The sequence below is a fragment of the Bordetella ansorpii genome, from assembly GCF_900078315.1.
Lineage (GTDB): Bacteria > Pseudomonadota > Gammaproteobacteria > Burkholderiales > Burkholderiaceae_B > Bordetella > Bordetella ansorpii.
The window spans coordinates 1-55007 of the sequence record NZ_FKBS01000025.1 but is presented as its reverse complement, the minus strand read 5'-3'; the positions used below and the strand labels follow the sequence as shown (position 1 = coordinate 55007).

55 protein-coding genes, 1 tRNA gene, 1 other RNA gene and 1 pseudogene (1 of these 58 running past the window's edge) are annotated in these 55007 nt (G+C 66.6%); 35 read left to right on the top strand and 23 right to left on the bottom strand.

Annotation, left to right across the window (positions count from 1 at the left end):
- From rnhA to A7W11_RS17930, 7 genes and pseudogenes are all read left to right on the top strand, one after another.
- Positions 1-104: the final stretch of a ribonuclease HI gene (gene rnhA, locus A7W11_RS17960; RefSeq protein ID WP_066416463.1), read on the top strand. 358 nt of this gene lie to the left of the window's left edge; the window shows 104 of its 462 coding nt (coding positions 359-462); its start codon lies beyond the left edge, outside the window; its stop codon occupies positions 102-104.
- A 170-nt stretch (positions 105-274) separates the two neighbouring features.
- Positions 275-1363 (top strand): efflux RND transporter periplasmic adaptor subunit, encoded by a 1089-nt coding sequence (locus A7W11_RS17955; RefSeq protein ID WP_066416460.1) that lies wholly within the window; start codon positions 275-277, stop codon positions 1361-1363.
- A gap of 15 nt (positions 1364-1378) precedes the next feature.
- Complete coding sequence (locus tag A7W11_RS17950) at positions 1379-4465, top strand: efflux RND transporter permease subunit (protein ID WP_066416455.1); 3087 nt, start codon at positions 1379-1381, stop codon at positions 4463-4465.
- A gap of 18 nt (positions 4466-4483) precedes the next feature.
- On the top strand, positions 4484-5221 hold the full coding sequence (gene dnaQ, locus A7W11_RS17945; RefSeq protein ID WP_066416453.1) for a DNA polymerase III subunit epsilon: 738 nt from the start codon (positions 4484-4486) through the stop codon (positions 5219-5221).
- Between the two features lie 89 nt (positions 5222-5310).
- Positions 5311-5385: transfer RNA gene (locus A7W11_RS17940), tRNA-Val, on the top strand.
- 289 nt (positions 5386-5674) lie between these two features.
- Positions 5675-5942 (top strand): annotated as a pseudogene (locus A7W11_RS17935) (BrnT family toxin).
- On the top strand, positions 5929-6207 hold the full coding sequence (locus A7W11_RS17930; protein ID WP_066416449.1) for a BrnA antitoxin family protein: 279 nt from the start codon (positions 5929-5931) through the stop codon (positions 6205-6207). The pseudogene A7W11_RS17935 and the gene A7W11_RS17930 overlap by 14 nt, the downstream one beginning before the upstream one ends.
- Positions 6208-6231: 24 nt before the next feature.
- On the opposite strand, the gene A7W11_RS17925 is transcribed toward A7W11_RS17930, so the two are convergent.
- Complete coding sequence (locus A7W11_RS17925) at positions 6232-7095, bottom strand: LysR family transcriptional regulator (protein ID WP_066416442.1); 864 nt, start codon at positions 7093-7095, stop codon at positions 6232-6234.
- Positions 7096-7262: 167 nt separating this feature from the next.
- On the opposite strand from A7W11_RS17925, the gene A7W11_RS17920 reads away from it, so the two are divergent.
- From A7W11_RS17920 to A7W11_RS17905, 4 genes are all read left to right on the top strand, one after another.
- A complete protein-coding gene (locus A7W11_RS17920; RefSeq protein ID WP_066416434.1) occupies positions 7263-8387 on the top strand; it encodes a mandelate racemase/muconate lactonizing enzyme family protein in 1125 nt (374 codons plus the stop codon).
- A gap of 152 nt (positions 8388-8539) precedes the next feature.
- Positions 8540-9529 (top strand): Bug family tripartite tricarboxylate transporter substrate binding protein, encoded by a 990-nt coding sequence (locus A7W11_RS17915; RefSeq protein WP_066416432.1) that lies wholly within the window; start codon positions 8540-8542, stop codon positions 9527-9529.
- 260 nt (positions 9530-9789) lie between these two features.
- Complete coding sequence (locus tag A7W11_RS17910) at positions 9790-10848, top strand: glycosyltransferase family 2 protein (RefSeq protein WP_066416429.1); 1059 nt, start codon at positions 9790-9792, stop codon at positions 10846-10848.
- Complete coding sequence (locus tag A7W11_RS17905; protein ID WP_082887328.1) at positions 10845-12476, top strand: ArnT family glycosyltransferase; 1632 nt, start codon at positions 10845-10847, stop codon at positions 12474-12476. Before A7W11_RS17910 ends, A7W11_RS17905 begins: the two co-directional genes overlap by 4 nt.
- On the opposite strand, the gene A7W11_RS17900 is transcribed toward A7W11_RS17905, so the two are convergent.
- Positions 12400-12795: a GtrA family protein gene (locus A7W11_RS17900; protein ID WP_173678829.1), complete on the bottom strand. Its 396-nt coding sequence runs from the start codon at positions 12793-12795 to the stop codon at positions 12400-12402. The genes A7W11_RS17905 and A7W11_RS17900 overlap by 77 nt on opposite strands.
- Before the next feature lie 57 nt (positions 12796-12852).
- On the opposite strand from A7W11_RS17900, the gene A7W11_RS17895 reads away from it, so the two are divergent.
- Together A7W11_RS17895 and A7W11_RS17890 are read left to right on the top strand one after the other, a co-directional pair.
- The gene (locus A7W11_RS17895) at positions 12853-13686 is read left to right on the top strand and encodes a ChbG/HpnK family deacetylase (RefSeq protein WP_412778743.1); all 834 of its coding nucleotides are present in this window, start codon (positions 12853-12855) and stop codon (positions 13684-13686) included.
- A gap of 44 nt (positions 13687-13730) precedes the next feature.
- Positions 13731-14174 (top strand): multidrug/biocide efflux PACE transporter, encoded by a 444-nt coding sequence (locus A7W11_RS17890; RefSeq protein ID WP_066416426.1) that lies wholly within the window; start codon positions 13731-13733, stop codon positions 14172-14174.
- Between the two features lie 63 nt (positions 14175-14237).
- Here A7W11_RS17890 and A7W11_RS17885 read toward each other — a convergent pair whose 3' ends face one another.
- Entirely contained in the window at positions 14238-15152 is a 915-nt protein-coding gene (locus A7W11_RS17885; RefSeq protein ID WP_066416424.1) for an alpha/beta hydrolase, read from the bottom strand.
- 129 nt (positions 15153-15281) lie between these two features.
- The gene (locus A7W11_RS17880) at positions 15282-16169 is read right to left on the bottom strand and encodes a LysR family transcriptional regulator (RefSeq protein ID WP_066416422.1); all 888 of its coding nucleotides are present in this window, start codon (positions 16167-16169) and stop codon (positions 15282-15284) included.
- Between the two features lie 115 nt (positions 16170-16284).
- On the opposite strand from A7W11_RS17880, the gene A7W11_RS17875 reads away from it, so the two are divergent.
- Both A7W11_RS17875 and A7W11_RS17870 read left to right on the top strand, forming a co-directional pair.
- On the top strand, positions 16285-16692 hold the full coding sequence (locus tag A7W11_RS17875) for a CidA/LrgA family protein (RefSeq protein WP_066416420.1): 408 nt from the start codon (positions 16285-16287) through the stop codon (positions 16690-16692).
- Positions 16682-17374, top strand: coding sequence for an LrgB family protein (locus A7W11_RS17870; protein ID WP_066416416.1), 693 nt, complete (start codon positions 16682-16684; stop codon positions 17372-17374). The genes A7W11_RS17875 and A7W11_RS17870 overlap by 11 nt, the downstream gene beginning before the upstream one ends.
- Positions 17375-17678: 304 nt before the next feature.
- Here A7W11_RS17870 and A7W11_RS17865 read toward each other — a convergent pair whose 3' ends face one another.
- Entirely contained in the window at positions 17679-18338 is a 660-nt protein-coding gene (locus A7W11_RS17865; protein WP_066416415.1) for a LysE family translocator, read from the bottom strand.
- Positions 18335-19246 (bottom strand): DMT family transporter, encoded by a 912-nt coding sequence (locus tag A7W11_RS17860; RefSeq protein WP_066416413.1) that lies wholly within the window; start codon positions 19244-19246, stop codon positions 18335-18337. Before A7W11_RS17860 ends, A7W11_RS17865 begins: the two co-directional genes overlap by 4 nt.
- Before the next feature lie 168 nt (positions 19247-19414).
- On the opposite strand from A7W11_RS17860, the gene A7W11_RS17855 reads away from it, so the two are divergent.
- The 4 genes from A7W11_RS17855 to fusA all read left to right on the top strand — a co-directional run bounded on the left by A7W11_RS17855 (position 19415) and on the right by fusA (position 24046).
- A complete protein-coding gene (locus A7W11_RS17855) occupies positions 19415-20818 on the top strand; it encodes an aminotransferase-like domain-containing protein (protein WP_156523185.1) in 1404 nt (467 codons plus the stop codon).
- A gap of 48 nt (positions 20819-20866) precedes the next feature.
- Entirely contained in the window at positions 20867-21214 is a 348-nt protein-coding gene (locus A7W11_RS17850; protein WP_066416408.1) for a protein tyrosine phosphatase family protein, read from the top strand.
- 88 nt (positions 21215-21302) lie between these two features.
- Positions 21303-21764 carry a universal stress protein gene (locus tag A7W11_RS17845; RefSeq protein WP_066416405.1) on the top strand — a complete coding sequence of 154 codons (462 nt, stop codon included), beginning with the start codon at positions 21303-21305 and terminating at the stop codon, positions 21762-21764.
- Positions 21765-21937: 173 nt separating this feature from the next.
- Positions 21938-24046 carry an elongation factor G gene (fusA, locus tag A7W11_RS17840; RefSeq protein ID WP_066416402.1) on the top strand — a complete coding sequence of 703 codons (2109 nt, stop codon included), beginning with the start codon at positions 21938-21940 and terminating at the stop codon, positions 24044-24046.
- 217 nt (positions 24047-24263) lie between these two features.
- Here the strand turns inward: fusA and A7W11_RS17835 are convergent, their stop codons facing one another.
- Both A7W11_RS17835 and A7W11_RS17830 read right to left on the bottom strand, forming a co-directional pair.
- The gene (locus A7W11_RS17835; RefSeq protein WP_066416401.1) at positions 24264-24830 is read right to left on the bottom strand and encodes an MgtC/SapB family protein; all 567 of its coding nucleotides are present in this window, start codon (positions 24828-24830) and stop codon (positions 24264-24266) included.
- Between the two features lie 113 nt (positions 24831-24943).
- On the bottom strand, positions 24944-25750 hold the full coding sequence (locus A7W11_RS17830; RefSeq protein ID WP_066416392.1) for an alpha/beta fold hydrolase: 807 nt from the start codon (positions 25748-25750) through the stop codon (positions 24944-24946).
- A 140-nt stretch (positions 25751-25890) separates the two neighbouring features.
- Here A7W11_RS17830 and A7W11_RS17825 point away from each other — a divergent pair, with 140 nt between their 5' ends.
- Both A7W11_RS17825 and A7W11_RS17820 read left to right on the top strand, forming a co-directional pair.
- A complete protein-coding gene (locus tag A7W11_RS17825; protein ID WP_066416389.1) occupies positions 25891-26388 on the top strand; it encodes a YbaK/EbsC family protein in 498 nt (165 codons plus the stop codon).
- A 28-nt stretch (positions 26389-26416) separates the two neighbouring features.
- A complete protein-coding gene (locus tag A7W11_RS17820; protein ID WP_218188613.1) occupies positions 26417-27307 on the top strand; it encodes an EamA family transporter in 891 nt (296 codons plus the stop codon).
- A gap of 117 nt (positions 27308-27424) precedes the next feature.
- Here the strand turns inward: A7W11_RS17820 and ybgF are convergent, their stop codons facing one another.
- The 8 genes from ybgF to A7W11_RS17780 form a co-directional block, all read right to left on the bottom strand.
- Positions 27425-28123: a tol-pal system protein YbgF gene (ybgF, locus tag A7W11_RS17815; protein WP_066416384.1), complete on the bottom strand. Its 699-nt coding sequence runs from the start codon at positions 28121-28123 to the stop codon at positions 27425-27427.
- Between the two features lie 92 nt (positions 28124-28215).
- Positions 28216-28728: a peptidoglycan-associated lipoprotein Pal gene (gene pal, locus A7W11_RS17810; RefSeq protein ID WP_066416381.1), complete on the bottom strand. Its 513-nt coding sequence runs from the start codon at positions 28726-28728 to the stop codon at positions 28216-28218.
- Positions 28729-28760: 32 nt separating this feature from the next.
- Positions 28761-30074 carry a Tol-Pal system beta propeller repeat protein TolB gene (gene tolB, locus A7W11_RS17805; protein ID WP_066416371.1) on the bottom strand — a complete coding sequence of 438 codons (1314 nt, stop codon included), beginning with the start codon at positions 30072-30074 and terminating at the stop codon, positions 28761-28763.
- 16 nt (positions 30075-30090) lie between these two features.
- Positions 30091-31275 (bottom strand): cell envelope integrity protein TolA, encoded by a 1185-nt coding sequence (gene tolA, locus A7W11_RS17800; RefSeq protein ID WP_066416368.1) that lies wholly within the window; start codon positions 31273-31275, stop codon positions 30091-30093.
- A 45-nt stretch (positions 31276-31320) separates the two neighbouring features.
- Positions 31321-31776, bottom strand: a complete 456-nt coding sequence (gene tolR / locus A7W11_RS17795; RefSeq protein WP_066132210.1) for a protein TolR — start codon at positions 31774-31776, stop codon at positions 31321-31323.
- Positions 31776-32456, bottom strand: coding sequence for a protein TolQ (gene tolQ / locus A7W11_RS17790; RefSeq protein WP_066416365.1), 681 nt, complete (start codon positions 32454-32456; stop codon positions 31776-31778). Before tolQ ends, tolR begins: the two co-directional genes overlap by 1 nt.
- 6 nt (positions 32457-32462) lie before the next feature.
- Complete coding sequence (ybgC, locus tag A7W11_RS17785; protein ID WP_066416359.1) at positions 32463-32885, bottom strand: tol-pal system-associated acyl-CoA thioesterase; 423 nt, start codon at positions 32883-32885, stop codon at positions 32463-32465.
- A gap of 58 nt (positions 32886-32943) precedes the next feature.
- On the bottom strand, positions 32944-34680 hold the full coding sequence (locus A7W11_RS17780; protein ID WP_066416355.1) for a proline--tRNA ligase: 1737 nt from the start codon (positions 34678-34680) through the stop codon (positions 32944-32946).
- Between the two features lie 64 nt (positions 34681-34744).
- Here A7W11_RS17780 and A7W11_RS17775 point away from each other — a divergent pair, with 64 nt between their 5' ends.
- The 5 genes from A7W11_RS17775 to A7W11_RS17755 all read left to right on the top strand — a co-directional run bounded on the left by A7W11_RS17775 (position 34745) and on the right by A7W11_RS17755 (position 39689).
- Positions 34745-35317, top strand: a complete 573-nt coding sequence (locus A7W11_RS17775; protein ID WP_066132219.1) for an RNA pyrophosphohydrolase — start codon at positions 34745-34747, stop codon at positions 35315-35317.
- Positions 35298-35984, top strand: coding sequence for a response regulator (locus A7W11_RS17770; RefSeq protein WP_066416350.1), 687 nt, complete (start codon positions 35298-35300; stop codon positions 35982-35984). Before A7W11_RS17775 ends, A7W11_RS17770 begins: the two co-directional genes overlap by 20 nt.
- Before the next feature lie 41 nt (positions 35985-36025).
- A complete protein-coding gene (locus tag A7W11_RS17765) occupies positions 36026-37543 on the top strand; it encodes a sensor histidine kinase (RefSeq protein ID WP_156523138.1) in 1518 nt (505 codons plus the stop codon).
- A gap of 123 nt (positions 37544-37666) precedes the next feature.
- Positions 37667-38158, top strand: coding sequence for a tripartite tricarboxylate transporter TctB family protein (locus A7W11_RS17760; RefSeq protein ID WP_173678828.1), 492 nt, complete (start codon positions 37667-37669; stop codon positions 38156-38158).
- Positions 38159-38162: 4 nt separating this feature from the next.
- Positions 38163-39689, top strand: a complete 1527-nt coding sequence (locus A7W11_RS17755) for a tripartite tricarboxylate transporter permease (protein ID WP_066416347.1) — start codon at positions 38163-38165, stop codon at positions 39687-39689.
- Between the two features lie 60 nt (positions 39690-39749).
- Here A7W11_RS17755 and A7W11_RS17750 read toward each other — a convergent pair whose 3' ends face one another.
- Entirely contained in the window at positions 39750-40679 is a 930-nt protein-coding gene (locus A7W11_RS17750; protein ID WP_066416344.1) for a LysR family transcriptional regulator, read from the bottom strand.
- 129 nt (positions 40680-40808) lie between these two features.
- Here A7W11_RS17750 and A7W11_RS17745 point away from each other — a divergent pair, with 129 nt between their 5' ends.
- The gene (locus tag A7W11_RS17745) at positions 40809-41435 is read left to right on the top strand and encodes an FMN-dependent NADH-azoreductase (RefSeq protein ID WP_066416341.1); all 627 of its coding nucleotides are present in this window, start codon (positions 40809-40811) and stop codon (positions 41433-41435) included.
- 46 nt (positions 41436-41481) lie between these two features.
- Here the strand turns inward: A7W11_RS17745 and A7W11_RS17740 are convergent, their stop codons facing one another.
- From A7W11_RS17740 to A7W11_RS17725, 4 genes are all read right to left on the bottom strand, one after another.
- Positions 41482-42384 (bottom strand): NAD(P)-dependent oxidoreductase, encoded by a 903-nt coding sequence (locus tag A7W11_RS17740; RefSeq protein WP_066416339.1) that lies wholly within the window; start codon positions 42382-42384, stop codon positions 41482-41484.
- A 307-nt stretch (positions 42385-42691) separates the two neighbouring features.
- Positions 42692-44272 carry a gamma-glutamyltransferase family protein gene (locus A7W11_RS17735; RefSeq protein ID WP_066416337.1) on the bottom strand — a complete coding sequence of 527 codons (1581 nt, stop codon included), beginning with the start codon at positions 44270-44272 and terminating at the stop codon, positions 42692-42694.
- 183 nt (positions 44273-44455) lie between these two features.
- Positions 44456-45961: a tripartite tricarboxylate transporter permease gene (locus A7W11_RS17730; RefSeq protein WP_066416332.1), complete on the bottom strand. Its 1506-nt coding sequence runs from the start codon at positions 45959-45961 to the stop codon at positions 44456-44458.
- Positions 45962-45974: 13 nt separating this feature from the next.
- Positions 45975-46439 (bottom strand): tripartite tricarboxylate transporter TctB family protein, encoded by a 465-nt coding sequence (locus tag A7W11_RS17725; protein WP_066416331.1) that lies wholly within the window; start codon positions 46437-46439, stop codon positions 45975-45977.
- A 406-nt stretch (positions 46440-46845) separates the two neighbouring features.
- Between A7W11_RS17725 and A7W11_RS17720 the strand changes: the two genes are divergently transcribed.
- From A7W11_RS17720 to A7W11_RS17705, 4 genes are all read left to right on the top strand, one after another.
- Entirely contained in the window at positions 46846-47265 is a 420-nt protein-coding gene (locus A7W11_RS17720; RefSeq protein ID WP_066416322.1) for a hypothetical protein, read from the top strand.
- Entirely contained in the window at positions 47265-47576 is a 312-nt protein-coding gene (locus A7W11_RS17715) for a cell division protein ZapA (protein ID WP_066416313.1), read from the top strand. Before A7W11_RS17720 ends, A7W11_RS17715 begins: the two co-directional genes overlap by 1 nt.
- 47 nt (positions 47577-47623) lie before the next feature.
- A non-coding RNA gene (gene ssrS, locus A7W11_RS17710) (6S RNA) lies at positions 47624-47810 on the top strand.
- A gap of 104 nt (positions 47811-47914) precedes the next feature.
- Positions 47915-48718, top strand: coding sequence for an SIMPL domain-containing protein (locus A7W11_RS17705; RefSeq protein ID WP_082887326.1), 804 nt, complete (start codon positions 47915-47917; stop codon positions 48716-48718).
- Here A7W11_RS17705 and lgt read toward each other — a convergent pair.
- Positions 48693-49484 (bottom strand): prolipoprotein diacylglyceryl transferase, encoded by a 792-nt coding sequence (gene lgt, locus A7W11_RS17700; RefSeq protein ID WP_066416306.1) that lies wholly within the window; start codon positions 49482-49484, stop codon positions 48693-48695. The genes A7W11_RS17705 and lgt overlap by 26 nt on opposite strands.
- Positions 49485-49582: 98 nt before the next feature.
- Between lgt and ilvD the strand changes: the two genes are divergently transcribed.
- From ilvD to msrA, 3 genes are all read left to right on the top strand, one after another.
- Positions 49583-51271 (top strand): dihydroxy-acid dehydratase, encoded by a 1689-nt coding sequence (gene ilvD, locus A7W11_RS17695; protein WP_066416295.1) that lies wholly within the window; start codon positions 49583-49585, stop codon positions 51269-51271.
- A complete protein-coding gene (locus tag A7W11_RS17690; protein ID WP_066416287.1) occupies positions 51252-51596 on the top strand; it encodes a c-type cytochrome in 345 nt (114 codons plus the stop codon). The genes ilvD and A7W11_RS17690 overlap by 20 nt, the downstream gene beginning before the upstream one ends.
- Before the next feature lie 158 nt (positions 51597-51754).
- A complete protein-coding gene (gene msrA, locus A7W11_RS17685; RefSeq protein WP_066416286.1) occupies positions 51755-52312 on the top strand; it encodes a peptide-methionine (S)-S-oxide reductase MsrA in 558 nt (185 codons plus the stop codon).
- Positions 52313-52392: 80 nt separating this feature from the next.
- Here the strand turns inward: msrA and hppD are convergent, their stop codons facing one another.
- Positions 52393-53505, bottom strand: coding sequence for a 4-hydroxyphenylpyruvate dioxygenase (gene hppD / locus A7W11_RS17680; RefSeq protein ID WP_066416282.1), 1113 nt, complete (start codon positions 53503-53505; stop codon positions 52393-52395).
- Positions 53506-53660: 155 nt separating this feature from the next.
- On the opposite strand from hppD, the gene A7W11_RS17675 reads away from it, so the two are divergent.
- Entirely contained in the window at positions 53661-54137 is a 477-nt protein-coding gene (locus A7W11_RS17675; RefSeq protein WP_066416279.1) for an Lrp/AsnC family transcriptional regulator, read from the top strand.
- Positions 54138-55007 lie beyond the last annotated feature (870 nt).

Here is a 55007-nt window from a genome sequence, read left to right as displayed (position 1 = left end):
ACACGGTGTCGTGGCGCTGGGTGCGCGGCCATGCGGGCGATCCGGGCAACGAACGCGCCGATGCCCTGGCCAACCAGGGCGTGGAAAGCCTGCGCAAGCGCTGAGGTATCCGTGCCGGTGGCTTCGGGAATACCCTAGCCGTCGTTCGGGCGGATCGCGCCGCGCGACGGTTCCAGCGCGCAGGGCCCGGTGCTAAAGTGCGTGGCCGGCGCGGTGTATCCATCGCGCATCACGCCGCCGTCCCTGTCCACGCCGTCGCGCCGCGACCTTGCTTATGAACAAAGTCTTCTTGGCCGCCACGCTGGCGGTCGGGCTGGCCGCGGGAGCGGCCTTGGGCCTGTACGTTCCCCGCCTGATGCCGGCACGGGAAGCGGCGCCCTCTGCCACGAACGCCGCGCCTGCCGCGCAGTCCAAGCCGCAAGCCCCCGTGCGCGTCGAGGTCGTCGTCGTCGACAGGGTGCCGTTCACGCGCGGTATCGCCGCCGTCGGCAGCCTGCGTTCCGACGAGTCCGTCGTACTGCGTCCCGAAGTGGCGGGACGCGTCCAGCACATCGAATTCCGTGAAGGCCAGGCCGTCGAGCGCGGGCAGGTGCTGGTGCGCCTGGACGATTCGGTGCCGCGCGCCGAGCTGGCCCAGGCCCGCGCCAGCCTGTCGCTGGCGGAAAGCCGCCATCGCCGCGCCGTGGATCTGCATGGCCGGGGCTTCGTCAGCCTGCAGGCGCGCGACGACGCCGTCAGCGAACTGAAGGTGCAGCAGGCCGCCGCCCAGTTGGCGCAGGCGCGCCTGGACAAGATGACCATCCGTGCGCCGTTCTCCGGCATCGTGGGCCTGCGCGACGTGTCGGTGGGCGACTACGTGAACCAGGGGCAGGACCTGGCGCCGCTGGAATCCATCGATCCGCTGAAGGTCGATTTCCGCGTGCCCGAGATGTATCTCAGCAAGGTCAGCGTGGGCCAGCGCCTGACCATGCGGCTGGACGCCCTGCCGGGGAAGGATCGGCCGGGCGAGGTCTACGCCGTCAGTCCGCTGGTCGATGCGGGGGGACGGTCCATCCTGCTGCGCGCCACCGTGCCCAATGCCGACGCCAGCCTGCGCCCCGGCATGTTCGCGCGCGTGCAGCTGACGTTCGCCGAGGACCGCGCGCTGGTCGTGCCCGAGGCGGCGCTGTCGCCGTCGGGCCAGAGCCAGTACGTCTATCGCGTGCACGACGGCCGCGCCCGGCGCGTCGAGGTCACCATCGGCGAACGCCGCGAGGGCCGTGTCGAGATCCTGGCCGGCGTCACGGCGGGCGACCAACTGGTGGTGGCCGGGCTGCAGCGGCTGACCGACGGATCGCCGGTGTCCGTCGCCGGCAAGACCTGAAAAAAGGAGCGGCGCATGGTCATTTCCGAGATCTGCATCAAGCGCCCGGTATTCGCCTCGGTGCTGTCCCTGATCGTGGTGCTGGTCGGCCTGATCTCGTATTCGCGCCTGACGGTGCGCGAGTATCCCCGCATCGACGAACCCATCGTCTCGGTGGACACCACCTACAAGGGCGCCTCGCCCGAGGTGATCGAGTCGCAGGTCACCAAGCCGCTGGAAGACCAGTTGGCCGGCATCGAGGGCGTGGACGTGATGACCTCGCGCAGCCGCTCCGAGCGCAGCCTGATCAACATCAAGTTCCACCTGTCGCGCGATCCCGACTCGGCGGCCGCCGACGTGCGCGACAAGGTCTCGCGCGCGCGGCGCTTCCTGCCCGACGAGATCGACGAACCCATCATCGGCAAGGTCGAGGCCGACTCGCAGCCCATCATCTACATCGCGGTCGAGGCGGGCACGTACTCCAACGTACAGGCCTCCGACTACATCAACCGCTACGTGAAGACGCGGCTGTCGGTGCTGCCGGGCGCGGCCGAGGTGCGCGTGTTCGGCGAGCGCCTGCCGTCCATGCGCATCTACGTCGACCGCGACAAGCTGGCGGCCTACGGCCTGACGGTGCAGGACGTCGAGTCGTCGTTGCAGTCGCAGAACGTGGAGATTCCGGCGGGGCGCATCGAGTCGCGCACCCGGGAGTTCACCGTCGTGTCGTCCACCGATCTGCAGACGCCGGCGCAGTTCGAGAACGTCATCGTGGCCAACGTGAAGGGCTATCCGGTGCGGCTGCGCGACGTGTCCAAGGTCGAGATCGGGGCGGCCGACGACCGCGTCATCTCGCGCTACAACGGCAAGTCGGCGCTGAACATCGGCATCACGCGCCAGTCCACCGCCAACCCGCTGGAGCTGTCGCAGGCGGCGCGCGCCGAGGTCGAACGGTTGAATGAAAGCCTGCCCGCGGGCATGAAGCTGAACATCGCCTACGACACCTCGGTGTTCATCGAGGAGTCCATCGATTCGGTTTTCCACACCATCATGGAAGCCGTCGTGCTGGTGGTACTGGTCATCTTCTTCTTCCTGCGCAACCTGCGCGCCAGCATCATTCCCATCGTCACCATTCCGGTGTCGCTGGTGGGGGCGTGCGCGCTGATGTTCCTGTTCGGCTTCTCCGTCAACACGCTGACGCTGCTGGCGATGGTGCTGGCCATCGGCCTGGTGGTGGACGACGCCATCGTGGTGCTGGAGAACATCTACCGCCACATCGAAGAGGGCATGCCGCGCCGCCAGGCCGCCATCCGGGGCGCGCGCGAAATCGGCTTCGCCGTGGTGGCGATGACGCTGACGCTGGTCACCGTGTACGCGCCGCTGGCCTTCGCCACGGGCCGCACCGGCAAGCTGTTCATCGAGTTCGCGCTGACGCTGGCGGGCTCGGTGTTGGTGTCCGGCTTCGTGGCGCTGACGCTGACGCCCATGATGTGCTCGCAGTTGCTGCGCCACCAGCCCAGCCACGGACGCCTGTACAACCTGATCGAAGGCTGGCTCGACGGGTTGGGGCGCGGCTACCGTCGCGCCTTGCGGGGGGCGTTGCGCTGGCGCTGGGGCGTGATCGGCATCGGCCTTTTGGTGGCGTTGACCAGCGCCGTGCTGTTCAAGGTGGTCAAGAGCGAGCTGGCCCCGGTGGAAGACCGCGGCGTGATACAGGGCGTGGTCACCGCGCCGGACGGCGCCACCGTGGGCTATACGCTGGCCAACATGCAGGACATCGAGACCTTCTACGCCGCCGTGCCCGAGGGCGCGGCCAGCCAGACCACGGTGGGTTTTCCCACGGTGATCGACGGCACGGCCATCCTGCGCCTGAAGCCCTGGAGCGAGCGCGAGCGCACCCAGCAGGAGATCGCGCGCGAGCTGCAGCCCAGGTTCGCCTCGCTGCCGGGCGTGCGCGCCTTTCCGAACAATCCGCCGTCGCTGGGGCAATCGTCGCGCTCCAAGCCGGTGGAATTCATCATCATGAGCCAGGCGCCGTATCCCGAGCTGGCCAAGCTGGCGGGTGCCATGCAGGAAGCCCTGCGCGGCTATCCCGGCCTGCTCAACCTGGACACCGACCTGCGCCTGAACACGCCGGAGTTGCGCGTGCAGGTCGACCGCGACAAGATGGCCGACGTCGGCGCCGGCGTGGACGTGGTGGGCCGCACGCTCGAATCCATGCTGGGCGGCCGGCAGGTCACGCGCTACAAGGACGAGGGCGAGCAGTACGACGTGATCGTGCAGGTCACGCCGCGCGACCGCGCCAACCCGGCCGACATCTCCGACATCTACGTGCGCGCCCGCGACGGCAGCATGGTGCGGCTGGACAACCTGCTGTCGGTGCGCGAGGGCGTGTCGCCGCAGTCGCTGAACCACTTCAACCGCATGCGCGCGGTCAAGCTGGATGCCGCCGTGGCGCCCGGCTACGCGCTGGGCGAGGTGCTGGACCACATGAACGCCGTGGCGCGCCAGGTGCTGCCGAATACGGTGGTCACCGATCTGGACGGCCAGTCGCGCGAGTACCGCGATTCGTCGGGCAGCATCTACCTGGTGTTCGTGATGGCGCTGGCCTTCATCTACTTGGTGCTGGCCGCGCAGTTCGAAAGCTGGCGCAATCCGTTCGTGATCATGCTGTCGGTGCCGCTGTCGATGACGGGGGCGCTGGCGGCGCTCTATCTGACGGGCGGCACGCTGTCCATCTACAGCCAGATCGGCCTGATCACATTGGTGGGTCTCATCACCAAGCACGGCATCCTGATCGTCGAATTCGCCAACCAGCTTCGCGACCAGGGCATGGAACTGGCCGAGGCGGTGGTCGAGGCCAGCGTGCTGCGCCTGCGGCCCATTCTGATGACCACGGGCGCCATGGTGCTGGGCACCGTGCCGCTGGCGCTGGCCACCGGCGCGGGGGCCGAATCGCGGCAGCAGATCGGCTGGGTGCTGGTGGGGGGCCTGTCCCTGGGTACACTACTGACTTTGTTCGTCGTGCCGGTGGCCTATTCGCTGATCGCGTCGTCGCGCCCGCAGGCGCACGCCGCCACCGCCGCCCCGCGCGAACCCGGCCACGCGCCGGCCGCTTCCGACTGAGATATTCAAGATTCGCCCATGCGCCAGATCGTCTTCGATACCGAAACCACGGGGCTGGACCCCAACCAGGGCCACCGCATCATCGAAATCGGCTGTGTCGAGGTCATCAACCGTACCGTCACCGGCCGCAACCTGCACATCTACCTGAACCCGGACCGCGACAGCGATCCCGAGGCGCTGGCGGTGCACGGCCTGACCACCGAGTTCCTGGCCGACAAGCCGCGCTTTCCCGAAGTGGCCGAGCAGTTCATCGAGTTCATCCAGGGCGCCGAACTGATCGCGCACAACGCCTCGTTCGACGTGAAGTTCTTCAACGCCGAGCTGGCCAAGGTGGGCCGCGGCCCGATCGCCGAGCACTGCGAGGTCATCACCGACTCGCTGCAGCAGGCGCGCCTGCTGTTCCCGGGCAAGCGCAACTCGCTGGACGCGCTGTGCGACCGCTTCGGCATCTCGAACGCGCACCGTACGCTGCACGGGGCATTGCTCGACTCGCAGTTGCTGGCCGAGGTGTGGCTGGCCATGACGCGCGGCCAGGACGCGCTGCTGATCGACGCCGACGACGGCCAGCAGGGTAGTGGCAGCGGCCTGGTGCTGGGCAAGTTCGATGCGTCGGTGCTGCAGGTGGTCACCGTCAGCGCCGAGGAACTGGCCGAGCACGAGGCCTACCTGCAGGACCTGGACAAGGCGGTGAAGGGGGCGTGCGTCTGGCGCCGGCTGGAGCAGCCGCCCGAGCCGGCGCCGGAAGCGGTGGCCTGACCGGGATCGTCATTGGTACGAAGATGGCGGTATGACGGCATCGCAGCTTGCATGCTGAAAAAACCCATGTTAGAATCTTTTTCTTCTTTGGGCGGTTAGCTCAGTGGTAGAGCACTGCCTTCACACGGCAGGGGTCACAAGTTCGAAACTTGTACCGCCCACCAAGGAATTCTCGAAGACAAAGGCCCGGACACCAGTCCGGGCCTTTGTTTTTTCTGCTCGAAACGGCGCACATGGGTGCCGTATTCATCCCTGTCGGGTCGACCTGCCGGGCGGTTTGGCGATAGCCTGCCGCACGTGGCATGAGTGGCCGACTTCCAATCGTCTCCACGCGCGGCGGCCCTTTCTTCCAGGCCACTTTGGGTCCAGTGGGTCACAGTTGCCCGATGCCCTGGCACCGCATGGCGGTAATCGCTATGCTTTTCTAATTTATGTAGCTACAATAATTCCAGAGTGCAGATTACTTTCGATCCCGGTAAAGAACAGAGCAACCATGCACAAGCATGGTCTGTCGCTGCAACTGGCGTGCCAGATCGATTGGCCGGAAGTCATGGCCAGGCCCGATACCCGCCGTGATTACGGAGAGGTGCGAGAGGTCGGATTCGCCATCATCGGCCGGCGGCTTTATTGCGTGGTCTTCACGCAGCGAGGCGGCGCCATGCACATCATCAGCTTGCGCAAGGCAAACTCCAGGGAGGTGAAGGCGTATGTCGAATCGTAGAAAAGATCTGATCATCCCGTCCGCGGAAGAGGACGAAGCGATCAATCGCGGCATCGCCGCCGACCCGGACACCTATGAACAGAGCGCGTCCGACATCCGGCAGATGCGCCGTGTGGGACGCCCGCGTTCGGCACAGCCCAAGGTGTTGTTGTCCGTGCGGTATGACCGCGATGTCGTCGACGCATTCAAGGCGGGTGGACCCGGGTGGCAGAGAAGAATGAACGACGCGCTGCGCGCCTGGTTGAAAGTGCATCAGCACGCGTAGAGCGCTCAGCCGTTCAAGGGTGCTTCAGGCCTGGGCCATCTTCAAGAACGCCTGCACCAGCGGGGTACGCACGCTGGATCGCAGCCATAGCGCGCCCACCGTTCTCGACGGGCAGGGCGTGGGCAACGCCCACTTCTTCAGGTTGGCGGGAAAAGCCCCCACCACCGGCCAGTCCGGCAGCACCGATACCCCCAGCCCTTCGGACACCAGCTTGGCGATCGACTCGATCCCGTCCAGCTCGAACCTGACCTTCGGGCGTATGCCTTGCGCCGCCAGGTATTCGTCCGCCAGTTTGCCCGCCACCACATTCCGGTCGTAGCGGATGAAAGGCTCGTCGGCGGCGGTCCGCAGCGCATCGTGCATCGCCATGCTCGCTGGTGTCAGCAGGACCAGCTTTTCCTCGCGCAGGCTGTGCCAGCCGCAGGTCTTGGGCAGGTCGAACAGGGGGTGCACCAGCACGGCGGCATCCAGATGGCCACTCAGCACCCGTTCATACAAGAGACTGGTCGACGCGGGCTCGATGTAGATTTCGATCTGCGGATGGCGGGCCACCCAGCGCTTGAGCATGGGCGGGAAGATGCCGGTCAGCGCGGTGGGCGTGGCGCCCATGCGCAACGGGCCGGCGGGCAGGTCGGTGTCGGACGCTGCCGATTTCAGATCCCGCACCTCGCGCAGCACCGCCTGGGCGTGATCCAGCACCCGCAGCCCGGCCACGGTGGGCTTGACGGTGCGGCCTGCCCGCACGATCAGGCGGCTGCCCAGTTCGTCCTCCAGCGCGCGCAGGCGCTGCGCCACCGAGGTGGGCGTCAGGCCCAGGTGGCGGGCCGCCTCGGCGATGGAGCCGCGTTCGGCCACGATGGTGAAGGTGTGCAGGAAGCGGGAGTCCATGATCGCCAATCGGCCCGGCGAGCGGCTGTGGCCGAAAACATAAAAATCACTTTTAACTTTTTCTGAAGTCATTGAAAAGAGGTTGGAGCGTTGTTCCATCGCCGCAAGAATGGCGGGCATCGGTGCCGGTCCGGGTCGTCCGGCGGCACGTTTCAACAGGAGCCTCCATGTCCAAGATCGTTTCCATCGACGTCTGCGCCGCCGCCGTTCCGCTCGACAAAGTCACCTCGTTCTCCAACCGCACCGTCAGCACGCGCCACTACGGCCTGGTGAAGGTGCGCACCGACCAGGGCATCGAAGGCATCGGCTTCTGCTACGTGGGCAGCACCGGCGGCAGCCTCTTCGAGGCCGCGGTGAAGGATTTGCTGGCCCCCGTGCTGCTGGGCCGCGATCCGCACGGCGTCGAAGGCCTGTGGCGCGACATGTACCAGGAGTCCCTGCTGCAAGGCCGGCAGGGCACGGTGATGCGCGCCATCAGCGCGCTGGATACGGCGCTGTGGGACCTGAACGCCAAGGCGGTCGGCCTGCCGCTGCACCGCTACCTGGGCGCGGTCGAACTGGACAGCGTGCCCGCTTATGCCAGCGGCGGCTATTACCTGGAAGGCAAGACGCCCGCCATGCTGGGCGACGAAATGGCCAGCTACGCGGCCAAGGGCTTCAAGGCCGTGAAGATGAAGACGGGCCGCCTGTCGCCGCGCGAGGAAGAGGCGCGCCTGAAAGCCGCGCGCGACGCCGTGGGGCCGGACGTCGAGGTGATGATGGATTGCAACAATGCCTGGGCCGACGTCACGCAGGCCATGCAGTACGTCAGCCGCTTCGAGCAGTACGACCCGTACTTCATCGAGGAACCCTTCGGGCCGGACGACATCGACAGCCACGCCAAGCTGGCCAGGCTGACCCGCGTGCCGATCGCCACCGCCGAGATCGGCTATGGCCGCTGGTATCACAAGGAGCTGCTGGACAAGGGCGCGGCCGGCATCCTGCAGACGGATGCGGCCGTATGCGGCGGCATCACCGAATGGAAGCGCATCGCGGCCACCGCCGCCAGCTACGGCGTGGTGGTGTGCCCGCACTGGTTCCACGATCTGCACGCGCCGCTGGTGGCCGCCACGCCCAACGCGCGCTACGTCGAGTTCTTCTGGGACGACCAGGTGCTGAACTTCCGCCGTCTGGTCGACCGCCAACTGGATCACAAGAATGGCCGCGTCATCCTGCACCAGACGCCGGGCCTGGGATTCTCGTTCGACGAGCAGCAGGTGACCCGCTACGGCAAGTGGGTTTCCGTGCGCTGAGATGACGCTTGCGGCGGCCTGCCTCCGGGGCCATCCCGTTACGGGTGGCCCGCATGCAGGTGAGCCGCATGCGGGCGGTCCGGCATAACGGCCACCCAGGCCAACACGCATAACGACAACGCGCCCGGCATAGGGCGCACAGGAGACAACACATGCAACGCAGACAGTTCCTCGCCACGGCCGCGAGCACGGCGGCCCTGGCCGCCTTCGGCGCGCCCGCCGCGCGCGCACAGCAGGGCACGCTGCCCGCCGGGCCGGTCCGTATCGTGGTGGGCTTTCCCGCGGGCGGCGGCACCGACGTGCTGGCCCGCCTGCTGGCGCAGAAGCTGGGCGCCGAATGGGGCATTCCCGTGATCGTCGAGAACCGCGCGGGGGCGGCAGGCGTGATCGGCGCCGATCACGTCGCCAAGCAGACGGGCGATGGCAACACGCTGCTGCTGACGCACATCAACAGCCACGGCATTGCGCCGGGCCTGCAGCCCAAGCTGGGCTATTCGGTGGAGAAGGACTTCACGCCCATTGCGCTGATCGGCAAGACGCCCACCATCCTGGTCGGCAACGTCGACCAGCCGGCCAAGACGCTGCCCGAGCTGGTGGCGCTGTGCAAGCGCCAGCCCGGCAAGATCATCTTCGGGTCGGCGGGCACGGGATCCGCGCAGCATCTGGCGCTGGAGGTCTTCAAGGCGCGCGCGGGCATCGACGTGCTGCATGTGCCGTACAAGGGCTCGGCGCCGTTGATGACGGACCTGATGGGCGGCCACGTGCACTACGCTTTCGAGGGCATGACCACGGCCACGCCGCTGATAAAGTCCGGCAAGGTGCTGGCGCTGGCGCAGACGTTGGCCAGGCGTTCGCCGTCGCATCTCGGCGTGCCGACCGTGGCCGAGCAGGGCTACGAAGGCTTCGAGGCCAGCATCTGGTTCGCCGTGGACGGGCCGGCCGGCGTGCCGGCGCCGATGGCCGACCGCATGAATGCCGACATCGTGAAGATCCTGGCCATGCCCGACGTGATCGAACGCCTGGCGCAGGTCGGCGCGGAGGATGGCGGCGGCAGCCGGCAACGCTATGCCGATTTCGGGCGCGCCGAACGGCAGAAGTATGCCGACGTCATTCGCCAGGCGAAGATCCAGCCCGAAGGCTGAGCGTACCGGCAGCGGGCGTCGGCGCAGGACCCGTGCCGCGTTTGGTTCCGCCGATGCCTTGCTGCCGGGCGGCGCCGTCACCGCCTGCGCGAAGCAGGCGCTGAGCGCTCAAGAACCCGCCACGCGGGTCGGATGGCGGCGAGGACATGCGGATTCGGGGGCGATGCGGCAGATAAAAATCGTTGATAACGATTCAACGAAAATTCGACGAATCGCTCCGCATACTGCGCCACTCCTGATCGACGGATGTGGTGCATGCGATGAACTCGCTCGAAAGAAACCTGCCGGCCTGGCCGGCAGCCGGGCCGGCCGGCGACTCGGCCCTTCTGGCCAGCCCCTCGGCGGCCGAGCCCGGTTTTCTCGCCAGCGGAACCGTCAGCTGCATCATCCCCTGCCTGAACGAGTACGAGAACCTGACCATCATCCTGCCCACGCTGCGCGCGTTGCTGGAGCGTCATTGCGCCGGCTGGGAGATCATCGTGGTCGACGATGGCAGCACCGACGCCACCCCGGGCCTGATGGCGCACTGGAGCGCCGTGGACGGCATGCGCTACGTGCAGCTGTCGCGCAACTTCGGCAAGGAAGCCGCGCTGGCCGCGGGCCTGGAAGCCGCCGATGGCGACGCCGTGATCTGCCTGGACGCGGACATGCAGCATCCGCCCGAACTGATTCCCCAGATGCTCGAGCGCTGGCGCGATGGCGCCGACATGGTCTATGCCGTGCGCCGCGACCGCGTCGACGAGGGCTGGATCAAGCGCACGGGCGCGAAGATGTTCTACCGCATGCTCAACGGCACGCGCGGCGTGAAGGTGCCCGCGCACGCCGGCGACTTCCGCCTGATGGACCGCAAGGTCGTCGAGGCGCTGATCGCCTTGCCCGAGCGCACCCGCTTCATGAAGGGGCTGTACGCCTGGGTCGGTTTTCGAGCCGAGCCGCTGCCGTACATGCCGATGGAGCGCCACCACGGCAAGAGCCGCTTCAACCTGTGGAAGCTGATCGCGTTGGCCGCCGACGGCCTGACGGCTTTCACCACCTGGCCGCTGCGCGTGGCCAGCCTGGTCGGCGCGATCTTCGCATTCTTCTCGTTCTGCTATGGCTGCTTCCTGGTCGGCAGCTTCCTGCTGGAAGGCAACCCGGTATCCGGCTGGACCACGATCGTGACGGCGCTGCTGTTCTTCGCCGGCATCAACCTGCTCTCGCTGGGGGTGATGGGCGAGTACGTGGCCCGCATCTTCGACGAAGTGAAGGAACGTCCCCTCTTCATCGCCAGGCAGCGGCGTGGCCGCGCCCGCCAGGCCCGGGCGGCGCAGACGCAATGAACTCGACGTCGGATTTCACCGCGCGCCTGCGCGGTTATTGGCGCGGCTCGCCTGTGCCCGTTCTGCTGGCCGCCGCGGTGTGGCTGGTGCTCCTGGCCTGGGTGCGTCCGCTGACGCTGCCTGATGAAGGCCGCTATGCCGGTGTGGCGTGGGAGATGCTGCGCAGCGGCGACCTGAGCGTGCCGCTGCTGGACGGCATGCCGTACTTCCACAAGCCGCCGCTGTTCTACTGGCTGGCCGCTTTGTCGATGCGCGTGTTCGGCCTGAGCGAGATCGCCGCGCGCCTGCCCTCGCTGCTGATCGCCTGGGCCGCCCTCGCCGCCATGTACGCTTTCGTGCGCCGCTATCGCGATGCGACCGCCGCGCGCATGGCCGTGCTGGTGCTGGCGACGACGCCGCTGTTCTACGGCGGCGCGCAGTTCGCCAACCTGGACATGTCCGTGGCCGGCATGATCAGCCTGTGCGTGCTGGCGGGCGCCGATACGGTGCTGCGGCGTGCCCGTGGGCGCGCCTGGCGCAGCATGGCCGTGGCGACCGCGGTGCTCGCGGCCCTGGCCGTGCTGGCCAAGGGGCTGATCGGCATCGTGCTGCCGGGCGGCGCCTTGGCCCTGTGGCTGCTGTGGCGGCGGGACGGCCGAGGTTTCCTGGCGCTGCTCTGGCCGCCCGCCATCGTGGCGTTCGCCGTGGTGGGCGTGCCGTGGTTCTGGATGATGCAGGAGCGCTTTCCCGGCTTCTTCCATTACTTCTTCGTCTACCAGCACTTCCAGCGCTTCGCCGAGACGGGCTTCAACAATGCCCAGCCGTTCTGGTTCTATCTGCCCGTGCTGGCCGGCCTGGCGCTGCCGTGGTCGCTGTGGTCGGGCGGCATGTTCCGCAAGCGCTTCTGGTGCGCGGACGATGCGGATGGCCTGCGCCCCCTGATGGCCATCTGGCTCGGCGTGGTACTGGTGTTCTTTTCGTTGCCGGCCTCCAAGCTGGTGGGCTACATCCTGCCGGCGCTGCCGCCGCTGGCCTTCCTGGTGGGCGAGGTCTTGCGGGACGCCCGCCAGCGCGCCACCTCCGAACTGCCGCCTGGCCGCCTGGTGGCGGCAAGCCTGACCGTGGCCGCAGTGGTCTGCGTGCTGGCCGTGAGCATCGCCGCCGGCCGGCCGCGCGGCGGCGCCGCGGCCATTGCGCCGCAGGTGGCGGCCCGCATGCAGCCTGGCGACACCACCGTATCGCTGCACGCCTATCCGTTCGACCTGGGGTTCTATACCAAGTCCAGGACGCCGTTCTGGGTCGTCGACCATTGGGACAGCCCCAACATCGCCAGGCGCGACAACTGGCGCAAGGAACTGTACGACGCGGGCGGGTTCGATCCCAAGGTGGCGCAGGAGGTCCTGGTGACCACGCCGGTGTTGCGCAAGCGCCTGTGCAGCGCCCAGCCCGGCGCCCGGTTCTGGGTATGGGGCGAACCGGGCGACGAGGACACGTATCCGGGCCTGTCCGGTACGCATCCCCAGTTCGCCGAGGGCAAGCGCCGGGTGTGGTTGCTGGAAAGCGGCCCCGATCTCAGGCAGTCGGTCTGCGACGGAACGCCCACAGCCGGCTCGCCAGGAACGTCAGCCCGGCCAGGCCCAGCAGGATGAGGGCCAGCAGCACGTCGTACGGCAACGGCGTGGCGTGCAGCAGCCAGGCGTACGCGGCTTCGTTCACGGCGAAACCGCAGGCCGAAATGAGAAAGAAACGCCGCGCGGCCACAATCCAGGGCGTTGCGGCATGGCGGAACGTGAGGCGGTAATGACCGTAGAAAGACACCAGGAAGGCAACCAGCCATCCCAGGGCGTTGGCGCCAAGGGGAGGCAGGTCCAGTCCTTCGACGCCGGCGATGGCCACGCTCCAGTGGGTGGCCGCGGCGGCGCAACCCACCGCGATGAACCAGGCGATCTGTTTGGCAAGCGCGGACATGAGAATGGGTTGAGGGATGATCTCTGGGCCGAGACGGGAGACAGGCGCCGCATCATCGTGTGCGCCGACGATTTTGGCATGAATTCCGCGGTTGATGAGGGCATCCTGGGCCTGGTGGACATGGGCCGGGTCAGCGCGGTCAGCTGCCTGTCCACGGGGCCCGCGTTTGCCGCGCATGCCACGGCGGCGCGCGATGCCGGCGTCGATCTGGGCCTGCACCTGAACCTGACCGAGCCGATGGAAGGCAGCCCGGGGCTGAGCCTGCCCGGCCTGATCGCCAGCGCCTACGCCGGCCTGCTGGATGCGTCGTGGATCGACGCCGCCATCCGTTGCCAACTGGATGCGTTCGAACTGGCCGTGCGCCGCGCGCCCGATTACGTCGATGGCCACCAGCACGTGCATCAATTGCCCGTGGTGCGCCGGCGCCTGCTGGCCGCGCTGCGCGAGCGCTATGGGCATGGCCAGCCCTGGCTGCGCTGCACCGTGCCCGGCGCGCAGCAGGGCCAGCGCCCGGCGGACGTATTCAAGGCGCGCGTCATCGGCGCGCTGGGCGCACGCGCCTTGCGGCGCCAGGCCCGGGAAGGCGGCTGGGGCCAGAACAATGGCCTGTTGGGCGTCTATGGATTGAGCGGCGGCGCCGCCGCCTATTCGCAGCGCCTGTACGCCTGGCTGCGTGCTGCCCGTGATGGCGACCTGCTGATGTGCCATCCCGCGGCGCCCTCGGCGAGCTATCCGGATGGGCTGTCAGCGCAACGCGCCGCCGAATACGAGGTGCTGTCGCGGCCGGCGTTGTCCACGTGGCTGGAGGTCAATAGGGTTTACGTTTCGCGTTTCGGCGCGCTGCGCAGGCACGGTGCGCGCGAATCGGGTATGGTCCACGCTGCGTCCTGACATCCCAACGCGCAGCCGCCGGCCCCGACAGGTCGGAAACCTCCATGAAGTCACCCGCCAAGTCCCTGAAAGAGCGTTTCCTGCACGCCTTTTTCTTCGAAATCATCGCCATTGTCCTGAGCGCGCCCGCGGCGGCCTGGGCCATGCACGAGTCCGTGCTGGACATGGGCCTGCTGACCGCCGCCATCGCCCTGGTGGCGCTGTTCTGGAACATGGCCTACAACGCCGGCTTCGAGCGGATGGAGCGCCGCTGGGGCCTGCGCCGCAGCGTGCCGGTGCGCGTGCTGCACGCTATCGGTTTCGAGGGTGGGCTGGTGCTGATCGTCGTGCCGCTGGCGGCGCTGTGGCTGGGCATCGGACTGTGGCAGGCGCTACTGCTGGATATCGGCCTGCTGGCGTTCTACCTGCCGTATGCGTTTTTCTACAACCTGGCCTACGATAAATTGCGGGCCCGCTGGTGGGGGCGCCCCGCGCCGGGCGAGGCCTGAGTCTGCCGGGCCGTCAGGCCAGGGCCGCGGCGCGCAACGGAAACCGCGTTCAGCCAGCCCGGATCAGGAGTCCGTTGCGCCCGAGCCCGCTCGCAACGCGGCCGGGCGATAGGCCCGGCCCGCATCGCGGATGAAGCCGTGCACGGCGTCGTCGTAGATGCTTCCGCTGCGTATCGCATTGGAATGCGCGGCGCCTTCTATCTTCACCAGGCGTTTCAGGCCGGGCGGCACGCTGCGCGCGGCGACATACAGTTCGTCGCTCATGGTGTGCGGCACGATGGCGTCCGCGGTGCCGTGCAGGAACAGCACCGGCAGCGTCAGTTCGCCCAGCTTGTCGACCGACGCGAAAGGCTGTGTTACCAGCAGGCTGGCGCCCGGCAGCCAGCCCCAGCGCATCGTGCCCAGCATGGCCGCCACGCTGGTGAAACTGGATTCGACCACCAGGCCGGCGAAGGCGGGACGGCCGCGCCGCGTGGCCAGGTCGATGGCGATGGCGCCGCCCAGGCTGTGGCCGTACACGATGCGGCGGGACGGATCGGGCTGGCGACGCGCCAGTTCCACCAGAGCAGCCGCGGCGTCCTCGCCGGCCGTGGCCTCCGATGGCAGCAGGGCCGTGGAGGCGCCGAACCCCCGATAGTCGATGGCCAGCACGGAATAGCCCAGGCGCGTCCAGGCGTCGATGCGGAACGCGCCGCCATTCAGGTTCCAGCGCGCGCCGTGCAGGTACAGCACCGTGGGCGCGTCGGCCCGCTCGGCCTGCCAGTACCAGGTGTGTACCTTGTCGCCGTTGGGCAGCGTCAGGTCGTAGACCTCGGTGCCGGCCTGTGGTTCGCGCCACCAGGGGCGTTGTTCGGTTTGCGGGGAGAAGATCGCTGAGCGCTGCCAGGCGTCCAGCTGCGTACAGCCGATGGCGCCCGCCGCGGCCAGGACGGCGGCGGCAACGAGACGGCGCGGAGGCGGGCGAAGCAGGGTGGGCATGGGAATGTCGGACTGTCCCGCCCGGCCAGGGTTCCCTGTAACAGGGTCAGGACAATCCCGGGGCAGGCGCCGAGATGCCCATTGCCGAAGGCAGAGGCTCTCGGGCCAGACTGTCCGCGTGACCCGGCGTCAACCCGCCTGCGGCCGGGCCTGCCGTGTCAGTTGCAGCCAGGCCTGCGCGGCGGGGGACAGGTGGCTGCCGCGCCGCCAGATCAGGCCGATCTCCCAGTCGGTGCCTGCGTCCTCCAGGGGCACGCACCGCACGCCGGCCCTGCGCCGCGCGGAGATCTCCATGCGTGGCAGGAACGCCACGCCCAGGCCCGCGGCCACCAGCGCGATGATGAAGTCGATCTGTCCGCTGCGCGCCACGGTCGATGGCGTAAAACCCGCGCGCAGGCAGGCCTGGTCCAGGATCTGGTTCAGCGCGAATCCGCTCTCGAACAGGATGAACGGCGAGTCTCGCAAGTCGCGAAGGCTGACGCGCTTGGCGCGTGCGTGTTCGTGATCGGGCGAAAGCAGCGCCAGCAACGGCTCGCGCGCCACCGGCTGCCATTCGCAATCGGCGGGCACGGGTGTCAGCGAGGCGGCCAGCTCCAGTTCGCCGGCCATCACCATTTCTTCCAGCCGCCGGCTGCCGCGTTCTACCAGGCTGATCTCGATGGCCGGATAGCGGCTGCGAAACCGCGCGAACATCGGTGCGAACAGGGAGGCGCTGCCCAGGGGCGGCAGGCCCAGGCGCAGCGTGCCGCGCTTCAGGCCGCGCAGATCGTCCAGTTCGGCCCGCAGGTCGTCGCGCTCGGCCAGCATGGACACCGCCCGGCGGTAGACGATTTCGCCGGCCTGCGTCAGCTTGGGCGGCTGCGCCTGGCGGTCCAGCAGCACCATGCCCAATTCGTCCTCCAGCTGGCGGATGGCCTTGCTGACGGTGGGTTGGGTGGCGTAGACGGCGCGCGCGGCCTGCGAGAAGCCGCCCTGCCGTACGACTTCGACCAGGGCGCGCAGTGGGCGTAGCTCCATCGGGGCGGGTCTCCTTTTCCTGGTTATTCGAAAATAGAATTGCCGGGATTCATAGAATTCATTTTATCTATGGCTTCCCCAGGCGTACAAAGGATACCTGCTTCCTGGTGTCATCATGGCTTCCCGTCGTTCGTTTCTCCTGTCGTTCCGTCTCGCCCTGCGCCGCAGCCGCCTGCTGCAGATCGCGCTCATCGTGTTGTTCGCCCTGGCCGGGCAGGCACTGGCAGGTTGGTCCGGCCTGCCGATACCCGGCGGCGTGCTGGGCCTGCTGATGGTGCTGGCGCTGCTGGCCAGCGGCCGGCTGCCGATCCGCGCGGTGCGCCTGGGCGCCAGCTGGCTGCTGGCCGAGATGCTGCTGTTCTTCGTGCCCGCGGTGATGTCGGTGCTGGACCACCGCGAGTTCCTCGGCGTGCTGGGCCTGAAGCTGCTGGCGGTCATCGCGCTGGGCACGCTGCTGGTGATGGCGGGCACGGCCCTCACGATCGACCTCTGCTATCGCTGGATGCATCGCCGTGCGGCCTGAATTCGACCTGGTCTTCTGGCCGCTGGCCACGGTGGCGGCCTATCTGGCGGCGCGCTGGTCGTACCGCCGCATGCCGGCATGGTGGACGTCCACCCTGGTGATGGCTCCCGCGATCCTGCTGGCGCTGGCCATTCTGTTGCAGGCGGGCTACACGGGATACATGTCGGGCTCGCACTGGCTGATGTCGATGCTGGGACCGGTGCTGGTGGCCTTCGCGCTGCCGCTGTACGAGCAGCGGGCGCTGATCCGCCGCTATTGGCCGCTGCTGGTGGCGGGGGTGATGGTGGGCAGCCTGATCGCGGGCGTCAGCGCCTGGCTGCTGGGCACCTTGCTCGATCTGCCCGCCGACATGCGGTTGAGCCTGCTGCCGCGTTCGATCGCCACGCCGTTCGCGATGTCGGTGTCTTCCCATGTGGGCGGCAAGCCCGACCTGACGGCGGTGTTCGTGATCGTCACGGGCGTGCTGGGCACGGTGATGGGAGGATGGTTGCGGACGTGGCTGCCGTTGCGGTCGCCGCTGGCGCGCGGCGCGCTGTTCGGGATGGGGGCGCATGGCGCCGGCACGGCGAAGGCGCGGGAATTCGCGGCGGAAGAGGGCGCGGTGGCCGGGTTGGTGATGGTGCTGGCCGGGTTGTTCAATGTCTTCGTGACGCCGGCGGTGGTCTATTGGCTGATGGCTTAGGTGGTCAGCGTCTGCGCTGTCTTGCTGATGCCGGTAGGTATGGTTCGTGGCCGGGGTTCGTTGCGAGCCGCGGTCTCTGTTTTGAGTTCTTGAGGCCGCCTGCGCGCGGGGTGCCCGGTCGCGCCGGCCAAGTCGTCGGGCTCGGGCGCGCCATCAGGCGCCCTCGGTCCCGCTGCGCGGGACTGCCCCTCCTCCAATTGGCCGGCGCGACCGGGCACCCCGCGCACAGGCTGATTCAGCGTAAAGCAGAGATCGGCGGGGACGCGTCGAGTGGTGCGAGCGCTTGGCATGCCGCGTATGCGACTTACTGTTTTCCCACCGCCATCTGCGCCAGCTCCAATGCCACCGGATACAGCGAGGCCACCAGCAGCACCGCCATTCCCACGTTGAACGCCTTGATCGCGTTGGGCCGGTGCAGCCAGCGGCGCAGGCCGCTGCCGAACAGCACCCAGACGCTGATGGCGGGCAGGTTGACGGCGCAGCAGACGAGCGAGGCGATGATCAGGTTGCCGAAGAAGCCGACCTGTGGGGTGTAGGTGGCGATGATGCCCACGGACATCACCCAGGCCTTGGGATTGACCCACTGGAACAGGGCCGCCTGCATGAAGGTGAAGGGTTTGCCGCGCGTCTCGCCGGTTTCCAGCGGGCCGGAGTTGGCGATCTTCCAGGCCAGGTACAGCAGGTAGGCGGTGCCGGCGTATTTCAGGATGTCGTACAGCACCGGCGCCTGCTGGAAGACGGCGCCCAGGCCCAGGCCCACCAGCAGCACCATCAGCGAGAAGCCGATGTTCACGCCCATCATGTGCGGCACGCTGCGGCGAAAGCCGAAGGTCAGGCCGGACGAGGCCAGCATCACGTTATTGGGGCCCGGCGTGATGGACGAGACCAGCGCGAACAGGGCCAGGGGGCCCAGCAGGGACAGCGAGGCCAGGGGCAATTGGCTCAGGGTATCGACGCCGTTCATCGCGAACCTCCCACCAGGGCGCGGCGGCCGCCCGCGATGATCGCGATCACGGCCACTGCAAAGACGAATGTACCGGGTTCCACGCTTTCGCCAAACACCATGGCCGCCGCCAGTACGGTCAGGAAGGGCTGCAGCAGCTGGATCTGTCCCACGCGGGCGATGCCGCCCACCGCCAGGCCGCGATACCAGGCGAAGAAACCCAGGAACATCGAGCCGAACGCCAGGTAGGCGCAGGCGAACAGGGCTTCCTGCGAGGGCATGGCGGCGTCCAGGGCCATCCAGCCCACGGGCAGCGCCAGCACCGGCGCGCTGATCGCCAGGGCCCAGCAGATGGTGCGCCAGCCGCCCAGCGTGCGCGAGGCCCGTGCGCCTTCGGCATAGCCCATGCCGCCCAGCAGCACGGCCAGCAGCAGCCACAGGTCCCCCGCCTGCAGTTCGCCGTGGCCCTGGCGCAGCGCGTAGGCCGTCACCAGGGCGGCGCCGGCCAGCGCCCACAGCCAGAAGCGCGGCGAGGGCCGTTCGCCGCTGCGCCACACCGCGAAGGCCGCCGTCGACAGTGGCAGCAGGCCATTGACCACCGCGCCATGCGACGAGGGCACGGTCTGCATGGCCAGCGTCGACGCCATGGGCCAGCCCGCCACGATGCCGATGGCGGCCAGGATCACGCCGGACCATTCGCGCCGGTCGGGCACACGGCTGCGCGTCAGGATCAGCAGCGCAATGGCGGGAATCGCAGCCACCAGTGCGCGGCCCAGGCCGATCAGCAGCGGGGACAGTTCGGCCACGGCCACGCGCGTCATGGGCAGCGTCAGGCTGAAGACGACCACGCCCAGCAGGCCGTAGCCATAGCCTTCCCAGACGGGCGGCGCGGAGGGAGGTGAAAGGGGGACAGCGGAAGAGCGTGCCATGCGGGGTTCCAGAAAAGCCACACTTGCCCCAAGGGGCGATTGCTGTCACTCTACGCACAGTTAACGGTACAGTACCGGTACACTTTTCCAGTTCATTTTGCGGACTGGCCCGGTGGAACTTCCATGACAGTTACAAGTTCACTGCCCGCCCAGGCGGGTTGGCATCCCGTGCGCGAGGCCGATGCCACGCTGGTGGCCCAATTGGCGGACGATCTGGCCCGCCGCATCGACGACCAGGGCCTGCGGCCCGGCACCCGCCTGCCGTCCATCCGCAAGATGGCCGAGCAGTCCGGCGTCAGCCGCTTCACGGTGGTCGAGGCCTATGACCGGCTGGTGGCGCGCGGGCTGGTGCAGTCGCGGCGCGGCGCGGGCTTCTTCGTGCGCGCGCGCAGCGCGCCGCTGGCGCCGACCGCCAAGCCGCCGGGCGCCCTCGAGACGCCCACGCGCATCGACATCGCCTGGCTGCTGCGCAGCATGTTCCGCGACAGCGCCACCTCCGGCATGCCGGGCGGAGCGGGGTTGCTGCCCCCCGACTGGCTCGATCCCGAGATGGTGGCCGGCGCGGTGCGCGCCGTGGGCCGTTCCGTACGCAGCCACCTGGTGTCCTACGGGCATCCCCAGGGCTACGGGCAGTTGCGCCAGCAGATCGCGTTCATGCTGCAGGAGCAGGGCCTGCCGGCCCATCCCGACCGCAACCTGCTGACCACCAACGGCGTCACGCACGGCCTGGACCTGGTGGCGCGCCATCTGGTGCAGCCCGGCGACACCGTGCTGGTCGAGGATCCCGCCTGGTTCGTGATCTTCGGCCGGCTGGCCGCTTTCGGCGCGCGCGTGATCGGCGTGCCGCGCGGTCCCGGCGGTCCCGACATTGCGTTGCTCGAACAGTATGCGGCCGAGCACAAGCCCAAGCTCTTCATCGTCAACAGTTCGGTGCACAACCCCACGGGGCACACGATGCCGGCAGGCGCGGCCTACGACATCCTGCGCGTGGCCGAACGCCACGATTTCATGGTGGTCGAGGACGATACCTACGGCGAGCTGCACCCCGGCGGCGCCACCCGGCTGGCCGAACTCGACCGTTTCCGGCGCGTCATCCTGGTGGGGGGCTTTTCGAAGATGCTGGCCGCCAGCCTGCGCGTGGGCTACGTGGCGGCCAACGAGCAACTGGTGCAGAAGCTGGCCGACCTGAAGATGCTCGCCGGCCTGACGTCCTGCGAACTGGGCGAACGCGTGGTGCACCGCGTGCTGGCCGATGGCCAGTACCGGCGCCACATCGAACGCGTGCGCGCCCGCGTCGACGACGCCCGCGCGCGCTGCATGAAGGGCCTGCTGAAGCTGGGCCTGACGGTGCCGCACGAGCCGCCGTCCGGCATGTTCCTGTGGGCCGACTGCGGCCGTGACTCCGAGGCCGTGGCGCGCGAAGCCGCCGACCGCGGCATGCTGCTGGCGCCGGGCTCGCTGTTCTCGCCCGCCCAGGCGCCTTCCACCATGCTGCGCTTCTCCGTCACCATGGTGGACAGCGCGCCGATGTGGCGCGAACTGGCCGCGCTGCTGCCGCCGCGCGCCGCCTGACGCCTATACTGCAAGCATCTTTTCGAACCCGTCATTTCAGGAACTCTCATGGCCGCTCCGATCCGCCCTCTCAGCCCCGATTTCGCCGTGGCCCCGCAGCTCACGCCCGAGGACATGGCCGACGTGGCCGCCGCCGGCTACAAGAGCGTCATCATCAACCGCCCCGATTACGAGGGCGGCGCCGACCAGCCGACCGCCGCCGAGGTCTCCAAGGCCGCCCAGGCGCTGGGCCTGCGCATCGAATATCAGCCGGTCGTCAGCGGCGCCATGACCATGGACGACGTCGTGCGTTTCGCCGAGCTGCTGCGCGAACTGCCCGGCCCCGTGCTGGCCTATTGCCGCAGCGGCACGCGTTGCACCAACCTGTACGCCAACGCCCAGCAGATCAAGGGTTGATCCCGATCAAGCTTTGTCACAGCTGTGATGTCCGGGAAAAGGCTTTTCCGGTAGCATGGGTCTGCCTCTACCCAGACAGGAGCGAAACATGTTCAAGAAAATCCTGATCCCCACCGACGGCTCCGCGCTGTCGTCGCAGGCGGCCAATGCCGGTGTTCATTTCGCGCGTTCCATCGGGGCCGAAATCGTGGCGCTGCACGTCAGCCAGCCTTTTGCGGCCACCATCGGCTTCGACGGCATGGCGGCCGCATATGCCATCACCGACGAAGACTACGAGAAGGCGGCCGCCGAGCAGTCCGACAAGTTCCTGAAGCAGGTGTTGGACCGCGCCCACACGGCCGGCATCACGGCCACCAAGTGCGCCGTGTCCAACTTCAACGTGGCCGACGGCATCGTGCAGGCGGCCGCCGACAACGGCTGCGACCTGATCTTCATCGGCAGCCACGGCCGTAGCGGCCTGTCGCGGCTGCTGCTGGGCAGCGTCACCGCCAAGGTGCTGTCGCTGGCCACCACCGGTGTGCTGGTGTACCGCGTCAAGGAAGAGAAGTAATTCTCCCGCCGGGCCGCGTTGCGCGGCCCGCATCCGGCTTCGCGCCGGTGTGGCGCGAAGCCGGATGCGGGCGCGCCGTCAATCCCCCTATCGTGCTATCTGCATCTGGTCCCAAGGCGCGCGCGCAGGCGTAATATCGATGAGTCAATCATCGTAGCCAAAGAGGCCGCACCATGACTCGCAGAACGCGTATCGACCAATACCGGAACATCGGAATCAGCGCCCACATCGACGCGGGCAAGACCACCACGACCGAGCGCATTCTTTTCTACACCGGCATCACGCACAAGATTGGCGAGGTGCACAACGGCGCGGCGGTCATGGACTGGATGGAGCAGGAGCAAGAGCGCGGCATCACCATCACGTCGGCCGCCACCACGGCGTTCTGGCGCGGCATGGCGGGCGACTATCCCGAACATCGCATCAACATCATCGATACGCCGGGGCACGTCGACTTCACCATCGAAGTCGAACGTTCCATGCGCGTGCTCGACGGCGCCGTCATGGTCTATGACGCAGTGGGAGGTGTGCAGCCGCAATCCGAAACCGTCTGGCGCCAGGCCAACAAGTACCGCGTGCCGCGCCTGGCCTTCGTCAACAAGATGGACCGCGTCGGCGCCGATTTCTTCCGCGTGCAGCGCCAGATCGCCGAACGCCTGCGCGGCGATGCCGTGCCGGTGCAGATTCCCGTGGGGGCCGAAGACGGCTTCGAGGGCGTCATCGACCTGGTCAAGATGAAGGCCATCATCTGGGACGAAGCCAGCCAGGGCGTGCGCTTCGAATACCAGGACGTGCCCGCGCACCTGCAGGAGACCGCGCGGCAGTGGCGCGAGCACCTGGTCGAGAAGGCGGCCGAAGCCGACGAGGTGCTGCTGGACAAGTACCTGTCGGGCCAGGAACTGACCGAGGCCGAGATCAAGGCCGCGCTGCGCAAGCGCACCATCGCCAACGAGGTCGTGCCCATGCTCTGTGGCAGCGCGTTCAAGAACAAGGGCGTGCAGGCCATGCTGGATGCGGTCATCGACTACCTGCCTTCGCCGCTGGACATCCCCGCCATCAAGGGCCATGACGAGAAAGACGGCGAGATCGAACGCCACCCAGGCGACGACGAGCCGTTCTCGGCGCTCGCCTTCAAGATCATGACCGACCCCTTCGTGGGCCAACTGGTGTTCTTCCGCGTCTATTCGGGCGTGGTGAAGTCGGGCGACTCCGTCTACAACCCCATCAAGGGCAAGAAGGAACGCATCGGCCGCATCCTGCAGATGCATGCGAACGAGCGCCGCGAGATCGAAGAGGTCTACGCCGGCGACATCGCCGCGGCGGTAGGCCTGAAGGACGTCACCACGGGCGATACGCTGAGCGACCCGTCGAAAGTCATCATTCTCGAACGCATGGTGTTCCCCGAACCCGTGATTTCACAGGCCGTCGAACCCAAGACCAAGGCCGACCAGGAAAAGATGGGCCTGGCGCTGAACCGCCTTGCGCAGGAGGATCCATCGTTCCGCGTGCGCACCGACGAAGAGTCGGGCCAGACCATCATCTCGGGCATGGGCGAGCTGCACCTGGAGATCCTGGTCGACCGCATGAAGCGCGAGTTCGGCGTCGAGGCCACGGTGGGCAAGCCGCAGGTGGCGTACCGCGAAACCATCCGCGCGGTGGCGGACGACGTCGAAGGCAAGTTCGTCAAGCAGTCGGGCGGCCGCGGCCAGTACGGCCACGCGGTGCTCAAGCTCGAGCCGCAGGAGCCGGGCACGGGCTTCGAGTTCGTCGACGCGATCAAGGGCGGTGTGGTACCGCGCGAGTTCATTCCCGCGGTCGAGCGCGGGGTGCGCGAGAGCCTGAATGCCGGCGTGCTGGCGGGCTATCCCGTGGTGGACGTGAAGGTCACGCTGGTGTTCGGTTCGTACCACGACGTGGACTCGAACGAGAACGCGTTCCGCATGGCGGGCTCTATGGCGTTCAAGGAAGGCATGCGGCGCGCCAAGCCGGTGCTGCTCGAGCCCATGATGAAGGTCGAGGTGGAAACGCCCGAGGACTACACGGGGCACGTCATGGGCGATCTGTCTTCGCGGCGCGGCATGGTGCAGGGCATGGACGACATCGCGGGCGGCGGCGGCAAGGTGGTGCGGGCCGAAGTGCCGTTGGCGGAGATGTTCGGGTATTCGACGTCGTTGCGGTCGTTGACGCAGGGGCGGGCGACTTACACGATGGAGTTCAAGCATTATGCCGAGGCGCCGCGGCAGGTGGCCGAGCAGGTGATGGCGGCTCAGGCTGCTCGCTGATTTGTTTGCTGGCTCGATGTGTGAGGGTGTCGCTTCGTAGGCGTCCTCGCACCGGGTGGCGAGTGCCCGCGCCGGCCAAGTCGGTCGGCTCGGGCGCGCCATCAGGCGCCCTCGGCCCCGCTACGCGGGGCTTCCCTCCCTCCAATTGGCCGTCACGGGCACTCGCCACCCGGCGCGAGGACTCATGCAATGCCGGCGTGGCGCGCCACGGCCATGCTTATACGTCGTCGTCCGCCGTGCTGCGCCGCATCGGCAGGTCGGTGCGGTTGCTGTCGGTCTGGATCAAGGCGTGTTGATGAAGGCGCTGGTCCATGCGCTTTTCCACACGGTGCAGCACGTGCAGCACGAACAATGCCAGCAAGGTTGCGAACACCGCGGTGGTTTCGCGGCCCATGCCGGCGGTGATGCCAATGGCCGCGGTCAGCCAGATGCCGGCCGAGGTGGTCAGGCCACGGATGCGGCGCTCGTCGCTGAATTTGATGATGGCGCCCGCGCCCAGGAAGCCGATGCCGGCGATCACGCCCTGCATGACACGGCTCAGGTCGTTGATTTTCATGCCGGCCTGCAAGGGGGCCAGCACGAACAGGCAGGCGCCCAGGGCCACCAGGATGTGGGTACGTAGTCCGGCGGACTTGCCGCTGCGTTCGCGTTCATAGCCCAACAGGCCGCCCAGCAGCGCGGCCATCAGCAGGCGCAAGACCATGCGGGTCGCTTCACTGGCATCGGGCACGTCCGAGAATTCGGTGCGCAGCGTCGTCCAGATTTCCGGCCAGATACCTTGCATGTCCATCTCCTGTGGCTAGTGTCGGCTTAGGATAGCAGCGTCGGGCCAGGTCCGGACTGCCGGCAAGGTGTGGTCCGTGTTGCGTGCCTGCGTGTCGCTTCGCGACGCGGCATTCAACCCAGGAAGTCGGCCACCGCCTGATTGAAGGCGCGGGGATTGCCCAGATTCATGCCGTGGGAAGACCCGGCGATCATCTCGCTGCTGGCATACGGCAGCACGCTTTCCAGCCACGCGATGACGGCGGGATAGGGCTGCGGACTGAGCGCGCCGCCGATCAGCAGCACGGGCATGCCCAGGGCGCGCAACGCGGCCTCGTCGACGGGGCGGGGCGTTTCACGCGATTGGCCCAGCAGGGTGGTGGCATTGTCGCGCACCATGTCCTTGAACCACGGCACCATGCGGCGCCAGGTGTCGGGGCCGGTGACGGCGTCGATGAACAGGGCCAGGCCCTCGTCGGCCTCGCCGGCCTGGATGCGCTGCAGGGCCTGCTGGCGGAAGTCGCCGCGTTGGTCCGGATGGCCGGGCACGGGCACGCCGGGGTCGGCCAGCGTCAGGGTGCGCACCAGGTCGGGCCGGCGCAGCGCGGCTTCCAATGCCACGCGGCCGCCGCGCGAATGGCCCACCAGATGTGCGGGCTCGCCCGCCACGGTCTCGATGAACGCCAGCACCTGCTCGGTGTGCGCGTCAAGAGAGAAGCCGTCGCCTGCGCCGTCCCATTGTTCGGGCCAATAGCGCTTGAGCGACGGGGCCAGCACGCGGTGATTGCGTCCCAGCGTCGCCATCTGCGGCGTCCAATAGCGGCAGTCGCACAGCGACCCGTGGACCAGGATCAGCGCAGTGCCGGCGCCGTGTTCGAGATAGGCGGTTTCGCCGTCGCCGATGGCGGCATGGCGCAGGGGCAGGTTGGGTGGGGTACGCATGCGGGCAGGAAGTCAGGCCAAGCCCGGGATTCTACCGCCAAGGGGTGCATGCGCCGGATCGGGGCGGTGTGGGGGTACACTCGACATCCGTTGCCGCCGGCGCGCCTGCCGGCCCTTCCAACGTCTGCCTCCCGTTTCCCATGTCGACTGAATCCGCTGTTTCCCTGCCCGAGTCCGCGCAGCGCGTCGCGTTGCTGCTGCGGCAGATGGGCCATGATAAACCTGTCGTGATGCTGCCCCAGACCGGCAAGACCTCCGCCGAGGCCGCCGCCGGCCTGGGTTGCCAGGTGGCGCAGATCGCCAAGTCCATCATCTTCCGCCGCGCCACCGACGATGCGCCGGTGCTGGTCGTGGCCAGCGGCATCAACCGCGTCGACGAGGCCAAAGTGGCCGAGCGCGTCGGCCCGCTGGCCCGCGCCGACGCGCGCTTCGTGCGCGAGGCCACCGGCTACGCCATCGGTGGCGTCAGCCCCATCGGACACGTGGTCAAGCCGGTGATGCTGCTGGACGAGGACCTGTTCCAGTACGACAGCATCTGGGCCGCCGCCGGGCATCCGAACGCCGTTTTCTGCATGACCCCCGCGCAACTGGCCGCCATGACGGGCGCGCCCGTGGCCGACGTCGCGCAACGCGCCTGAGCCCGCCCTGCATGGATCTCGTCTGGCTGTGGATTCCCGCCACGCTGGTGGCCGCGCCGCGCAGGCGGGCCGCAACGCGGTGCAGCGCGGCCTGACCGCCTCCCTGGGCACGCTGGGCGCCACGCAGGTGCGCTTTCTGTTCGGTTTCCCGTTCGCGCTGCTGTATCTGCTGATCGTCTGCTTGCTGGCCGGTGAGACGCCGCCCGGCGTGAACACGCCCTTCCTGCTGTTCGTGCTGGGGGGCGCGGTGGCGCAGATCGCCGCCACGGCGCTGATGTTGGCGGCCATGCGGGATCGCTCGTTCGTGGTGGTGACGGCCTGGACCAAGACCGAGCCGATACAGGTCGCGCTGTTCGGCTTCGCGGTGCTGGGCGATCCGTTGTCGCCCGTGGGCATGTTGGCCGTGGTGCTGGCGACGCTGGGCGTGGTGCTGATGTCGGCCAGGCCCGCGGGCGACGTCCAGGCCGCCGGTTTGCGTCCGGCATGGCTGGGGCTGCTGTCCGGCGCGGGTTTCGCGCTGTCGGCGGTGTGCTTTCGCGGCGCGATCCTGAAGCTGGACGGCGGCATGTTCGCCGTCCAGGCCACCTGGACGCTCTGCTGGTCGCTGGGCGTGCAGGTGCTGATCCTGATGACCTGGATGCTGTTGTGCAATCGTCCGCTGCTGCGCGCGTGCGCCGCGGCCTGGCGCGCCTCGATCTGGGGCGGATTCCTGGGCGCCACGGCGTCGCAGGCCTGGTTCATCGGCTTCGCGCTCACGGCCGCGGCCAACGTGCGCACGCTGGGTCTGGTCGAGGTTCTGTTCGCCCAGGCGCTGTCGCAGAAATTGTTCGCGCACGCGCCCAGCCGCCGGGAAACCGCCGGCATCGCGCTGATCGTGGTGGGCGTGCTGTTGCTGCTGCTGGCCGCGGGGCAGAGGTAGCCGCCGGGTGGACGGGCCGCGGCTCGTTCTGGGCGGGACCAATAAAAAAGCCGGCCTCTCGGCCGGCTCCTGTCACGCGCCATCCAGCCGGATGGCGAGCGGATTCGGATCCACTTTTTACTGCAACAGCTGCAGGCGGCTTTGCGCCGTTTTGGCGGCCGGCGTCTGTGGATATTCCGACACGATGCGTTGCAGGGTGGCCTTGGCGCCCGCGCGGTTGTTCAGCTCGATCTGGCTGCCGGCGATTACCAGCAGCGCGTCGGGCGCGCGTGCGTCGTTGGGCGCATTCTGCACCAGCGTATTCAGTTGTTCGATCGCGCCCTTGAAGTCCTTCAGGGCGTAGCGGCTGCTGCCCAGATAGAACTGCGAAGACGGCGCCAGCGCACTGTTGGGGTACAGCGCGGAGAAGGCGGCGAAGGACTCCGACGCCTCTTTGTACTGTGCCTTGCGGAACAGGTCGATGGCGCCGTCGTAGGCGGCTTGCTCCTGGGGGTCGGCGGCGGACACGCCCGGCGGGTTGCCGGGATGGTTGTTCTGCTGCTGGCCCTGCTGGGCAGTCGAGGGCTGCTGACGGGACACCAGTTCCAGCTGGTTGCGCAACTGGGCGATCTCCTGCTGCAGCGATTGGAGCTGGTCGGCCAACTGCAGGCGCGCCCGTACGTTCTGTTCGTTCTGCTGCTGGACCTGCTGGCGCAGGTCGAGAATGGCCCGTCGGGCTTCATCGTCGGCGAATGCGCTGGCAGGGGCCGCCATCGCGGCGAAGGCTAGGCTGGCGGTCACGGCCAGCAAGCGCAAGGTAGGAACTCGGTCTCGCATGGAATTTCCAGAGTGTCAAAGCAAACGTCGGAACGGCCGGTTGACCGTCCCGACGCAGAAGTGGTGGGGCACTCTAAACGTGAAGGTGCTGCTTAGCGCTGATAGTTGATGTCGGCGCGGCGGTTTTCCGCAAAATCAGCTTCCGAGGAACCCGTCGCCTTCGGCTTTTCCTTGCCGAAGCTGATGGTTTCGATCTGACCGTCGCTGACGCCTACCAAGGTCATCATGCGGCGCACAGCGTCGGCGCGACGCTGGCCCAGGGCCAGGTTGTACTCGGAGCCGCCGCGTTCGTCGGTGTTGCCTTCGATGCGGATGCGTTGCTGCGGGTGCGAGGACAGATAACGGGCATGGGTTTCCACCAGGCCACGGTATTGGTCCGACACGGTGTAGCTGTCGAAATCAAAGTAAACCGAGCGCTGTTGCGCCAGGATGCTTTGGGGGTTGAAGGGATCCAGGATCTGGCCGGTACCAGCGGTACCGCCGGTCGTGCCCTGGCCGGTGCCAGTTCCTTGACCGGCCGTATCGTCGAGAGGGACGGAGCTGCAAGCGGCCAGGGCGGCGGCCATTGCGGCAATGGTAAGGCTCTTGGCAATGCGCGACTTCATGGTAGTTCCTTTGAAAAGAGAGTCACACGTGTTTATCGGGTAAATGGGCCCCACGTAGGTTCACGTATTTCCCCGTTCAGGACAGACAAGGTCTGCCGCACGCGGCCATCGCTCGAGACACCTGCCAGCACGCTGCGCCCTCCTTGCACGGTAGCGTAGAGGACCTGCATGCCATTCGGTGCGAAGCTTGGCGACTGATCGTCTTGACCATCAGTCAGCAAGGTTTCGGCGCCTGAGGACAGGTTCAGCGAGGCGATACGAAACGCGCCATCTCGTCTTGCAACGTACAGCAGCGTCGATCCATCGGGGGAAATTCGGGGTGAGATGTTGTAACTGCCATTTAGCGTCAGGCGGCGCGCGTCGCCGCCATCCAGGCCGGTCTGGTAGATCTGCGGACCGCCGCTGCGGTCGCTGGTGAAGACCAGGGAACGGCCGTCGGGCGTGAAGCTCGGCTCGGTGTCGATGCCGGGCGAACGCGTGACGCGGCGCATGTTCGAACCGCCGGCTGCGCTGACCACGTAGATCTGCGACAGACCATCGCGCGTCAGGGCCACGGCCAGTTGCGAGCCGTCCGGCGACCAGGCCGGGGCGCTGTTGTTGCCCTTGAAGTTGGCCACGGGCACCTGGGCGCTGGTGGACAGGTTCTGCACGTACACCACCGGCTTGCCGGTGTGGAAACTGACGTAGGCCAGGCGCTGGCCGTCCGGCGACCACTTGGGCGAGATGATGGGCTCGCGCGAGCGCAGGGCGACTTGCGGGTTCTGGCCGTCGGCGTCGGCGACCTGCAGTTCGTACGTATTACCTTGTTTCAGCACATAGGCGATGCGTGTGGAGAAAACGCCACGCACGCCGGTGATCTTTTCGTAGATGCGGTCGGCGATCTGGTGCGCCACGCGGCGCAGTTCCTGCTCGGTGCCCGAGAAGGCCACGCCGTCCAACTGGTTCTTCTGGACCGTGTCGGCCAGGCGGTAGCGGATGTCGTAGCGGCCGTCGGCGCCACGCGAAATGCTGCCATAGGCCAGGAAGTCGGCGCCCTTGCCGCGCCATTCGTCGTGCGCGATGGGGCTGTCCACCGTCAGGCCCGAGCCCGCGGCGTTGATCAGGCGGAATTGGCCCGTGCGTGTCAGGTCGGCGCGGATCACGTCGGCCAGTGCGCGGCCGCGCGTGTCGTCGCCCGCGAAATCGGCAATGGCCACCGGGTATTGCGTGGCGCCCGTGCCGGAGATGTCCACGCGCAGTTGCGCGCGGGCGGGATGCCAGGCGAGCAGGGCGGCCATCAGCATTACGAGCGCAAGGCCATGCTTACGCAGGATCCCCATGAAGGGAGTGCGGAAGGCGGATGTCATGGTCGGCAATCTCCTGTCAGTCATACATTCGGTACACAACGTCGATAACGGGCTCATAACGGCCGCTATCTGGTTTTGGGAACGGGTTGCAGCGCCGGATGCCGGTTTCGACCGCGCGGTCGAAGCCTGTGATGCCGGACGAGCGGGTCAGTGTGACGCCTGTTACTTTCCCGTCAGACCCTAACTGTACCCGGTATTCCGCCGTCGGATTGGACGATCCGCGGGCCGGAGTGGGGTAGGACACGCCAGGCTGCACGCAGGCACGCACCTTGGCGCCGTAGCCGCTGTCGCGGCCACCGCCCGCCTGATTGCGGTCGGCTGTGCCGCCCGGCAGACCGGCGGCTCCCATGGCGTCGTTGCGGAAGGCATCGCGCAGGGCCTGGTCGGCCGCGGCTTTCTTTTCCGCGGCGGCCTTCTCAGCCGCCGCCTTCTTCTCGGCCGCGGCCTTTTCGGCGGCTGCCTTCTTGGCGGCGTCTTCCTTGGCTTTCTTTTCGGCTGCCAGCTTTTCGGCGGCGGCTTTCTCTTGCGCGGCCTGTTCGGCAGCGGCCTTTTCAGCGGCCGCCTTCTTTTCAGCGGCGGCCTTCTCGGCAGCGACCTTTTCGGCAGCGGCTTTCTCGGCAGCCGCCTTTTCCGCCGCGGCCTTGTCGGCAGCGGCCTTCTCGGCGGCAGCCTTCTGCGCGGCAGCCTTCTCGGCAGCCGCCTTCTCGTCGGCCAGACGCTGTTTTTCCTTCAGTTCGGCCTGCTTGCGTTCCTCTTCGAGACGCGCCTTTTCCTTGGCCGCCTCGGCGGCCTGGCGCTGTTTCTCTTCCTGCTCGCGCTTCTTGCGCGCCTCTTCGAGCGCGATCTCGGGATCGGGCTGCTCGGGCGGCTGCACCGCCGGCTTGGGCGGGGTGGGCACGGGTTGAGGCGGCGCGGGAGGCGGCGTCGGCGTGGGGTCGGGCTGAGGCTGCGGCTCGGGCGGCTTGGGCTGCGGATCCGGTGGCGGCTTGTTCGGCGTGGGGGGCGGGGCGTCGGGACTGTCACCCTTGGCCCACAACTCGACCTGCACCGGCCCGGGGTTCTCGGTATGCCAATCCAGGCCGACCACAAGAGCGAGCACCAGCAACAGGTGCGCCAGGACCGCCAGGCCGAGGCCCTTCTTGTTGTCCTGGGAGGCGGCGGGATCCTGCGGGCCGTTGCGTTGCGAAGAAGGTGACGTCATGGGCGAGATAGAAAGGCCAGGGGCCGGAACCGGTTCGAGGCGCGTTTAGCGGCGGCGGGTGGGCTGCTGCACAGCGGAACCGCCCTGGTCGACCAGCAGGCCCAGGCGGGTGATGCCGCTGGTGCGCAGCTCGTCCATCACCTTCACCACGGTTTCGTACGGCGCCTTGCCGTCGGCGGCGATCACCACGGGCGTGTCCGCCGTGATGCGCGACTGCACCTGCGAGACCAGTTCGGCGCGGTTGATGTCCTGCGGGGTGGCGCCGGCTTCACGCATGCGCAGCGCGATCTTGCCGTCCTGGCCGATCTGCACTTCCAGCGGCTTGACCGGCACCTGGGCGGCCTGGCCGACCGACGGCAGCTCGATCAGGCCGGGCGTGATCAGCGGCGCGGTCACCATGAAGATGACCAGCAGCACCAGCATGACGTCGATGTACGGCACCACGTTGATGTCTGCTTTCATCTTGCGGCCGTGCCGGCCGCCAGAACGTAAAGAACCCATCAGCGCACCTGCCGTTGCAGAATGTTCAGGAATTCATCGACGAAGCTGTCGAAACGGATCGACAGGCGGTCGATGTCGTTGGTGAAGCGGTTGTAGGCCACCACCGCGGGGATGGCGGCGAACAGGCCGATGGCCGTGGCGATCAGCGCTTCGGCGATGCCGGGCGCCACCGAGGCCAGCGTGGCCTGCTGCATGTTCGACAGGCCGATGAACGCGTGCATGATGCCCCACACCGTGCCCAGCAGGCCGATGTACGGACTGACCGAGCCGGCCGAGGCCAGGAAGTTCAGGTGCGACTCCAGCGAGTCCATCTCACGCTGGTAGGCGGCGCGCATGGCGCGGCGCGGGCCGTCCAGGGCGGCATTGACGTCGCCGCTGGGGGCGTTGCGGCGAGCCTTCATGAATTCGGTCATGCCGGCGTCGAAGATGCGGGCCAGCGCGCCTTGCTCGTCGCGGCGGCTGGACACCGCCTGCTGCAGCACGGAGAGGTCGCCGCCCGACCAGAAGTCGTCCTCGAAGCGCAGCGTCTGGCGATGCGTGCGGCGGATGGCCAACCGCTTGGCGAAGATGTAGGTCCAGGACATGATGGAGATCACCAGCAGGATCAGCATGATCAGCTGAACGGGGATGCTGGCGTGCGAGATCAGCGAGATCAGCGACATGTCGGCGGAGGGTTGCATGGATATCTATCCCTGGATGGATTTCAGTTTGTCGTGGACGTCGCCGGGCAGTTCGGCTGGCCGCAAATGGGTCGTGTCTACGCAGCAGACTTGGATGCCGCCTTCGGCCAGCAGTTCCCCGTCGCGCTCCGCGCGCTGGGCGAAGTGTATCGAAGCGCGGCCCACTCGGGTGATCTGGCTGCGGATGGTGAGCAGATCGTCCAGGCGCGCTGGCTTGCGGTAGCGCATATCCAGCGAATGGACGACGAAGACCCGGCCGGTGCGGCCGACCAGTTCGGACTGGTTGAAGCCCAGCGCGCGCAGCCATTCGGTGCGGGCGCGTTCGAAGAACTTCAGGTAATTGGCATAGAAGACGATTCCCGCAGCGTCCGTGTCTTCATAGTAGACACGCACCTGCTGCAGGAATTCGGCTGACGTCGGTTCGATCACGATAACGGTAGTCTTACTGGCATGCGGGCGCCCACCGCGGGGCGCCGAGGGCGCGATATTACAGCGTATCGAGGCGGTCGAGGGTTTGCTGCAGCGCCTGGTCGGCTGGAATGCGGCTGGCCTCGGCGTCCCGGCGTGCCTGCAATTCGACCACGCCTTCCTTCAGGCCGCGCTCTCCAACTGTTACGCGCAGCGGCACGCCGATCAGTTCCCATTCGGCGAACATCACGCCGGGCCGCGCATCGCGGTCGTCAAGGATGACGTCGACGCCGCGTGCGCGCAAGTCTTCGTACAGGCGGGTGGCCGTGTCACGGACGGTTTCACTCTTGCCCCAGCCGACAGGACAAATAACCACTTCGAAGGGGGCGATTGCGCGGGGCCAGAGAATGCCGCGTTCATCGTGGTTCTGCTCGATGGCCGCGCCCGCGATGCGGGTGACGCCGATGCCGTAGCAGCCCATTTCCAGCACGGCCGGCTTGCCGTTGGCGTCCAGGAAGGTGGCCTTCAGGGCTTCGGAGTACTTGGTGCCCAGGTAGAACACGTGGCCGACTTCGATGCCGCGCTGGATGGCCAGCGTGCCGTTGCCGTCCGGCGAGGGGTCGCCCGCCACGACGTTGCGCAGGTCGGCCACCGATTCGGGTTCGGGCAGGTCGCGGCCCCAGTTCATGCCGGTGTAGTGGAAATCCTCGCGGTTGGCGCCGCACACGAAGTCGGCCATGTTGGCCACCGTGCGGTCGGCGATGACGCGCACCGGGCGCGCGGTCTTCAGGGGGCCCAGGTAGCCGGGCTTGCAGCCGAAGTGGTCGACGATCTCGGCCTCGGTGGCGAAGCGGTGGTCCTTCAGGCCCGGCAGCTTGCCCACCTTGACCTCGTTCATCTCGTGGTCGCCGCGCAAGAGCAGCAGCCAGATCCGGGCCGGCTCGCCTTCCTTCTCGGCGTCGGTGGCCAGTACGATGGACTTGATGGTGCGTTCCAGCGGCAGGCCCAGCAGCTTGGCCACGTCCTCGCACTTGGCGGCGCCCGGGGTGGGCGTCTCTTGCAGGGCCTCGGCCGGCGCGGCGCGTTCGGCCAGCAGGGCCACGGCCTCGGCCAGCTCGATGTTGGCGGCGTAGGCGGAATCGGGGTTGTAGACGATCAGGTCTTCGCCGGTGTCGGCGATCACCTGGAATTCGTGGCTGCGGGTGCCGCCGATCGAGCCGGTGTCGGCCGCCACCGCGCGGAATTCCAGCCCCAGGCGCTCGAAGATGCGCATGTAGGCCGCGTACATGTTGTCGTAGCTCTTCTGGGCGCCGGCCTCGTCGCGGTCGAACGAGTAAGCGTCCTTCATGGTGAATTCGCGGCCGCGCATCAGGCCGAAGCGGGGACGGCGCTCGTCCCGGAACTTGGTCTGGATGTGATAGAAATTGACCGGCAACTGGCGGTAGCTGTGGATCTCGTTGCGGGCGATGTCGGTAATCACTTCTTCCGAGGTCGGCTGCAGCACGAAGTCGCGGTCGTGGCGGTCCTTCATGCGCAGCAGTTCGGCGCCGTATTGCGTCCAGCGGCCGGATTCCTGCCACAGCTCGGCGGGCTGGACCACCGGCATCAGCAGCTCCAGGGCGCCGGCGGCGTTCATTTCGTCACGGATGATCCCCTCGATCTTGCGGATGACCCGCAGGCCGACCGGCATGTACGTATAGATGCCCCCGGCCAGCTTGCGGATCATCCCGGCGCGCGTCATCAGCTGGTGGCTGACGACTTCTGCCTCGGCGGGGGCTTCTTTCAGGGTGTTCAGATGGTAGTGGGAAGCGCGCATAGATAGAGGGGATACCAGTACGTATAATCGACCGTAATTGTATTGAATTCGGTGGGGGTGGCCCATGCTTGATCGCGAAGGCTACCGTCCCAATGTCGGCATCATTCTCGTCAACGGCAAAAACGAGGTCTTTTGGGGCAAGCGGATCCGGGAACATGCCTGGCAATTCCCGCAAGGTGGCATCAAGCACGGAGAAAGCCCCGTGCAGGCCATGTATCGCGAGCTCCATGAAGAAGTGGGCCTCAAGCCCGAGCATGTCCGCATTCTGGGACGTACACGTGATTGGCTGCGTTACAATGTTCCGGACCACTTCGTCCGGCGCGAATGGCGTGGCCACTATAAAGGACAAAAACAGATCTGGTTCCTGCTGCGCATGGTCGGTCGCGATTGCGACGTCTGCCTGCGCTCGACGCAGCATCCCGAGTTCGACGCCTGGCGCTGGAGCCAATATTGGGTGCCGCTGGACGCGGTCATCGAGTTCAAGCGCGAGGTCTACACCCAGGCGCTGAACGAGTTGTCCGCCATCCTGTTCCGCCGGCACCACGAAACCCGCTACCTGCGCCAGCGCGTGCATGGTCCGCGTTCTTCCGAAATTCCTTCCGCAGAAAACGACGGTCATGCGCATATTGTTGGTTGAAGACGAGCGGGACATGGCTTCCTGGCTGGTCCGCGCCCTGACGCAAAGCGGGTTCCTGCCCGACCACGCGCCCGATGCCCGCACCGCCGAGGGCCTGATGGCAGGCAACGAGTACGACGCGATCGTGCTCGACCTGCGCCTGCCCGACAAGCACGGCCTGGCGTTGCTGCGCGAAATGCGCAACCGCGACGACCGCACGCCGGTCCTGCTGCTGACCGCCCAGGGCGGCCTGCAGGATCGCGTGCGCGGCCTGAACCTGGGCGCCGACGACTTCCTCACCAAGCCCTTCGCCCTCGAAGAGCTCGAGGCGCGCATCACGGCGCTGGTGCGCCGCAGCCGCGGCCGCCAGCACCCGCGCCTGCAGTGCGGTTCGCTGTCCTATGACAGCGAAAGCCGCGCCTTCACGCTCGACGGCGCGCTGCTGTTCCTCACGCCGCGCGAACATGCCGCGCTGGCCGCGCTGCTCACGCGCAGCGGCTATCCGGTGGACAAGACCCACCTGTTCGGCAAGGTCTTCACCCAGGAAAGCGAAGCCAACCTCGACGCCATCGAGGTCGTGCTGCACCGCCTGCGCAAGAAACTCACCGGCAGCGACGTGCGCATCGTCACCGTGCGCGGCCTGGGCTACATGCTGGAAAGCGTCGCCCGCGAACCCACCGAGCCGTGAAGCTCTTCAAGGGCAAGCCGCTCTGGCCCAGGCGGTCGCGGATGCCCTTGCCCGGCATCCGGGCGGTGCTCATCACACTGCTGATGCCGGGCGTCATCCTGCTGCTGGTCATCGACAGCTGGAACGACTATCGCACCCTGTCCTCCATCACCAACGAAGCCTACGACTCTGCGCTGCTCGAACCCGCGCGCGTCCTCGAAAGCAGCGTCGAGTTCTCGGCCGAGGGCACCCTGCAGGTGGCCACGCCGCTGTACGCGCAGGTCATGCTGGAGTCGCGCGCGGGCCTGCGCAAGTACTTCCGCATCGAAGAGATCGATCCGCCGGTCGAGACAGGCAAGGATGTCGCCGTGCCCGACCAAGGCCGCACCTTGGCCGGCATGCCCGAAATGCCGCGCCTGCCTTATTGGCCGAAGGGCAACGGCGATCCGCTGTTCTTCGACGCGGTCTACCGCAATGATCCGGTGCGCGCGGTGGCCGTGCTGCGCGATCTGTATTACCGCGGGCAGCACCGGCAGGTGCTGGTGGTGGTGGCCGAAAGCATCGGCAAGCGCCAGGCGGCGGAAGCCAGCGCGCAGCGCCAGGAGATCCTGCGCGACGCGCGCATGCTGGCGCTGGTCGCCCTGCTGGTGTGGTGGGGCGTGGTGTGGGCGGTCAAGCCGCTGGTCAGGCTGCGCAACGACATCCGTGCGCGGCGGCCCGACGACCTGACGCCGCTGGATGCGACGCGTGTGCCCAGCGAGGTCACGCCGCTGGTCGAGGCCGTCAATCATCACATCGCGCGCTATCGGCGCGTGCTGGACGAGCAATCGCAGTTCCTGGCCGACGCGTCGCATCAGTTGCGCACCCCGCTGGCCATCATGCTGACGCAGGCGCAGTACGCGCTGCGCGAGCCCGATCCGGTGCGTGCGCAGGAAGGCCTGCGCGCCATCGTCGATCAACTGGGCCGCACCCGCCGCCTGACCGAACAACTGCTGTCGCTGGCACATGCCAATCAGGGCGAGGCCACGCCGCGCGAGCGTTGCGACCTGAACAACGTGGCGCGCGAGGTCGTGCTGCAGCACCTGCCGCTGGCGCATGAGCGCCAGCAGGACCTGGGCTGGGTCGACGCGCGTGGCGAAGAAGAACAAGCGCAGGCGGGCGACGAGCAGGAAGACGTGGTGCCCGTCTGGGGTAGCGAAGCCGAGTTGCACGAGGCCCTGTCCAACCTGGTCCACAACGCGATCCGCTATGCGCCCGTCGGCGCGCGCATCACGGTCTCGGTGGTACGCCATGCCGAGCGCGGCGAGGTGATCGTGTCCGACAACGGGCCGGGCATTCCGGTTGCGTTGCGCAAGCGCGCGTTCGCGCGTTTCGACCGCGTCGGCGCCGACCGGTCGCATTCGGCAAGCGGCTCCGGCCTGGGTCTTTCCATCGCGCGCGCCTATGCGCGGCGCAACGATGGCGACATCGAGTTGCGCGATGGCGAACCCAATTCCGACGGCGGCGTAGGCCTTGCCGCCGTTTTATGGATGCCGCTTATCAGGGATTTCCCGACGATTCAGGAACCCGACAGCGCATAGAAAGCGAATCACCAGCTTCGCTACGTATTCTCCTGGCGATCCCGTGTTCCAGCGGATTGCCGCGCCTTCCGTGAATGGCGCCGGTATCACGAACCAGCGCAGCGGTAAGCGCGAGGAGGAGATATGCAGCACGCAGCATCATTCAAGAAGGATTATTACGGCGGGGCCTTGATGGTTCTCGTCGGCTTGTCCGCCATCTATGCGGCCTTCAACTATCACATCGGTTCGCTCTCGCACATGGGCCCCGGGTTCTTCCCCGCGTCCATCGGCGCCTTGCTGGCGCTGGTCGGCCTGATGATCGCGGCCTCGGCGCGTGGGCAGAAGCCAGCCCCCGAGGCCGGCGCTGAAGAGGCGGCCCAACACGCGCACCCCTCGGATTTCCCCGATCTGCGCGGCGCCGTCTGCATCATCGGCGGCACCTTGGCCTTCCTGCTGTTCGGCCATTACGGCGGCCTGCTTCCGGCCACCTTCTTCGCCGTGTTCATCTGCGGCCTGGGCGATCGCACCAACACCGTGAAGCAGGTCCTGCTGCTGGCGGTGGCCATGTGCGTCATCGCAACCGTTGTCTTCTGGTGGGCGTTGCAGTTGCAGCTTCCGCTGTTCACGTGGGGCTGAAGCCATGATTTCGCAATCCTTGCATGACCTCTGGTTCGGCTTCGGCGTCGCGTTCCAACTGCATAACCTGATGTGGTCGTTCTTCGGCGTCCTGGTGGGCAACCTCATCGGGGTGCTGCCGGGCATGGGCGCGCTGTCGGCCATCTCGATCCTGCTGCCGCTGACCTACGTCATGCAGCCCGTGCCCGCCATCCTGATGCTGGCCGGCATCTTCTACGGCTCGCAATACGGCGGCGCCATCGGCGCCATCCTGCTGAACCTGCCTTCGCATCCGCCGCACGCGGTGACCTGCCTGGACGGCTATCCCATGACCCGGAAGGGCAAGGGAGGAACCGCGCTGGGCATCACGATGATCTGCTCGTTCTTCGCGGCATCGGTGGGCATCATCGTGATGATCTTCGCCTCGCCGCTGCTGGTCGAGATCGCGTTCAAGTTCGGCCCGACGGAGATCTTCTCCATCATGCTGCTGGGCCTGCTGGCCGGCGCCACCATGTCGCGCGGCTCGCCGCTCAAAGGCGTGGCCATGACGCTGTTCGGCCTGCTGTGCGGCTGTGTCGGCACCGACGTCAACACCGGCACCATCCGCTTCTCGTTCGGCTTGATCGACCTGTCCGATGGCCTGGAACTGGTGGCGATTTCCATGGGCCTGTTCGGCGTGGCCGACTTCCTCATGAGCGCCAACCGCATGGCCGCCATCAGCACCAACACCAAGCTGCGCGTGCGCGACATGCGGCCCAGCAAGGCGGAACTGAAAGAGGCATTCCTGCCGATGGTGCGCGGCACGCTGGTGGGTACGCTGTTCGGCGCCATGCCGGGCACGGGGCCGACCATCACCACGTTCGTGTCCTACGCGCTGGAGCGCAAGATCTCGCGTACGCCCGAGAAGTTCGGCACCGGCATGATCGCCGGTGTGGCTTCGCCCGAAGCGTCGTCGCACTCGAAGACGCAGGTCGACTTCATCCCGACCATGAGCCTGGGCATTCCCGGTGATGCGGTCATGGCGCTGATCCTGGGCGCGCTGCTGATCCAGGGTATCCAGCCCGGCCCGCAGTTGATCACCGAGCATCCGGACATCTTCTGGGGCCTGATCGCCAGCTTCTGGATCGGCAACCTGCTGCTGATGGTGCTGAACGTGCCGCTGATCGGCGTCTGGGTCAAGCTGCTGCAGGTGCCGTACCGCTATCTGTTCCCGTCCGCGCTGTTCTTCATCGCGGTGGGGGTGTACAGCACGCAGAACAGCCTCTTCCAGATCTGGGAAGTGCTGGCCTTCGGTGTGATCGGCGCCATTCTCATGTGGCTGGAATTCTCGGTCGCGCCCATCCTGCTGGGTTTCGTGCTGGGCCCCATGGTGGAAGAGAACTTCCGCCGCGCCCTGTTGCTGTCGCGCGGCGATATGGGAATTTTCGTGGAGCGCCCCATCAGCGCCTGGTTCGTGGCGGCCAGCTTCCTGCTGATCGCGCTGCAGGTCGGCGCGCACGTGCACCGCGTCATCCGCCGCCGCAAGGCCGCGGCAGTGGCGCAGCCGGCTTGATTCCAGGAACGCTGCCCGCGCGCAGGAGATGGGCTCGACCGCCCGCGGGCACGCCTTTTTTCAGTTGGGATCGGACGGGGTGTCGATCAGCCGGTAGGCTTGCGGCATCCGCTCCGACAGAAAGTCCACCAGCGCGCGTACGGCCGGCATCATGCCCCGCCGCGAAGGATAGATGCAGTGCACGATTCCTTCGGGCGAGCGCCAGTCCGGCAGCACCCGCACAAGTTGTCCGCGCCGTGTTTCTTCACGCGTCGCCTCGGATGGCAACAATGAAATCCCCCGACCCCGCACCGCGGCCTGAGTGAGCACGATGAAGTCGTTGCAGCACAACTGCGGACGCAGCACGACTTCGGTTTCCTCATCGTGCGTGTTGTACAGCCGCCAGCGCACTTCCTCCTGGGGCTCGCTGAAACTCAGCGTGGTGTGGGCCATGAGGTCTTGCGGTGTTTCGGGCATGCCGTAGCGCTGCAGATAGGCGGGACTGGCCACCAGCGTGCCGCTGGCCGTGCCCAGGTGGCGCACCACCAGTTCCGCATCGGTATCCAGCCGCTCTCGCACGCGCAGCGCCAGATCCACGCCTTCGCGGATCAGGTCGACGCGGCGGTTGGTCACCAGCATCTGCACCGATACCGCGGGCCAGGTATCCAGGAACTCGGGAAGCAGGGGGGCCAGCGTGGTCTGCGCCAGCGACACGGGACAACTCACCACGACCGGACCCGACGGCTCGGCCTGCAACTGCCGCATGGCGTCTTCCGCCGCACGTGCCGAGGCCGTCATTTCCAGGCAATAGCGCAGATACCGTTCGCCCGCCGTGGTCAGGCGCAGCCGGCGTGTGGTCCGCTGCAGCAGGCGTACGCCCAGCCGCTCTTCCAACTGCGAGATGCGGCGTGACAGGCGCGACTTGGGAATGTCGAGTGTCCGCGCGGCGGCGCTGAAACCGCCTTGCTCGACCACCTGCGCGAAGTAATAGAGATCGTTCAGGTCTTGCATGATGACTACTGTTCTAATTTTGGAACGCGGAGTTCATCTTACATGGGTTTATGGGAATAATTAAGCCCCGTAGAGTGACATCCATGGCTGCGGCGGACCCGATCCGCCCCGAACTCTGGAGATTGTTCTATGAAGACCCTGCTGATTCTGTCGTCGATCCTGGGTGATCGCTCGCATTCCAAGGAACTGGCGGACCATTTCGTCGCCCGTACCCGCCAGTTCGATCCGGATGGCGCCGTCGTCGTGCGCGACCTTGCCAATCAACCCGTGCCGTATTTCGACGGCAACACCGTTGGTGCCCTGTTCACGCCCGCCGATGCCCGCACCGCCGAGCAGCGCGAGGTGGTGGCGTTCAGCGACAGCCTGGTCGCCGAACTGTTCGATGCCGACCGCATCGTCTTTGCCGTGCCTGTGTATAACTTCAACCTGCCCGCGCAACTGAAGAGCTACATCGACTACGTCGCGCGCGCCGGCATCACCTTTCGCTATACCGAGCAAGGCGTGCCGGAAGGCCTGGTGAAGGGCAAGCAGGTGGTCGTGCTGATCTCGCGGGGCGGCAAGGCCGAAGGCACGCCGGACGACAACGTCACGCCGTATCTGCGCCAGATGCTGAATTTCCTGGGCATGGAGCCGACGTTCATCGCCGCCGAAGGCATGGCGATGGGCGAACTGGCCGTGCAGGAAGGCGTCGCGTTGGCCAGGCAGCGCATCGATGCGCTGGACCTGGCGGCAGCCGGCGAGGCCGTGGCGGCCTGATGCCGTCAAAGGGCGGGTCCGTTGCAGGCTCGCCCCGGCGCCTCGCTCAGCGCAGGCGCTTGATCAGGCTGGACGTGTCCCAGCGTCCGCCGCCCAGCTTCTGGACGTCGCCGTAGAACTGGTCCACCACCGCGGTCAGCGGCAGGCGCGCGCCATTGGTGCGCGCTTCGTCCAGCACCAGGCCCAGGTCCTTGCGCATCCAGTCCACGGCGAAGCCGAAGTCGAACTTGTCATCGACCATGGTGGCGCCGCGGTTCTCCATCTGCCAGCTTTGCGCCGCGCCCTTGCTGATGACGTCCAGCACCAGCTTCATGTCCAGGTCGGCGGCCTGGCCGAACGCGATGGCTTCCGACAGGCCCTGCACCACGCCCGCGATGCAGATCTGGTTGACCATCTTGGCCAACTGGCCCGCGCCGGGCGCGCCCACCAGCGTGACCGCGCGGCCGAAGGCCTGCGCCACGGGTTTCACGCTGTCGAACGCCTCGGGCTCGCCGCCGCACATGACGGTCAGCACGCCGTTGACGGCGCCGGCCTGGCCGCCCGAGACGGGGGCATCGATGAAGTTCAGGCCCAGTTCCTTGGCCTTTGCATAGAGCTCGCGCGCCACGTTGGCCGAGGCGGTGGTGTGGTCGACGAACACCGCGCCGCGGTCCATGCCGGCGAATGCGCCGTCATTGCCCAGCACCACGCTGCGCAGGTCGTCGTCGTTGCCCACGCAGGCGAACACGATCTGCGCGCCGGCGGCGGCTTCACGCGGCGTCGCTGCGGCCTTGCCGCCGAATTCCTGGCTCCAGGCCTGGGCTTTGGCCGGGCTGCGGTTGTAGACGGTCACCTCGTGGCCCGCGCGGGCCAGGTGCCCGGCCATGGGCAGGCCCATGACGCCGAGTCCGAGAAAAGCGACCTTCTGGGGGGCGACCGTGTCGTAGCTCTTGGAACCGATGGATGCCATGGAAGAAGTCTCCGGTTGGGATGCGCGAACGCGCAGGAATGAGGCGCAGGCCCGTCGCCGGACAACGATGGCGCGGGCAGTATGGGCGATGCCATGGACAAGACGGGCGCGCCACGAATCGTGGCCGCGCCGCCTGCCCACAGGACAGCTCGGTAGTATAAACAGGCGCCGTGCAACGGGCGCCGTGCAACGGGCGCACAGCCGGCGCCTTGCAACGCGAGCAATCGGCGCGGGGGAGGAAGCCCGGTGCGAGCGGGGGCCATGCCATGGCTGTCGCACCTGCTCGGCGGCGTGAAATCGTCCTGCGTCAGAGACCCGCGGCAAGGCCGTCGCGGCGGCCATCGCTGGCGCCCACATAGCCTTGCACGGCAGGGTCGCCCAGTCGCCACACGAACTGGCCCGAGCCGAAATCGGCGTGCGGATCGCGCGCGCGCTCGACCGCATGGCCGCGTGCGCACAGCGCCTCGACCAGGGCGACGGACATCGTGGGTTCGGCGTCGACCGACATGCCGTGCGTCCAGCGCCAGCGCGGCGCGTCGCAGGCTGCCTGCGGCTGCTGGCCGTGATCGACCATGCGCACCAATGTCTGCACGTGGCCTTGCGGCTGCATGTTGCCGCCCATCACGCCCAGGCTGGCCAGCGGTGCGCCCGAGCGCGTCAGCAGCAGGGGCGTGCTGGCGTGGCCAGGTCGTTTGCCGCCCGCCACCGAATGCGCATGCGCGGGGTCGGCCGAGAACGCGTAGCCGCGGTTGTGCAGGCTGACGCCGGTGCCCGGCACGACCACGCCTGAGCCGAAGCCGATGTGATTGGATTGCACCAGGCTGACCATCATGCCCTGGCGGTCCGCGGCGCTGATGTGCACGGTGCCGCCCTGCGGCGCGCGGCCCAGTGCGAAGGGTTGCGCGCGCTTGGGATCGATGGCCGCGGCGCAGGCGGCCAGCCGCGCGGGATCCAGCAGCGAATCACGGCTTTCGGGGATGTCGGACAGTGCCAGCTTCACCGCTTCGATCATCAGGTGATGCACGTCGGGATGGTCCGGTGCATGCGCGGCCAGATCGAAGTGCTGCAGGATGCCCATGGTGGCCAGCGACGCCACGCCATGCGCATGGCCTTCGGATGGCAACTGGTGCAGCACGTGGCCGCGGTAGGGCTGGGCGATGGGATCGACCCAGCGCGGTGCATAGCCGCGCAGATCGTTCAGCGTCAGCACCGCGTCGTGGGCCTGGGCATGCGCCACCAGCTTGTGCGCGGTCTCGCCCTCGTAGAAGTCGCGGCCGGCCGTCTGGGCCACGCGTCGCAGCGTATCGGCCGCACAGCGCAGCGAGAAGTGCTCGCCGATCGTGGGCGCGCGGCCGCGCGGCATGAAGTGATCGGCGAAGCCTGGCATGGATTGCAGCAGGTCGACCTGTGCGGCCCATTTGCGCTGTACCGCGGGCGTGACTGCATAGCCACGTTCCGCATATTCGATGGCGGGTTCGAGCAGCGTGGCGAACGACAGGCTGCCCAGCCGTTCGTGCAGCGCCGCCCAGCCGGCGATGGCGCCGGGCACGGTCACGCTGTCCCAGCCGCGGGCCGGAATGCGGCCTTGGTGGCGCGATCGGAAGTAGTTGGTGCTCCAGGCGCCAGGCGCGGTGCCTGAGGCGTCCAGGCCGTGCATGCGGGCGCCGTCCCACACCAGGATGTAGCAATCGGAGCCCAGGCCGTTGCCGACGGGTTCCGTGATGGCGAGCGCGGCCGCCGCGGCGATGGCGGCGTCGACGGCGTTGCCGCCCAGCGCCAGCATGCGCAGCCCTGCCTGCGCGGCCAGGGGCTGCGAAGTGGCGACCAGGTTGCGGGCAAAGACAGGGGCCCGCGACGAGGGATAGGGGTTGGTCCAGTCGAACGTCATGACGATGTCAGTGCGTCGGGTAAACCCCTAGCTTACCCGACTCGTGGAAATACTTCGTTTTATTTACAGATATTTCCTGGCAATTGACGAAAAAACCAGACCAACGGAAAAGCAAAAAGCCCTGGCGGGCCAGGGCTTCGAAGAGACGCGCGCATCGTGCGCGCGCCGGGCGAAAACCGTTGCTCAGTCTTCTTCGACGAAGGTCTCTTCGCGCTTCTTGCGGATCGACGGCAGGGCCACCAGAATCACCAGGATCACGGCGAAGGCCAGCAGCGAGGCCGACAGCGGACGCGTCACGAAGGTCGTGTAGTCGCCACGCGACAGCAGCAGGGCACGGCGGAAGTTCTCTTCCATCATGGGGCCCAGCACCAGGCCCAGCAGCAGCGGCGCGCCTTCGCACTTCAGCTTGCTCCACACGTAGCCGATGATGCCGAAGATCGCGGTCGTGAAGATGTCGAACGTGTTGTAGTTCAACGAGTACACACCGATCGTGCAGAACACCAGAATGGCGGGGAACAGCACACGGTAGGGCACCTTCAGCAGCTTGACCCACAGGCCGATCAGCGGCAGGTTCAGCACCACCAGCATCAGGTTGCCGATCCACATCGAGGCGATCAGGCCCCAGAACAGCTCGGGGTGGCTGGTCATGACCTGCGGGCCCGGCTGGATGTTGTGGATGGTCATTGCGCCGACCATCAGCGCCATCACCGCGTTGCCCGGGATACCCAGCGTCAGCAGCGGGATGAAGGACGTCTGCGCCGCCGCGTTGTTGGCCGACTCGGGGCCCGCCAGGCCGGCGGGGTGGCCCTTGCCGAAGCGCTCGGGGTTCTTCGAGATCTTCTTTTCCAGCGTGTAGGACGCGAACGACGACAGCACGGCGCCGCCGCCCGGCAGGATGCCCAGGGACGAACCCAGGGCGGTGCCGCGCAGCACGGCGGGCGCGGCTTCCTTGAACTCCTGCTTGTTCGGGTACAGCGAACCGATCTTGTCGGTGATGTCGACGCGGTTTTCCTTCTGCTCGAGGTTGGTCATGATTTCGGCGAAGCCGAACACGCCCATGGCCACGATGGCGAAGTCGATGCCGTCCTGCAGTTCGGGGATCCCGAAGTCGTAGCGGGCGACGCCCGAGTTGACGTCGGTGCCGACCATGCCCAGCAGCAGGCCCAGCACGATCATGGCGATGGCCTTGGGCAGCGAGCCCGAGGCCAGCACCACGGCGCCCACCAGGCCCAGTACCATCAGCGAGAAGTATTCGGCGGGACCGAACTGGAAGGCGACTTCGGCCAGCGGGGGCGCGAAGGCGGCCAGCAGCACGGTGGCCACGCAACCGGCGAAGAACGAGCCGAGCGCCGCGATGGCCAGGGCGGCGCCCGCACGGCCGTTACGCGCCATCTGGTGACCGTCCAGCACCGTCACCACCGCGGATGTCTCGCCTGGCAGCGCCACGAGAATGGCCGTGGTCGAACCGCCGTATTGCGCGCCGTAGTAGATACCGGCCAGCATGATCAGGCCGGCCACCGGGGGCAGCACGTAGGTGATGGGCAGCAGCATGGCGATGGTCGGCACGGGGCCGATCCCCGGCAGCACGCCGATCAGCGTGCCCAGAATGCAGCCCAGCAGGGCATACGCCAGGTTTTCGGGCGTGAACGCGACCGAGAAACCCAGCATCAGGTTATCGAACAATTCCATTTGGGGTGCCTCCTCAGTTTGCGCCCAGGAACGACGGCCACAGCGGGAAGATCAGTCCCAGGCCCTTGATGAAGGCCAGGTACGAAAACACCACCAGGAAAATCGCGTTGCCGACAGCCACTTTCCAGCTGAACTCATGGCTGGCAAGGCTGCTGACGATGACCAGGACGGCCACCGAGATGTACACGCCCAGGGGGCGCAGGATCACCGCGTACAGGACGACGGAACCAATCACCAGGGCGACGATGCGCCAGTCGAACTTGTCGACGGAGGTCTCGGTGGCCTTCTTGGAGAGCGAACCCAGAAGAACGACCGCGCCCAAGAGGGCAAGGACCAGGCCGAGCCAGAAGGGGAAGTAGCCGGGACCCATACGGGCGGCGGTTCCCATCTGATAGCTGGTGGCTTGCCAGGCGAATCCCAATCCGAGGGCGATGAACATCACCCCGGACCAGAAGTCCTGTTTATTGCGTAGCTGCATGATTGGTTGGCTCCTGATTACAGCATGTCATAGGGAGGAAAAGGCCCTGTGCATCATTGGCGGTGGGCAAAACGGGCACTTCGAAAGCGCCACTTGTTCTTGGTGTTCCAGCTTGGTTTTGGAAGCGCGAATGGTAATGGAGGGGGGGCCGACTGAGAACCCTGGTTGTTATGGTATTTGTCAGGGTTTTCCCGCGAATTAGGGAACTCTCGGGTCTATTTGAACGCGCGAAACGCGATTTGATGGCGTAATGAAAGGTTAGTGAAAGCAGATAGAAAGCTGACGGAAAGCCGTTGAGAGGCGGGTGCAAGAATGCTTTCAACACAGAATCCTACCGGATATTGCGCTTGTTCTCCGACTTTTGGTAGCGCCCCGATTCGGGCGCTCTTGGTATACGATAGCGCCCATGCTGCAAGACCTAGATCATCTCGCCGCCCGTCTCGGGCAACTGGTGCAGCGCACGCGACAGCTTCATGCCGAACGCGATGCGTTGCGTGCTCGCCTGAACGACAGCGAAGCGCAGCAGCGCGCGCTGCTTCAGCGCTGCGCCGACCGTGACGCCGAACTGTCGGCCCTGCGCGAAAGGCTGCAGGCGCACGACACTGCCGCCACCGAATTGAAGGCCGACGCCCGCCAGGTCGAAGACTCGCTGCGTCAGCAACTGGCCCAGGAAACCGCCCAGCGCCAGGCGCTCGAGGCCCATGCTCAAGCGCGCGATTCCGACATGCAGCGCCTGCGCAACGCCGCCTCCACCGCCCGCGAACGCATCGATGCCGTGCTGGCCCGCCTGCCCGGCGGCGGCGCTTCCGTAGGAGAGCAACCCTGATGGAACGCGTCGACGTCTCTATTCTTGGCCGCGATTACTCCCTGGCCTGCTCGGCCGAGGAAAAGCCCACCCTGATGGCCGCGGTCCGCCATGTCGATCAACTGATGCTGCGCATCCAGGGCACCGGCAAGATCACCAGCAACGAGCGCATCGCCGTCATGGCCGCGCTGTCCATTGCTGGCGAACTGCTGGGCTTGAAGGCGCCGGACGGCCCGCTGGGCGGTTTGGCGGTTGGCGACTTCAAAGCTAAAATCGACGAAATGAATGCCATGCTGGACGACGCGCTGTCCGGCCAGGAAAAGCTGCTTTAAGCAACGTCCTGAAGCAGCAATGTCGGCATTCTTGCTGTATTCTCGGTTTGTCCCTGCCGTGTTCGTGACTCGGCCATATATTCTCTGAACCTATGTCTTACGGCATATAGGTTGCGAGAGTGCTGGAACTGGCGTGATCGTCTCTTCGCAGACGAACCCAAGGTTCCGCCAATCGCGGCCGACTTGAACCTCAGGGTTCGAGATGCCGGCCTAGACGGCACAGGCGGGGCATCTATCCGGCGGCCTGCAACTGCAGGCCGCCGACCCTCAGCGGTGGCGTTGTGTCGCGCGCCTTCAGGCATGACGCCCGCCGCGCACTTTCCTCCACAGGTCTTCTCATGTCCAGACTCCCCGCGTTTCTGTCGAACAAGCTCGCCCTCGCGTGCCGCACGGCATTGGCTCTGAGCCTGCTCTCCTGCGCTGCCGTATCGGCCCAGCCCGCGGCGCCCTCTCCGGTGGCGCCCGGCGCCGAACCCGAGGCGCGCCCCGGGCCCGGTGGCGAGCATGGCAGGGAAGGCCGCGCGCCGCGCATGTCGCTGCAGGCAGCGGCGTCGTCCGAGGTCATGCAGGACACCGTGCGTATTTCGCTGTCGGCCGAGGTCGAGGCGCCCGATCAGCCAACCGCTGGCCAGCGCCTGACGGCCGCGCTCGAAGACGCGGTCAAGCGCGCGAAGGGCAACGAGGGCATCGACGTGCGCACGGGCGGCTTCAACGTCTGGCCCAACACCGACAACAAGGGCAAGGTCACCGGCTGGCGCGGCCAGGGCGAGATCGTGCTGCAGTCCAAGGATTTTGCGAAGGCTTCCGCGCTGGCGTCCAAGCTCAGCGACAAGACGGCCATCTCCAACATCGGCTTCCTGCTGTCGCGCGAGGCGCGCGAGGCCGAAGAGCGCAAGCTGCTGACACAGGCTGCCCAAGCCTTCCGCGAGCGCGCGGTGGCCGCGGCCAATGCCTTCGGCTTCTCGGGTTACCGCATCATGCGCATCGAGCTGGGTGGCACGGGTGGCCCGCAGCCGATGGCGCGCGCGCCCGCGCCCATGATGATGGCCAAGGCCGGGGATGCCCGCGCCGCCGACGTTCCGCTGGAAGCCGGCGAGGTCACCGTCACCGTCTCCGTCAGCGGGACGATTTCCTTGCAGTAAACACGGCAAACAGGATCGCGCCGATGATCACCATCGGCAGCGACAGCCATTGCCCCATGCTCAGGCCGGCCGCCAGCAGGCCCAGGAAGCCGTCGGGTTCGCGGGTGAATTCCACCAGGAAGCGGAACAGTCCGTAGAAGATCAGGAACAGCGCGCTGACCTGGCCGGTCTTGCGCGGCTTGGCAGAGAAGCCCCACAGGATCAGGAACAGCACGATCCCTTCCAGGCCCAGTTCGTACAACTGCGACGGGTGGCGCGCCAGGCCGTCGCCCGACTGCGGAAACACCATGGCCCACGGCACGTCCGTGGGACGGCCCCACAGTTCCCCGTTGATGAAGTTGCCCAGCCGCCCCGCAGCCAGCGCGGGCGGAATCAGTGGCGCCACGAAGTCGCTCAGCGTGAACATCGACACGCCCTTCTTGCGCGCGAACAGGAACATCACCAGGATCACGCCCAGCAGGCCGCCGTGGAAGGCCATGCCGCCTTCCCACAGGTAGAAGATCTCGATCGGATGCGCCAGGTAGTACGAAGGTTTGTAGAACAGCACGTAGCCCAGGCGTCCGCCCAGCACCACGCCCAGCACCGTATAGAACGTCAGGTCTTCCAGGTCGCGCACGGTCATGAAGGTGGTGTGGCCGCGCACGATGCGCCAGCGGCCCAGCAGATAGGCGGAGGCGAAGCCCACCAGGTACATCAGGCCGTACCAGTGGACCGCCAGGGGTCCGATGCGGATGGCGATGGGATCGAATTGGGGATACTGAAGCATGTTCCGCCCGGCAGAAAAAGTTGTCCGATAATAACCGGCAGGCGCCCGGTCCGGCCGCCATGTTGCAGGCAAATCCAAACCCGCGAGGAGACGAGACCATGCCGCACAACGAACGTTCCCGCCACATCACTCACGGCGTTGCACGTGCGCCGAATCGCGCAATGTACTACGCGCTCGGTTACCGGGAAGCCGATTTCGAGAATCCCATGATAGGCGTGGCCAACGGCCATTCCACCATCACGCCCTGCAACAGCGGCCTGCAGCGCCTGGCCGACGCCGCCATCGAGGCCGTGCGCGCGGCGAAGGCGAACCCGCAGGTGTTCGGCACGCCCACCATTTCCGACGGCATGTCGATGGGCACCGAAGGCATGAAGTACTCGCTGGTCTCGCGTGAAGTCATCGCCGACTGTATCGAGACCGCCGCGCAGGGGCAGTGGATGGACGGCGTGGTGGTCATCGGCGGCTGCGACAAGAACATGCCCGGCGGCATGATCGCGCTGGCGCGCACGAACGTGCCCGGCATCTACGTATATGGCGGCACCATCAAGCCGGGCCGCTACCAGGGCAAGGATCTCACCATCGTGTCGGTGTTCGAGGCCGTCGGCGAATACACCATGGGCCGCATGGACGAGCACGATTTCAAGCAGATCGAGCAATGCGCCATCCCGGGCTCGGGTTCGTGCGGCGGCATGTACACCGCCAACACCATGAGCTCGGCCTTCGAGGCCATGGGCATGAGCCTGCCGTATTCCAGCACCATGGCCAACGAGGACGAGGAAAAGGTCGCCTCGGCCGCCGAATCGGCTCGGGTGCTGGTGGACGCCGTCCGGCGCGGCGTGCGGCCGCGCGACATCATCACGCGCCGTTCCATCGAGAATGCCGTGTCCGTCATCATGGCCACCGGGGGCTCCACCAACGCCGTGCTGCATTTCCTGGCCATTGCCCATGCGGCGGAAGTCGAATGGACTATCGACGACTTCGAGCGCATCCGCCTGCGCGTGCCCGTCATCTGCGATCTCAAGCCGTCGGGCAAGTACGTCGCCACCGACCTGCATCGCGCGGGGGGCATTCCCCAGGTGATGAAGCTGCTGCTGGATGCCGGGTTGCTGCATGGCGACTGCATCACCATCACCGGCAAGACCATCGCCGAAACGCTGGCCGGCGTGCCCTCGGCGCCGTCCCCCGACCAGGACGTGATCATGCCGATCGACCGCGCCCTGTATCCGCAGGGGCACCTGGCCATCCTCAAGGGCAATCTGGCGCCCGAAGGCTGCGTGGCCAAGATCACCGGCCTGAAGAATCCCGTCATCACGGGGCCGGCCCGCGTCTTCGATTCCGAGGACGACGCCATGGCGGCCATCATGGCGCGGCGGATCCAGCATGGAGACGTGGTCGTCATCCGCTACGAAGGGCCCAAGGGCGGGCCCGGCATGCGCGAGATGCTGGCGCCGACTTCCGCGCTGATCGGACAGGGCCTGGGCGAGACGGTCGGCCTGATCACCGACGGCCGGTTCTCCGGTGGCACCTGGGGCATGGTGGTGGGCCATGTGGCGCCGGAGGCCTTCGTGGGTGGCGTCATCGCGCTGATCCGCGAAGGCGATTCGGTTACCATCGACGCCCACAAGCTGCTGCTGCAGCTCAATGTCGGCGACGAAGAATTGGCGGACCGCCGCCGGCAGTGGGTGGCGCCCAAGCCACGCTACACGCGCGGCGTGCTTGCCAAGTTCGGCAAGCTAGCCAGCTCCGCCAGCCTTGGGGCAGTTACGGATGCATTCGATAAAAGCTAGGGCGGCATGGGCCGTCCTGATTCTGCTGGCGGCCGGCGCCGCCAGCGCCCAACAGGTAGATGGCCAGAAACTCGCGGCAAGCAAGGCCTGTATGGCCTGCCACCAGGTCGACAGCAAGCGCGTCGGCCCGCCGTTGCGCAGCGTCGCCGAACGCTATGCCGGCCAATCCGAGGCGGCGGCGTATCTGGCCAACAAGATCCGCAGCGGCGGGCGCGGCGCCTGGGGCGCGGTGCCCATGCCGGCGCAGAATCACGTCAGCGAACAGGATGCGAAGCAACTGGCCGAATGGGTGCTGTCGCTGGCCCCGCCCAAGGCCAAGCCTTGAAGCAAGCCATGTTGCCCCCATGCTGCGGCTTGGGCTTGCTGCCATCCGGCAAGACGCCTTTTCATAGGCAGGCGGTCTTCTTCATCGGGGGCGCCGTTCATCCAGGGGCGTCCCGGCAGCCAGGTGATCGCACGCAGGGCAAACAGGAGTCATAGATCATGTCCGAATTGAAAACCACACCCGGCCACGAAATCGCCATTCTCGGCGGCGGTTGCTTCTGGTGCGTCGAGGCTGTCTTCCAGGACCTGCGCGGCGTGACCAGCGTGCTGCCTGGCTACAGCGGCGGCCACGTCGAACACCCCACCTACGAGCAGGTCTGCGGCAAGCAGACGGGCCACATCGAAGTGGCGCGCGTCGAGTTCGATCCCAAGGTGCTGTCCTACAGCGACCTGCTGCGCGTGTTCTTCGCCACCCACGATCCGACCACGCCGGGCCGCCAAGGCAACGACGTCGGCCCGCAATACGAATCAGCCATCTTCTGGCTGGACGACGCGCAGCGCGAACAGGCCCAGGCCGTCATCGCCGAGGTCGATGCCCTGCACGTCTACGACGCGCCCATCGTCACCAAGGTGCTGGCGCCCGCCACGTTCTGGCAGGCCGAGGACTACCACCGCAACTACTTCAACCTGCATCCCGAACAAGGCTATTGCCAGTTCGTGATCGCGCCGAAGGTGGCCAAGTTCCGCAAGCAGTTCCAGGATCGGCTGGTTCGCTGATCCGCAAAAGGCACGGGCCGCATCGCGCGGCCCGGTGTCTATGGCAGGCCGGCGCGGTTGCGCCGGCTGTTTGCATTGGATCAATCGACCGACTTCACCACGCCGCGGCGCATCTGGTCCAGTTCGATGGATTCGAACAGCGCCTTGAAATTGCCTTCACCAAAGCCGTCGTTGCCCTTGCGCTGGATGATCTCGAAGAAGATCGGGCCGATCTGGTTCTCGGTGAAGATCTGCAGCAACAGGCCGCCGCCGGGGGCGCCATCCAGCAGGATGCGGTTCTGGCGCAGGCGGTCGGTGTGCTCGCCATGTCCGGGCAGGCGACGTTCCAACAGCTCGTAGTAGGTCTCGGGCGTATCCAGGAATACCACGCCGGTCTTGCGCAGCGATTCGATGGTCGCGTAGATGTCGTCCGTCGCCATGGCGATGTGCTGGATGCCTTCGCCGCGGTACAGGTCCAGGTATTCCTGGATCTGGCCTTTCTCTTCGGTGCCTTCCTCGTTGATCGGGATGCGGATGTTGCCGCACGGCGAGGTCATGGCCTTGGACTTCACGCCGGTCACCTTGCCTTCGATGTCGAAGTAGCGCACCTCGCGGAAATTGAACAGGCGCTCGTAGAACTCGGCCCACTCGGCCATGCGGCCCTTGTGCACGTTGTGCGTCAGGTGGTCGACCAGGGTCAGGCCGGCGCCGAAGTGGCTCAGGTCTTCCTGCGCGTTGCTGGGGTCGATCGGCTCGAAGTCCACGTCATAGATGCTGATGTCGCCGATGCCGCCGTGGCCGTGCTTGCCGCGCCAGCGGTCGACCAGATAGATCAGCGAATCGCCGATGCCCTTGATTGCGGGAATGTTCAGCTCCATCGGGCCGCTGTGCGAGTCGAAGCCCCAGGCACCCAATTCCAGGGCGCGCTTGTATGCCTTGGCGGCGTCGTCCACGCGAAAGCCGATGGCACAGATGGACGGGCCATGCAGGCGGGCGAAGCGCTGCGCGAAGGAGTCGGGTTCGGCATTGATCAGGAAGTTGATGCCGCCCTGCCTATATAGGGTGACGTCCTTGTGGCGGTGCCGGGCGATGGCCTTGAAGCCCAGCAGCTCGAATACCTTGCGCAATGCGATGGGATCGGGGGCGGTGTACTCGATGAACTCGAACCCCGATGTGCCCATGGGGTTGTCCCAAGGCTGAAAACCGCTTTCCATGTCTGCTCTCCCTTATTGGTGTATTGCCGTGTCGCATTGATGGGTACGAAACCGAGATTGTAGGGAGAAGTGCCGGGCAGGCGATTGCGAAAATGGCCATTGCAGTCTGAATCAGAGCAATAATATTGCTTTGATTCAAAGTTGTGAGGCATCCAATGGCTGAAGTAGAGCTGGATAGGACAGATCGAAGAATTCTGGCGGAGTTGCAGCGGGATGGCCGGCTCAGCAACCAGGAGCTGGCCGAGCGCGTTTCGCTATCGCCCAGCCCTTGCCTGCGCCGGGTGCGCCGCCTGGAGGAGCAGGGGTACATCAAGCGCTATGTCGCTTTGGTCGACGCCGAAAGGGTGGGGCTGGGCCTGCTGGCCTACGTGTCCATCCGCCTGAACAAGCATGTGGCGGGCAGCCACGCGCCCATGGCCGATTTCGCCAGTGCCGTGCAGCAGTGGCCCGAGGTGGTCGAGTGCTACGCCATGTCCGGAGACATGGACTATCTGTTGCGCATACAGGTGGCGGACCTGGCCCACTTCTCGCGTTTCGCCATGGATACGTTGATGCAGCACCCGGCGGTGGTGGACATGCGGTCGTTCTTTGCCCTGCAGCAGATCAAGGAGACGACGGAGCTTCGTCTATAAGAGACATGAGGGGACGGGCCCCTATATATAGAGGAGATGAGGGAGGGGAGGTATCGTCGCGTGGACGCCTGGGTGCGTCACCAAAATTCCACCGTTTCTTCACGGAGGCGTAACGATTCATCGGTCCCTATTTGCATTCGGTAGAAACCCTGTGCTATAGTTATTGGCTCGGCAGTTGAAACGCTTTACGCAAAAGCGACAGCGAAGTAGGCACCGAGCAAGCAGGGTAGTGAAGAAAGGTCTGGTCAGTGCGTGCTTTGCCTGGGTTTTGGTTTTGGGCGAAGCGGCTGCCGAGGTGGTTCCGGAGCTTGGCGCGTAAGGCGCGGCGGAGGAATCCCGGTCAACGAGTGGTTGGTTGGCTGCAAACGGTAGCGAAGCGGATTGATTTGACACGCTGAAAAAACTTCTTCATAATCTCGTCCCTCTGTTGCTGAAACGGCAGCGAGACGAAGTGAAGAAAGTTAGGTCAAGTGGTTGTTTTCTGAGGGGTTTTTTCAGAAAACGCGCTTATCCGGAGCGGTTCTGAGGTTTGGCGCGACGCGCGGCTTCGGGATCCCGGTCAACGAAACAGGTTGATCGAAAAACGGAAAAGCGAAGCGGGCTGACTTGACAGCGTTAAAAAACTTCTTCATAATCTCGTTTCTCTGCTGCTGACACAGCGGCAGACGAAGCAAGGCAAGCAGGTTGCAAGACAAGATTAGCAAGGCGGCGTGACACGCAAGTTGCACGGCGCTGGCAGTAAAGGCAGTTCGCAGTGCCGCTCTTTAACAACTGAACAACCGATAAGTGTGGGCGCTTGATGCGTGTGCGCGGTGCGGTTTGCGTTTACGCAGATTCGTGCCGAAGCAAAAGTATCATCAAGCGCTTACA

Coding starts and splice junctions, on each gene's coding strand:
- A7W11_RS17705 (WP_082887326.1), top strand. CDS start 47,915: ATGTCCAGACTCCCCGCGTTTCTGTCGAACAAGCTCGCCCTCGCGTGC.
- A7W11_RS17690 (WP_066416287.1), top strand. CDS start 51,252: ATGCATTCGATAAAAGCTAGGGCGGCATGGGCCGTCCTGATTCTGCTG.
- lgt (WP_066416306.1), bottom strand. CDS start 49,484: ATGCTTCAGTATCCCCAATTCGATCCCATCGCCATCCGCATCGGACCC.
- ilvD (WP_066416295.1), top strand. CDS start 49,583: ATGCCGCACAACGAACGTTCCCGCCACATCACTCACGGCGTTGCACGT.
- A7W11_RS17835 (WP_066416401.1), bottom strand. CDS start 24,830: ATGCAAGGTATCTGGCCGGAAATCTGGACGACGCTGCGCACCGAATTC.
- A7W11_RS17875 (WP_066416420.1), top strand. CDS start 16,285: ATGGCTTCCCGTCGTTCGTTTCTCCTGTCGTTCCGTCTCGCCCTGCGC.
- A7W11_RS17915 (WP_066416432.1), top strand. CDS start 8,540: ATGCAACGCAGACAGTTCCTCGCCACGGCCGCGAGCACGGCGGCCCTG.
- A7W11_RS17950 (WP_066416455.1), top strand. CDS start 1,379: ATGGTCATTTCCGAGATCTGCATCAAGCGCCCGGTATTCGCCTCGGTG.
- A7W11_RS17775 (WP_066132219.1), top strand. CDS start 34,745: ATGCTTGATCGCGAAGGCTACCGTCCCAATGTCGGCATCATTCTCGTC.
- A7W11_RS17715 (WP_066416313.1), top strand. CDS start 47,265: ATGGAACGCGTCGACGTCTCTATTCTTGGCCGCGATTACTCCCTGGCC.
- msrA (WP_066416286.1), top strand. CDS start 51,755: ATGTCCGAATTGAAAACCACACCCGGCCACGAAATCGCCATTCTCGGC.
- ybgF (WP_066416384.1), bottom strand. CDS start 28,123: ATGCGAGACCGAGTTCCTACCTTGCGCTTGCTGGCCGTGACCGCCAGC.
- tolQ (WP_066416365.1), bottom strand. CDS start 32,456: ATGCAACCCTCCGCCGACATGTCGCTGATCTCGCTGATCTCGCACGCC.
- A7W11_RS17730 (WP_066416332.1), bottom strand. CDS start 45,961: ATGGAATTGTTCGATAACCTGATGCTGGGTTTCTCGGTCGCGTTCACG.
- A7W11_RS17750 (WP_066416344.1), bottom strand. CDS start 40,679: ATGCAAGACCTGAACGATCTCTATTACTTCGCGCAGGTGGTCGAGCAA.
- A7W11_RS17860 (WP_066416413.1), bottom strand. CDS start 19,246: ATGGCACGCTCTTCCGCTGTCCCCCTTTCACCTCCCTCCGCGCCGCCC.
- tolR (WP_066132210.1), bottom strand. CDS start 31,776: ATGGGTTCTTTACGTTCTGGCGGCCGGCACGGCCGCAAGATGAAAGCA.
- A7W11_RS17770 (WP_066416350.1), top strand. CDS start 35,298: ATGCGCATATTGTTGGTTGAAGACGAGCGGGACATGGCTTCCTGGCTG.
- A7W11_RS17920 (WP_066416434.1), top strand. CDS start 7,263: ATGTCCAAGATCGTTTCCATCGACGTCTGCGCCGCCGCCGTTCCGCTC.
- tolA (WP_066416368.1), bottom strand. CDS start 31,275: ATGACGTCACCTTCTTCGCAACGCAACGGCCCGCAGGATCCCGCCGCC.
- A7W11_RS17910 (WP_066416429.1), top strand. CDS start 9,790: ATGAACTCGCTCGAAAGAAACCTGCCGGCCTGGCCGGCAGCCGGGCCG.
- A7W11_RS17735 (WP_066416337.1), bottom strand. CDS start 44,272: ATGACGTTCGACTGGACCAACCCCTATCCCTCGTCGCGGGCCCCTGTC.
- dnaQ (WP_066416453.1), top strand. CDS start 4,484: ATGCGCCAGATCGTCTTCGATACCGAAACCACGGGGCTGGACCCCAAC.
- A7W11_RS17905 (WP_082887328.1), top strand. CDS start 10,845: ATGAACTCGACGTCGGATTTCACCGCGCGCCTGCGCGGTTATTGGCGC.
- A7W11_RS17765 (WP_156523138.1), top strand. CDS start 36,026: ATGCCCTTGCCCGGCATCCGGGCGGTGCTCATCACACTGCTGATGCCG.
- A7W11_RS17930 (WP_066416449.1), top strand. CDS start 5,929: ATGTCGAATCGTAGAAAAGATCTGATCATCCCGTCCGCGGAAGAGGAC.
- A7W11_RS17825 (WP_066416389.1), top strand. CDS start 25,891: ATGTCGACTGAATCCGCTGTTTCCCTGCCCGAGTCCGCGCAGCGCGTC.
- A7W11_RS17780 (WP_066416355.1), bottom strand. CDS start 34,680: ATGCGCGCTTCCCACTACCATCTGAACACCCTGAAAGAAGCCCCCGCC.
- A7W11_RS17845 (WP_066416405.1), top strand. CDS start 21,303: ATGTTCAAGAAAATCCTGATCCCCACCGACGGCTCCGCGCTGTCGTCG.
- A7W11_RS17900 (WP_173678829.1), bottom strand. CDS start 12,795: ATGTCCGCGCTTGCCAAACAGATCGCCTGGTTCATCGCGGTGGGTTGC.
- A7W11_RS17925 (WP_066416442.1), bottom strand. CDS start 7,095: ATGGACTCCCGCTTCCTGCACACCTTCACCATCGTGGCCGAACGCGGC.
- hppD (WP_066416282.1), bottom strand. CDS start 53,505: ATGGAAAGCGGTTTTCAGCCTTGGGACAACCCCATGGGCACATCGGGG.
- A7W11_RS17830 (WP_066416392.1), bottom strand. CDS start 25,750: ATGCGTACCCCACCCAACCTGCCCCTGCGCCATGCCGCCATCGGCGAC.
- A7W11_RS17865 (WP_066416415.1), bottom strand. CDS start 18,338: ATGAACGGCGTCGATACCCTGAGCCAATTGCCCCTGGCCTCGCTGTCC.
- A7W11_RS17740 (WP_066416339.1), bottom strand. CDS start 42,384: ATGGCATCCATCGGTTCCAAGAGCTACGACACGGTCGCCCCCCAGAAG.
- A7W11_RS17890 (WP_066416426.1), top strand. CDS start 13,731: ATGAAGTCACCCGCCAAGTCCCTGAAAGAGCGTTTCCTGCACGCCTTT.
- A7W11_RS17955 (WP_066416460.1), top strand. CDS start 275: ATGAACAAAGTCTTCTTGGCCGCCACGCTGGCGGTCGGGCTGGCCGCG.
- A7W11_RS17880 (WP_066416422.1), bottom strand. CDS start 16,169: ATGGAGCTACGCCCACTGCGCGCCCTGGTCGAAGTCGTACGGCAGGGC.
- A7W11_RS17755 (WP_066416347.1), top strand. CDS start 38,163: ATGATTTCGCAATCCTTGCATGACCTCTGGTTCGGCTTCGGCGTCGCG.
- A7W11_RS17760 (WP_173678828.1), top strand. CDS start 37,667: ATGCAGCACGCAGCATCATTCAAGAAGGATTATTACGGCGGGGCCTTG.
- A7W11_RS17720 (WP_066416322.1), top strand. CDS start 46,846: ATGCTGCAAGACCTAGATCATCTCGCCGCCCGTCTCGGGCAACTGGTG.
- A7W11_RS17675 (WP_066416279.1), top strand. CDS start 53,661: ATGGCTGAAGTAGAGCTGGATAGGACAGATCGAAGAATTCTGGCGGAG.
- A7W11_RS17745 (WP_066416341.1), top strand. CDS start 40,809: ATGAAGACCCTGCTGATTCTGTCGTCGATCCTGGGTGATCGCTCGCAT.
- fusA (WP_066416402.1), top strand. CDS start 21,938: ATGACTCGCAGAACGCGTATCGACCAATACCGGAACATCGGAATCAGC.
- tolB (WP_066416371.1), bottom strand. CDS start 30,074: ATGACATCCGCCTTCCGCACTCCCTTCATGGGGATCCTGCGTAAGCAT.
- pal (WP_066416381.1), bottom strand. CDS start 28,728: ATGAAGTCGCGCATTGCCAAGAGCCTTACCATTGCCGCAATGGCCGCC.
- A7W11_RS17850 (WP_066416408.1), top strand. CDS start 20,867: ATGGCCGCTCCGATCCGCCCTCTCAGCCCCGATTTCGCCGTGGCCCCG.
- A7W11_RS17885 (WP_066416424.1), bottom strand. CDS start 15,152: ATGCCCACCCTGCTTCGCCCGCCTCCGCGCCGTCTCGTTGCCGCCGCC.
- A7W11_RS17725 (WP_066416331.1), bottom strand. CDS start 46,439: ATGCAGCTACGCAATAAACAGGACTTCTGGTCCGGGGTGATGTTCATC.